The following is a 55,231-nucleotide window of genomic DNA, read 5'->3' on the forward strand; positions in this document are numbered from 1 at the left end:
CGGTCGACTCCCCGGCGCACGGGGCCGTCGTGACCTTCGCGGGCGTCGTCCGCGACCACGACGAGGGCCGCGGCGTGCTCCGCCATCCGACGCCCGTTCCCGCAGCCGCTCATGCTTCGGAACCGCTTGGATGCTCCCGCTGTCGAGCAGCCACCCTCCGCTCGCACCCCCGAGCCGAACGGTCGATCCGCGTGTCAGCGGATCGATCTAGGCGTTCGCTCCCCGCTCCACGAATCGCAACCACCTCGAGAGGCCGACCGCGCCGAGCCCGACAAGGGCGGGCTCGGAGACCAGCACCGTCAGCCGAGGCTCGCGACCCACTCCGAGCTGCCGTCGACGAAGGACTGCTCCTTCCAGATCGGCACCGACGCCTTGATGTCGTCGACCAGTGCCGCGCAGGCTTCGAAGGCCGCCGCTCGGTGGGCCGAGGCCACGGCGCAGGCGAGGGCGAGGTCGCCGACCACGAGGTCGCCGACCCGGTGCACGGCGGCGATCCGGACGTCCGGCCACCGCTCGGCGATGCGGCGGGCGGAGGCGAGGAGTGCGGCGGGGGCGTCCGGGTGCGCCTCGTAGGACAGGCGGAGCACGCCGCGGCCCTCGTCGTGGTCGCGGACGACGCCCGCGAAGGTCACGACGGCCCCGTGCGCCGGGGAGTCGACCGCCTGCTCGCACTCGTCGACGGTGATGGCCTCGGCCGCGAGGCGGGCGAGGGCGACCGGATCAGCGGGCATGGTCGCCGCCTCCGAGCTGGTCGAGCAGGTGTCCGATCACCGGGTCGAGCACGTCGATCCCGTCGCGGACGCCGCCGGGGGAGCCGGGGAGGTTGACCACGACGGTGCGGCCGCTGACGCCGGCGAGTCCGCGGCTGAGCACGGCGGTCGGGACGTGGGCGGCGCCCGTGGCCCGCACCGCCTCGGCCAGGCCGGGCAGTGGCCGCTCCAGGAGGGGGGCGGTCTGCTCCGGAGTGACGTCGCTCGGGGCGACCCCCGTCCCGCCGGTGGTCACGACCACGTCGACTCCGCTGCCGATCGCGTCGGAGATCGCCTCGCCCACCGCGTCGCCGTCGGCCACGACGACCACCCGCGACTCCCAGCCGCGGCTGACGAACCAGGCCTCGAGCGCCGGTCCCGTCCGGTCCTCGTACACGCCGGAGGCGGCACGGGTGGAGGCGACGACCGCCACCGCCCGCCGCGTCACGGGACTCATTCGCTCGTCCACGAGCCGCTCCTCCCGCCCGCCTTCGCGAGCACCCGGATACCGGTGATCACGGCACCGCGATCGACCGCCTTGATCATGTCGTAGACCGTGAGGGCGGCGACGCTGACCGCGGTCAGCGCCTCCATCTCGACGCCGGTGCGCCCGGTCGTGCGCACGCGCGCCTCGATCCGGACGCGGCCGTCCTGCGGCTCGAGGTCGACGTCGACGCCGTCCAGCGCCAGCGGGTGGCAGAGCGGGATGAGCGTCGAGGTCGCCTTCGCGCCGAGGATCCCGGCGATCCGCGCGACGCCGAGCGCTTCACCCTTGGGCAGCTCGCCCTGCTCGAGCAGCCGCACCACCTCGGGCGAGGTCTCGACGTACCCCTCGGCGACGGCGGTGCGCGCCGTCACCTCCTTCGCGCTCACGTCGACCATGTGCACGGCTCCGTCGCCGCGCACATGGGTGAGCCGGTCGCTCTCAGTCATCGATCCTCCAGATCTCGACCGCATCGCCGGTCGCTGCGTGGTCCGTCCCGACGGGGACGTGGATGAGCACGGTGGAGCGGGCGTAGGACGCCAGCAGGTGCGAGCCGGGCCCGCCCACCGGGTGCACGAGGCCCTCGTCGTCGAGGACCCCGCGGCGGATCTGGTGCAGGTGGGCGGGCGAATCGAGGGCCGTGCCCAGGCGCGCACGGAGCCGCGGCCGCTCGGCGGGCACGCGTCCCGCGAGAGAGCGCAGCTCGGGACGGAGGAAGACCTCGAACGAGACCAGGGCGCTCACCGGGTTCCCGGGCAGCGAGACGATCGGCAGGTGCAGGCCCTCGGCCACGCGGACGAGCCCGAGGCCCTGCGGGCCGCCCGGCTGCATCTCAACGTGGCCGAACTCCGAGCCCGCCGGCCCCAGCGCGTCGCGGACGACCTCGTAGGCGCCCGCGCTGACGCCGCCGACCGTGATCACCAGGTCGGCCGCGCCCGCGTGCTCCTCGAGCAGCGCCAGGAGGTCCTCGGCCCGGTCGCTCGTGCAAGCGGCGACGGTCGGCAGCGCACCTGCTTCGCGGACGGCCTCGGCCAGCAGGGCGCCGTTGGCGTCGTGGATCTGCGCCTCCTCGAGCACCGCGCCGGCCGGTCGGATCTCGTTCCCGGTGGGCACGACGAGCACCCGGAGGCGCGGCAGCACCTCCGCCTCGGTCAGCCCGAGGGAGGCGAGGAGTCCGTAGTGGGCCGCGCGGAGGACCGCGCCGGCCGGGAGGGCGAGCTCGCCGCGACGGGCGTCGCTGCCCCGGGCGCGGACGAAGGTCGCCGGCACCACCGGGTGCGCGAAGGCGACGCTGCCCTCTGCGGGGAAGCGCGGAGGATCGACGCGCTCGACCGGGACGACGGCGTCGGCCCCCTCCGGCAGCGGCGAGCCGGTCATGATCGGGGTCGCGGTGCCGGGCTCGTGCCGGGGCGCACGGTCGCCCGCGGGGATCGGCGCCGAGACGGGCAGGGCGACGGGATGCTCAGGGGCCGCCGCGTCGAGGTCGGCCGCCCGCACCGCGAACCCGTCCATCTGCGAGTTGTCGAAGCGCGGCAGGTCGAGCGGGGAGTCGACGGAGCGGGCGAGGACCCGGCGGTCGTACGCGCCCGGATCGGCGGCGACGGCGACCGGATCCAGGCTCAGCGTCTCGCGGGCGCCCCGCGTGGCCAGTGGCGCGAGCAGCGCCCGCACCCGGGCGGCGTGCAGGTCGATCGAGGTCATCGTGTCCTCTCGCGAGCGGCGGTGCCCGACCGGCGGAGGGGCCGAGTCCATCTTGCCGGGTCGCGCCCGGTTCCGCGGCGTAGGGTGAGCGGATGAGCACAGCACTGGGGATCCCCGGCTTCCGGCCCCGTCAGCGCAGCGCGGTCCTTCCGGCCGACCGCCCCGCCACCCCGCTCCTCCTCGACAGCTACGGGCGTGTCGCGGACGACCTGCGGATCTCGCTGACCGACAAGTGCAATCTGCGCTGCACCTACTGCATGCCGGCCGAGGGCCTGCCGTTCCAGCCGCCCGCCTCCCTCCTCAGCCGCGAGGAGATCCTCCGACTGGCGCGCATCGCCGTGGAGCAGTTCGGCGTCCGCCAGATCCGCTTCACCGGCGGGGAGCCGCTGCTGCGGAAGGACCTCGTCGACATCATCCGCGACGTGGCCTCACTCGAGCCGCGCCCCGAGATCTCACTCACGACGAACGCCATCGGGCTCTCAGGTCGGGCGGTGGCGCTCGCCGAGGCCGGCCTGAACCGGGTCAACGTCTCGCTGGACTCGATCTGCGCGGAGACGTTCGCGAAGGTCACCCGGCGGCCGTTCCTCGACCGCGTGCTCGCCGGCATCGACGCGCTCGGCCCTGCGGGCCTGGATCAGACGAAGATCAACGCTGTGCTCCTGCCCGGGATCAACGACCTCGAGGCTCCGGAGCTGCTCACCTGGGCCCTCGCGGGCGGCCACCAGCTCCGCTTCATCGAGCAGATGGCCCTCGACGCCGACCACGGCTGGGACCGGGAGACCATGATCACGGCGGCGGACATCCGCGCCCTGCTCTCGGAGCGCTTCACCCTCAGCCCCCACGCGGCCCCGCGCGACGGAGCGCCGGCCGAGCTCTTCGACGTGCGCGAGGCCGGAGGATCCGTCGTGCTCGGCCAGGTGGGGATCATCGCCTCCGTCACCGAGAACTTCTGCGGCGACTGCCGCCGCACCCGGCTCACCGCCGAGGGCGGCGTCCGGAGCTGCCTCTTCTCGAACGAGGAGACCGATCTGCTCGGCCCGATGCGAGCGGGGGCGGACGACCACGAGGTCGCCCAGCTCTGGCGCGGCGCCATGTGGGCCAAGCCCGCGGGCCACGAGATGAACGTCGTGGGCTTCGTCCAGCCCGAGCGCACGATGAGCGCGATCGGCGGGTGAGCGTGCGGGTCCGCTACTTCGCCGCGGCGAAGGCCGCCCTCGGCCGCCCCTCCGACGAGCTCGACGAGGTGCCCGATCTCGGCGCGCTCGAGGAGCGCCTCGTCGCCTCCGCGCCCACGGCCGCCGACGTGCTCGCGCGGTGCACGTACCTCGTCGACGGAGTGTCGACGGCGGACCGGGCGACCCCGCTCCGCCCGGACTCCGCGGTCGACGTCCTGCCGCCGTTCGCCGGCGGCTGACCCGCCGACACCGGCGCTCGTACGGTCGTCGCCATCCTCTGGAGGCGGACCGAGATCGTGGTGATCGGTCGCGGCTGCGCCGGGACTCCCGGAGTGATCCAGGCGCCCCGGCGCAGCTGCGGACGGCTCGACCGCCGACGGCGAGCGCGTCTCGAGAGCGGGGGACCGCGACGATCCGACGCGTCCCACCTGCGCGTCGCCGGCCCCGCGGCCTCGGCTCGGCTCAGCGGCCGACCGACCGGATCACGGGCAGATCGCGTTGGTCATCGTGTCGAAGACCGTGCGGCCCTGCACATCGCGGAAGCTGAACGCCGACGCCACTCCCGTGGCGATCAGCTGCCCGCCGTTGAACGCGCGGCCGTCCTTCGTCACGTAGCAGTCCGGCGCGTAGGCGGTCGCGTCGGAGGGCACGCCGGACGCGATCCGCGTCTGCGGCGCGGTCACGTCCGCGAACACGCCGTACCGGACGAGCGCGCCGTTCTGGATCACGTCGGCGATGTTGCGGTTCTGCTGATCGCGGAACGCGTCGGCACTGGTCACCCCGGTGGTGATCAGGAGGCCGCCGTTGAAGAGGCGTCCGTCCGGCGTCAGGTGGTACCCGGGCGTCAGGACGGTCGATCCTGCAGGAACGCCCGTGGCGATGACCTGGTTCTTCGTGGCGAAGACGTAGCGGACGATCTCCGTTCCGGCGACCACGTCGATGACGTCCAGGTTGCCTCCGTCGCGGAAGGAGTCCGCACTCGTCACTCCCGTGGTGAGGAGTGTTCCCTCGGCGCGCCGGAGCTCGCCGTCCGGCGTGACGTAGAAAGCCGGCGCGTGGACCGTCGATCCGCTCGGCACACCGGTACCGATGGCCCTCGGCGCGGCGTCGCCTGAGACGAACCGGAAGAAGACGCCGTCGGCGACGAAATCGGCGACGTCGCGGTTCTGCTGGTCCCGGAAGCCCTGGGCACTGGTGACGCCGCTCGAGAGCTTCGTCGAGCTGTGGTAGAGATCGCCGGACGCCGTCAGGTACAGCCGGGGTCCGACGGGCGAGGCTCCCGAGGGGACGCTGCCGTTGGACGTCGTCGACGCCCCCTCGTTGTTGAGGACGTACCGGATGGCACTCCCCTCGGTCGCCGTGGTGCTCGCCGTCGCGCCGGCGGTCGTGGCGCCGGAGACGGCGGTGAGGGTGAGACCGTTCTGCGCCACGTTGCCGGCCGTGACCGGGATGCTGACCCGTCCGTCCGAGCCGGTCGTCGCCGAGACGGTCTGCGCGCCGCCGCTGGTCAGGCCGGCGGGCAGCGTGATCGTGACCGCGGCTCCCGCCGCCGGGGACCCACCGGTCGTCGCCAGGACCGACACGCTGCGCGTCGTGCACGCGGTGAAGGTGTAGGCGGGGGCGTCGAAGGCCAGCGCGAGGGGGGTCGAGGCGGCGAAGGCGGGCGTGGCCACGGAGGCGGCGACCACCGGGATCGTCCATGCCGCGCCCTGCACGATGGTGCGGCGGGCCGGCCGCCCCGAGGTCGGAACGGTCCAGGAGCCAGGCGTGCCGGAGTGCTCTGCGCTCGGGTCCACTGAGTCGATGTGTGTCATGGGGTGTCCGTCTCTGTCGGAGGTGTCAGGGGGGTCCGACGCGCTGATCCTGCCCAAGACCGGACCGCTGATCGACGAGGAACGGCGTGCGACGACGTTCGATGCCCGTCCGCGGAGTTTCCGTCGCCGTCGGCGTCATCCCACGTCGTCGATCCGTCGGAAGGTCCGCTGCATGTGGATGCGCGAACTGAACCCGGCCGACTGCGCGACGCGGTCCAGGTCCGCCCCCGACCGGGAGCCGAGCTCGTCGAGGAGGCGCTGCGCCTCGAAGGCGCGCCACCGCTCGATCTGCTGACGCGGGGTGGTGCCGGCGGAGGAGAACGCGCGGTGCAGGTGGCTGACCGACACTCCGAGGGTCTCCGCCAGCGTCTCCACCGTGAAAGAGCGGTCGCGGTAGTGGCGCTCGATCAGTCGCGTGCCCGCGGCGAGGACGCCCGCCGCGGAACGGTCCTCGCGGTCGAGAGCGGGCAGGAGCGCCGAGAACGCCGAGGCGATGAGGTGCTCGCTCGCGATCTCGAAGTGCTCGAAGGCCGCGTCGGACGGCTCGACGTCGAAGTTGAGGACCGTGTTCGCAGCACCCGTGAGAGCCCGCCAGTAGGGCTCGGGCAGATTCAGCACCGTGTCCATGATCGAGGAGAACCCGCTGCCCTGGAGCACGGACGGACGCAGCTGCCACTCGAAGCGGGCCCAGGGGCTCACCGCCGCTGCGTACTGGACGGTCGAGGCGCGGGTCATCAGGGCGCTGCCGGGCGGGAGCCGGTGGTCGACGTCCCCGATCCTCACGCGACCGATCCCGTCGGCGCTGAACAGCACGCGGAGCCGGCCGGGGTGGGGGAGGATCTCGAACTCCCCGCTCTGCAGCCACGCACGGCTGAGGCTGAGCCGGGGCGAGGTGATCGCATCGACGACGGCACCGTGGGGGAGTGGCCGCCGCGGGATCCAGCCGAGGCGCCGGAGCCGTCTCTCGGCGGCGCTCCAGGACTGCGGCATCACAGCCCCGCTCGCCTCGGGACGGGGTCGAACGGATCGAGGAGGGCCGCGCGCCGTGCGGAGCGGAGGGTGTGGGACGACATCGATGCTCTCCTCGGAACGGCGGCCGTGACCACGGCGCCACCTCTCAGCATCCGACGGCGCTCGACGAGATCCCGCGAGGAAGCACGATTCCTCGTCGGGACGAGCACCGGACCTCGCCGATCCCGGTCGACCGCGACGGAGCACACGGCCCCGTCGACGACCCGGAGGCCGTTGCGCGTCAGAGGGCGCTCAGCGCGCCCATGTCGCCATCCCGCCGTCGAGCGAATCGGACGTCACGCCCGCCGCTGCCGCCCGCTCCGCCGCCAGCCGCGACCGCACGCCGGAGGCGCAGTGCAGCACGAGCGGACCCGTCGGCAGCGCCGCGGGATCGAAGCGCGACATCGGCATCCGCACCGCTCCCGGCACCGCCACCGAGCGGTCCTCGTCGTCCTCGCGGAGGTCCACGACGGTCGGGGGCGTCGGTCCGGCCAGCCGCTCGCGCAGCTGGGCCGCCGTGATCGACGCGGCCGCACCCCGACGCTCCGGCACCGGGGGCACCCGCCGCTCGAGGGGGAGCTCGGCCCAGGAGGCGTCGAGGGCGTCGTGCACCAGCACGCGGCCGAAGAGCGGCTCGCCCGCCCCGGTCACGAGCTTCATGACCTCCGCCGCCATCGCCGAGCCGATCATCGCGCAGAGCGCGCCCAGCACGCCGACACTCGCGCAGCTGTCGCCCGCGTCCTCGGCCTCGGGGTGCAGCGCCCGCAGCGTCACTCCGCCGCCCGGAGCCGCGGCCCAGAAGGTCGACAGCTGGCCGTCGAAGCCGAGCGCGGACCCCCAGACGTGCGGGATCCGGGCTCGGGTCGTCGCATCGGAGGCCAGGTAGCGGGCGCCGAAGGTGTCGAAGCCGTCCACCACGACGTCCCAGTCGGCGACGAGGGAGTCGACGTTGGCCGAGGTCAGCGAGACGGGGAACGCGCGGGCGTCGATCCCCGGGGACAGCCGCCGCGCGGTCGCCGCAGCGGACTCCGCCTTCGACCGGCCCACCGAGGAGTCGTCGTGGGCGGTCTGCCGCGCCAGGTTCGAGAGCTCGACGACGTCGCCGTCCACGATGCCGAGCCGACCGACTCCGGCGGCGGCGAGCGCCGTGATCACCGGCGACCCGATGCCGCCCGCCCCGAGGATCAGCACCCGGGCGTTCCGGAGGCGTCGCTGCCCGAGCTCCCCGATCGGCCCCAGGCGGATCTGCCGCGCGAACCGCTCGCGCTCGGCGGCGGTCAGCGGTGGTCCCGGCTCGACGAGCGGGGTCATGCGAGCTCCTTCCTCCACTGGCCCTCGTGGGCGACGGGGGTGAAGCCGACGGCCTCGTTCACGGCGAGCATCGGACGGTTCTCCTCGGCGTTCCAGGTGTAGACGGCCCTGCAGTCCCGAGCGGTGAGCGCGAGCTGCTCGAGGGCGTCGAGCTTGAGCAGCATCCCCAGCCGGTGGCCGCGGTGCTCGGGCAGGACGAGGGTGTCGCCCCAGAAGGCCGCGCGGCCGGGGATCACGTCGACCGTGCAGTAGCCCACCAGGCGGCCGCTCGCGCGCTCGAGCGCAGCGGAGGTCAGCTCGATGCGTCCTCCGGCCGCGGCGCCGGTCTCGTGGGCGGCGAGCCTCGCCCGCGTCCACGTCTCCTCGGGGACCGACAGGCCCGCGGACGGGGCCTGCACCGACATCCGTGTGCGCAGGAGCAGGAGGTCCTCGATCCGCTCGGGGGGCGTCGCGCCCCGCCAGTGCAGCAGCTCGTAGCCGGAGGAGTGCTCCTCCGCGGCGGCCCGTCGCGAGGCCGTCCGCGCGCCGTCGAGGGGGAGGCGGGCGACGCTGAACCGCTCCACCTGCTCCAGGGTCCAGCCGCGGGCCGCGAGCCGGCGCGACCCGGGGTCGCCGGAGGGGACGGACCCGGCTGCCGAGAGAGCGGCGATCCGCGGGCCGGCCGCATCCGCCCGGTGGGCCGTCCAGGTCTGCAGGACCCGGCGGCCGAGCGCGGCCGCCTCGCTGCTCAGGTGCTCCATCAGCGCTGTGCCGACTCCCCGCCCGCGCTCGGCCGGGAGGACCGAGATCGACACCCAGGCCGCCTCGTCGTCCGGGGCGGTGCTCCAGTGCAGCTCGCCGCTGCCGACCGGACGTCCGCCGGACTCGGCGAGGAAGGCGCGGCGGGGGGAGTGCTCGCGCTGCTGCCACTCCCCGAGGCTCGTCTCGGCGGGGAAGCCCAGATCCGCGGTGCCGGTCCCCTCCGCCTCGACGGCGTCGCCGATGGCGGTGAAGGCGAGGAAGTCGCTCCAGCCGGCCGCCTCCACTCGCTCCGGGATCACGAGCTCGCGGACGCGCAGCGTCGGGTCGGAGGAGCGGTTCACCACCCCAGTGTGCACTCCCGAGCGCCGGGAGCGGCCCGTCCGGCCCGTTCCGTCCGCCCGGCGTCGCGGCCCGATCGGGCTCCGCCTCCCGGTCCCGGGGCGGCCGTCGGCTACCGTGGAGGCGTTGTGGACGGGAGCGAGGCGGCCGGGTGTACCTGAAGAGCCTGACCCTCAAGGGGTTCAAGTCCTTCGCTCAGCCGACCACGTTCGCCTTCGAGCCGGGGGTCACCTGCGTCGTCGGACCCAACGGCTCGGGCAAGAGCAACGTCGTCGACGCCCTCGCCTGGGTGATGGGGGAGCAGGGAGCGAAGACCCTCCGCGGCGGCAAGATGGAGGACGTCATCTTCGCGGGCACCTCCACCCGTGGACCCCTCGGCCGGGCCGAGGTCGCACTGACCATCGACAACTCCGACGGCGCGCTGCCGATCGAGTACACCGAGGTGACGATCACCCGGACCCTGTTCCGCAACGGGGGCAGCGAGTACGCGATCAACGGACGCGGCTGCCGGCTGCTCGACGTGCAGGAGCTGCTGAGCGACTCCGGTCTCGGGCGCGAGATGCACGTCATCGTGGGGCAGGGGCAGCTCGACGCGGTGCTGCACGCGACCCCCGAGGAGCGGCGCGGCTTCATCGAGGAGGCGGCCGGGATCCTCAAGCACCGCCGCCGCAAGGAGAAGACGCTCCGCAAGCTCGAGGCGATGCAGGCGAACCTCACCCGTCTGTCCGACCTCGCGGGCGAGATCCGGCGCCAGCTCAAGCCCCTCGGGCGGCAGGCCGCGGTGGCCCGCCAGGCGCAGACCATCGCGGCCGTGGTCCGCGACGCCCGCGCGCGCCTCCTCGCCGACGACGTCGTCGCGCTCCGGACCGCTCTGGGCGGCTTCGCGCGCTCCGAGAGCGAGCGGCACAGCGAGCGGGTCGTCCTGCAGCAGCGGCTCGAGCAGGCGACGCTGCGGCGCGCGAGGATCGAGGCGGAGGCGGTCGGCGACGCTGTCGACGACGCGCGGCGCACCTCCTTCGAGCTGGAGTCGGTGCAGGAGCGGCTGCGGAACCTGTCGGCGCTCGCCGGGCAGCGGCTCGCGATGCTCGAGCTGGAGTCCGAGCAGCCGCAGATCCAGCCGCGCGTCACGCCGGCGCAGGTGGAGGAGGCGCGGGTCGAGCTGGAGCGCCTGCGCCAGTCGGTCCTCGACTCGGAGGCCGCCTGGGTGCAGGCGCAGCGCGGGACCGTGGAGGCCCGCGCAGCCCTCGACAGGGTCGACGAGGAGATCGCCGCGCAGGCAGCCCTCGTCTCGCGCTACGACCTCGAGCTCTCCACCCTCTCCGGGCAGGCCGACACCGCCTCCTCCCGTCTCGCCTCCGTGCGGGGCGAGGTCCTCCGCGCGCAGAACACCCTCGATTCGGCCGACCGGCGGAAGGAGGCGGCGCGGCGGGCGCTCGACGCTCTCGAGGCCGAGCTGGACGACGCGGGCCGGGGTCCCGACGGCAGCCTCGACGAGGGCTACCAGCACGCCCAGTCCGCGGTCTCGGCCGCCGAGAGCGGGATCGAGCGGCTGCGTGAGGAGCTGCACGCCCTGGAGCGCGAGCGCGAGGCGCTGGCGGCCCGCACCAGCGCTCTCTCCCTGGCCCTGGACGTCTCGGACGGCTCGGCCGAGCTGATCGCCGCGCGGATCGACGGGGTGCGCGGGCGGGTCGCCGAGCGGATCCAGGTGCGACCGGGCTCCGAGGCCGCGATCGCCGCCGCCCTCGGCGCGGTCGCCGACGCCGTGCTGGTCGAATCCGCCGACCGGGCCGACGCGGCTCTGGACGCCGCTCTGGAGCGCGATCTCGGACGCGTCGAGCTGCTCGTCGCCGACGCCTCCCGCCCGCCGGTCGAGCTCGCCGTCCCCGAGGGAGCGGTCCGCGCCGTCGACCTCGTCACGGCGCCGACCGGTGTCCTCTCGCTCCTGGAGCGCGTGCTCGTGGTGGAGGACCTCGCCGCGGCGCGGCGGCTGCGCCCGGAAGCCGGTCCCGGCACGCTCCTGGTGACCCGCGACGGCGCCGTCGTGTCGGACGTCGTGCAGAGCGCCGGCTCCGGCGGGCAGCGCAGCCGCATCGAGCTCGTCTCCGAGCGCGACTCGGCAGCGGGCCGACTGGAGGAGGTCGAGGGCGGGATCGACCGGCTCCGCTTCGAGGTCGCTGAGCAGACCGGCGCGCTCCGCGGGGCCAAGGAGCAGGCCGCGAACGCCCTCTCGGCCCTCCGCGAGCACGATGCCGCCCGCGCCGCGCACACTGAGCGGCTCGGAGGTGTGCGCGCCCAGCTCGAGGCGGCCACCGCCGAGCACGGCCGCGGTTCCAAGGCGCTGACGGTCGCGTCGGAGCGCGTCGGCGACGCCGAGCGCGCGGCCGTGGAGGCGAGGTCCGCCCTGGACGCTGCCCGGGCCCGGCCCCGGCCGGTGCTCGACGCGAGCGCTCGGGACGCTCTGCAGCGCGACGTCGACACCGCGCGCGAGCGCGAGATCGAGGCGCGCCTGGGAGTCGAGACCGCCAAGGAGCGGGTGCGGGCGGAGCAGTCCCGCGGGGAGGCGCTGGCCCGCCAGCTGGCCGCCGACCGCGCCGCCGCCGACGAGGCCGCGCGCCGCGCCGTCATCCGGCGCCGCCGGCGCGACGCGGCAGCCGAGGTGACCGCCGCACTCCCCGCCGTCCTCGCCTCCGTCGATCGCTCCGTCCATCAGGCCCGGGGCGAGCTCGTCGCGGCCGAGGCGGCGCGCTCGCAGCAGAACGCCGAGCTGCAGGGGCTCCGTCGCGAGGAGGGGAGCGTGCGCGACCGGCTCCAGTCCGTCACCGAGACCGTCCACGGCCTCGAGCTGCAGATCTACGAGAAGAAGCTGCAGCTCACCGGTCTGCTCGAGCGCGCCGCGTCCGAGCTCGGGCTCGCCGAGGACGTGCTGGTGGAGGAGTACGGTCCCGGAGTCGGCGTCCCCGACGAGACGGACGAGGAGCAGGAGCCGCGGCCCTACGTCCGCGAGGAGCAGCGCCGCCGCCTCGAGAAGGCCGAGAAGCAGCTCGGGCAGCTGGGCCGCGTCAATCCACTCGCGCTGGAGGAGTTCGCCGCGCTGGAGCAGCGGCACGCGTTCCTGACCGAGCAGCTGGCCGACCTCACCGGGACCCGCCGCGATCTGCTCACCATCATCGAGGAGCTCGACGACACGATGCAGACGGTGTTCGCCTCCGCCTTCGACGACACCCAGGCGGCGTTCGCGGACGTGTTCCCCGTCCTCTTCCCCGGCGGCACGGGCAGCATCCGGCTGACCGACCCGGAGAACCTGCTCACCACGGGCATCGAGGTCGCGGTGCGGCCGGCGGGCAAGAAGATCGAGCGGCTGTCGCTGCTCTCCGGAGGGGAGCGCTCGCTCGCGGCCGTGGCCTTCATGGTCGCCATCTTCAAGTCGCGGCCGAGCCCCTTCTACATCATGGACGAGGTGGAGGCCGCCCTCGACGACGCCAACCTCGGCCGGCTGCTCAGCATCTTCGAGGACCTGCGCACGTCGAGCCAGCTGATCGTCATCACCCACCAGAAGCGGACCATGGAGATCGCGGACGCCCTCTACGGCGTCTCGATGCGCCAGGACGGCGTCTCGGCCGTCGTCGGCCAGCGCGTGGCCGCTCCGCCGGCCTGAGGCGGCGGCGCGCCGTGCGATCTGCAGGCCCGCGTGCTGTCTGCAGGCCCGCGTGCTGTCTGCAGGCCCGCGTGCTGTCTGCAGGACCTCGTGCCGTCTGCAGGACCTCGTGCCGTCTGCAGGACCTCGTGCGGTGTGCAGGGACGATATGCAGGGGTTCCGAGAAGGAGAGCGCTCTCCTCCGCGAGACCGGCGGCGGAGGGCTCGTCGGTCCTGCAGATCGCACGTGCGCAGCCCGCTCCGGACCCGCCGGCACCTGCCCGTCCAGCCGGCACCCGCCCGCGCCCGCCGGTAGCCTGGACCCATGGCAGAACGCACCTCCTGGTCGCTCGGTCGCGCACTGCGCGGCCTGTTCGAGAAGCGCACGATCGACGACCAGACCTGGGACGACCTCGAGACTGCGCTGATCACCGCCGACTTCGGCCCCGACATCACCGAGGAGATCGTCGACGACCTCCGCGCGAAGGTCGCCCGCTACTCCACGACCGACCCGCGCGACCTGCAGCGGATGCTCCGCGAGTCCCTCGAGGAGCGCCTGTCGAAGTACGACACGACCCTCAAGCTCAGCGAGCGCCCCGCCGTGATCCTCGTGGTCGGCGTGAACGGCGTCGGCAAGACCACGACCATCGGCAAGTTCGCCAAGTTCCTCCGCAACTACGGCCGGAGCGTCGTGGTCGGTGCGGCCGACACCTTCCGCGCCGCGGCGGTCGACCAGCTCGCCACCTGGGCGCAGCGCGCCGACGCCCAGATCGTCCGCCCGCAGCAGGAGCGCCAGGATCCGGCGTCCGTCGCCTTCCAGACCGTGCAGTTCGCGAAGGACACCGGCGTCGAGATGGTCATCATCGACACGGCCGGCCGCCTGCACACCAAGGGCGGACTGATGGACGAGCTCACGAAGATCAAGCGCGTCATCGAGAAGCAGGCGCCGATCTCCGAGATCCTGCTCGTGCTCGACGCGACGACCGGTCAGAACGGGCTGAGCCAGGCCGAGGCGTTCATCGAGCACGCCGGCGTCACCGGCCTCGTCATCACGAAGCTCGACGGATCCGCGAAGGGCGGCTTCGTCCTCGCCGTGCAGGAGAAGACCGGCATCCCGATCAAGCTCGTCGGCCAGGGCGAGGGCATCGGCGACCTCACCGGCTTCACCCCCCACGTCTTCGCCCAGCAGCTCGTCAGCTGAGCGGCTCCGTCCGGGACGCCGCGCCGGAGCCGTCCCGGTGACGGGCTACACCGCCTGCGAGAAGCCCAGCGCCGCGTCGGCCAGGTGCCGCAGGTGCTCCGGAACCGGCAGCCCCTTCGACTCCATCGAGCGCGCCCAGAGCCGACCGGCCCGGTAGGAGGAGCGGACCAGGGGCCCGGCGAGGACACCGAGGAAGCCGATGTCCTCGGCCTCCTCCTTGATCGCCACGAACTCCTCCGGGTGCACCCAGCGGTCCACCGGCAGGTGCCGCGGCGTCGGGCGGAGGTACTGCGTGATGGTCACGATGTCGGTGCCGGCGTCGTAGAGGTCCTGCAGCGCCTGCGAGATCTCCTCCCGCTCCTCGCCCATGCCGAGGATGAGGTTCGACTTCGTGATCAGCCCCGCCTCCCTGCCCTGGGTGAGCACGTCGAGCGAGCGCTCGTAGCGGAAGGCCGGTCGGATGCGCTTGAAGATCCGCGGCACCGTCTCGACGTTGTGGGCGAACACCTCCGGCTCCGCGTCGAACACCCGCTGCAGGTGCTCGGCGCGGCCGGTGAAGTCCGGAACCAGGATCTCGACTCCCGTGCCCGGGGCCTGGGCGTGGATCTGGCGGATGGTCTCGGCGTAGAGCCAGGAGCCCTCGTCCGGCAGGTCGTCGCGGGCGACTCCGGTGACGGTCGCGTAGCGGAGGTTCATCCGGGCCACGGACTCGCCGACCCGCCGGGGCTCGTCCGCGTCGTAGTCCGCGGGCTTCCCGGTGTCGATCTGGCAGAAGTCGCAGCGGCGGGTGCACTGGGCGCCTCCGATGAGGAAGGTCGCCTCCCGGTCCTCCCAGCACTCGAAGATGTTGGGGCACCCCGCCTCCTGGCAGACCGTGTGCAGCTCCTCCGTCTTCACCAGTGACTGCAGCTGCCGGTACTCGGGGCCCATCGTGGCCTTCGTGCGGATCCACTCGGGCTTGCGCTCGATCGGCGTCTCGGCGTTGCGGATCTCCAGGCGCAGGAGCTTCCGGCCGCCGGCCTCGGCGCTCACGCGGCGACCTCCTCGACCCGTGCGGAGAAGGCGGGGGCCGCCTCCGAGAAGCGCGCCGCCACTCGCGCCCGCACGGCCTCCATGGGAGGAGCTTCGCCGCGCTCGCGCTCGAGCGTCGTCACCCCGGCGTCGGCGATGCCGCAGGCGACGATGCGGGCGTAGGGCTCGAGGCTGTTCGAGACGTTGAGGGCGAAGCCGTGCATCGTCACGCCCGAGGCGACGCGGATGCCGATCGCGGCGATCTTGTCGGCGCCGCCGTCCCTCGGGATCCACACTCCCGAGCGCCCGCCGACGCGCTGCCCCTGCACGCCCAGGTCGTCGAGCGCGGCGATCAGCACGCCCTCCAGCGAGCGGACGTAGGCGACCACGTCGACGGGCTCGCCGAGCCGCACGATCGGGTAGCCGACGAGCTGGCCCGGGCCGTGCCAGGTGATGCGACCTCCGCGGTCGACGTCGACCACGGGCGAGCCGTCTTCCGGGCGCTCGTGCGCCTCGGTGCGCTTGCCGGCGGTGTAGACGGAGGAGTGCTCGCACAGCACGAGGGTGTCCGGCCTCCGGCCCGCCACCACCTCGGCGTGCAGGCGTCGCTGGAGCTCCCAGCCGTCGCGGTAGTCCAGGGGGTCCGCGGAGTCGCCCGCCACCAGTGTCTCGATCACCGGGCCACCCTAACCCGGTTCTTGGACCGGGACCAGTTAATCCGGGCCGCCGTGATCGCGCCGATCGCGGCCCGATCGGCGTCCCCGCCCGCCGACCCTCCGGGCCTCCGGTAGAATTCCGGGCATCATGGCTACTTTCGGCACCCTCTCCGATCGACTCGTCGAGACCTTCAAGAACCTCCGCACGAAGGGCAAGCTCTCCGCGTCGGACGTCGACGGCACCGTCCGTGAGATCCGGCGCGCGCTGCTCGACGCCGACGTCGCGCTGGAGGTCGTGAAGGAGTTCACCGGCAAGGTCCGCGAGCGCGCCCTCGGCGACGAGGTCAACAAGGCGCTCAACCCGGCCCAGCAGGTCGTCCAGATCGTCAACGAGGAGCTCGTCGCGATCCTCGGCGGGCAGTCGCGCCGCCTCGAGTTCGCCAAGCGCCCGCCGACCGTCATCATGCTCGCCGGCCTCCAGGGCGCGGGCAAGACGACGCTCGCGGGCAAGCTCGGCAAGTACCTCGGCAAGGACGGCCACACCCCGCTGCTCGTCGCGGCCGACCTCCAGCGCCCCAACGCGGTGCAGCAGCTGCAGGTCGTCGGCGAGCAGGCCGGAGTCGCGGTCTACGCGCCCGAGCCGGGCAACGGCGTCGGCAACCCGGTCAAGGTCGCCCAGAACGCGATCCGCTTCGCGACCGACAAGCAGTACGACACGGTCATCATCGACACGGCCGGACGCCTCGGCGTCGACGCCGACATGATGAAGCAGGCCGCCGACATCCGCCGCGTCACGAACCCCGACGAGGTGCTGTTCGTCATCGACGCGATGATCGGCCAGGACGCGGTCGCGACCGCGAAGGCCTTCCAGGAGGGCGTCGACTTCACCGGCGTCGTCCTCTCCAAGCTCGACGGAGACGCCCGCGGCGGCGCGGCGCTCTCGGTCGCCTCGCTCACCGGCCGCCCGATCCTCTTCGCCTCCACGGGCGAGTCGCTCGACGACTTCGAGCAGTTCCACCCCGACCGCATGGCGAGCCGCATCCTCGACCTCGGCGACGTGCTCACCCTCATCGAGCAGGCGCAGTCCGCGTTCGACGAGGACGAGGCGCGCAAGATCGCCGAGAAGATCATGGGGGACACGTTCACCCTCGACGACTTCCTCGGCCAGATGCAGCAGCTGCGCAACATGGGCTCGATCAAGAAGATGATCGGCATGCTGCCCGGCGCGAAGGGCATGCGCGAGCAGCTCGACCAGTTCGACGAGCGCGAGATCGTGCGCACCGAGGCGATCATCCAGTCGATGACGAAGGCGGAGCGGGTCAATCCCAAGCTGCTCAACGGCTCGCGCCGCCTGCGCATCGCGCGCGGCTCCGGCATGACGGTCACGGACGTCAACCAGCTCGTCCAGCGCTTCGAGCAGGCCGCCAAGATGATGAAGACGGTCGCCAAGGGCGGGATGCCCTCCGTCCCCGGCATGGGTCCCGTGCCCGGAGCCGGCTACCAGGGCCGTCCGAAGCCGCAGAAGAAGAAGAGCAGCAAGTCCGGCAACCCCGCCAAGCGGGCCGCCGAGAACGCCGCGATCACCTCCGGGCCCCGCCCGGGCGAGGCGGGCGGCTCCGGCTTCGGCCTGGGCGGCGGTGCCGGCAAGGGCGCCCAGCCCACGCCGGAGGAGCTCGAGCAGCTGCAGAAGCTCCTCGGGCGATGAGGCGGGTCTCGGCCGGACGCGCGGGCGGTGTCCTCGTCCTCGCGGCCGTGCTCGGGCTCACCGGTTGCGCCGAGGGCTCCGGGGTCGACGCGATGACCGCGCCCTCCCCGGAGGACCTGGTCGGCCGCTGGGTGACGGGCGTGTCCTACGACGCGCCCGACGTGCCGTTCCTCCTGATCGCGGAGGACGGCACCTGGACGGGCTCCGACGGCTGCAACGGCGCGCAGGGCGAGTGGTCGATCGACGGAGAGGGCGCGCTCTCCGTCTCGGCGGGGCCCAGCACGGAGATCGCCTGCGACGGCGTCGCCCTGCCGAGGATCTTCTCGGGGGCGGCGATGGCCTCGCTCGACGGCGGGCGGCTCCGCCTGTTCGACGACGACGGCGCCACGGTCGTCAAGCTCGCGCGCTCCACGAGCGACGAGGCCCCGACCGCCTCGCCGGATCCGGCGGGGGAGTAGCAGTGCTGCTCGGAGCGACGCCGGGGATCCCCAGGGCGCGCACCGCTCGCTAGCGTGAGGGCATGACAACCGCACACGCGCGCCCCGTCCGCATCGGCGTCCAGATCGCACCGCAGCACGTCTCCTACGAGGTCATCCGCGACACGCTCGCCGAGCTCGAGGACCTCGGCGTCGACATCGCCTTCAACTGGGACCACTTCTTCCCGCTCTCCGGAGAGCCGAACGGCCTGCACTTCGAGGGCTGGAGCATGCTCGCGGCCTGGGCCGAGCAGACCAGCCGCATCGAGTTCGGCCCGCTGGTCACGTGCAACAGCTACCGGAACCCCGACCTCCTCGCCGACATGGCGCGCACGGTCGACCACATCAGCGCCAAGGGCGCCGAGGGCCGTCTGATCTTCGGCATCGGCTCGGGCTGGTTCGAGCGGGACTACGAGGAGTACGGCTTCGAGTTCGGCACCCCCGGCTCCCGCCTCGACGAGCTCTCCGAGGCGATGCCGCGCATCCGCAGCCGGTGGTCGATGCTCAACCCGGCGCCCACCCGCGACATCCCGGTGATGATCGGCGGCGGCGGCGAGAAGAAGACGCTGCGGATCGTCGCCGAGCACGCCGACATCTGGCACAGCTTCTCGGACGTCCCGACGCTCGAGCGCAAGCTCGGTGTGCTCTCGGAGTGGTGCGGCCGCGTCGACCGCGATCCGGCGGCGATCGAGATCTCGACCGGCGCGAGCGTGCGCGGCGGAGTCGGCGACGCCTCCTTCGACGTGCTCGATCAGCAGTACGACCTGGGCGCCCGCCTGTTCACGCTCGGCATCACCGGTCCGGACATCGACCTCGCGCCCGTGCGCGACCTGCTCGGCTGGCGCGACGGCCGGAACAGCACCGCGCGCTGACCCGTCGGGGCGCCGGTACGGCGGCGCCCCGCGTCGGAGTCAGGCCGCCGGAGCGTCCGTCGCCCGCTGGCCGGTCGGCACGGCCCTGGCGAGGCCGGACTTCTCGGCCGCCACCTCGAAAGCGTCGGCCAGGGCCCGCTGGCCCTCGACCGTGGGATGCACGCCGTCCTCGCCGAGCAGTCCGTCCTCGCGGAGCGGGTCGGGGTACTCCAGGGCACCGCCGCCGACGGCCGTCACGGCCTCGACCAGAGCCGCGTCGTACTCGTCGAGATCGGAGGGGCGCGGGTCGGGGCCCCAGACCGAGTCGAGCGCGATCAGCCGGGCCGAGGGCGAGGCGGACACGATCGCGTCCACTGCCGGCCCGATCGCGGCGTCCACGTCCTCCGGATCCCAGCCCAGGTCGTTGCTGCTGGCGATCAGCACGATCGCGTCGGGCCGGGTGTCGGCGATCTCCTCCGCGCGGTCGCCGATCGCGACGCCGCAGTCGCCCGGCTCGATGAATCCGCCGCCGTCGCAGCCCAGGTTCGTGACCTCCCAGCCGAGGTCGTCGCCGACGAGAGCGGGCCAGGCCTGCTCGGGGTCGACGTTCAGACCGCGCACGATGCTGTCGCCGACGATCGTCACGCGGGAGCCTGCGGGCAGGGAGCCGCCGATCGAGAGCGGCAGCGGATCGGCGGCGACGGTGGGGAGGGGAGTGGCGGTGCCGGCGGGAGACGCGGTCGCCGGGCCGGTCGTCGTCGAGGACGAGCAGCCGGCGAGGCCGAGGGCCAGCGCGCCGATCGCGACTGCGGCGAGGAGGACGGGACGCGTCACGAGCGGGGGTCCTGCAGCCCGTCGCGCAGCTCGCCCGCGAGAGCCCGGACCACCGCCTTCAGGTCGCCGTCGTTCGCCGCGGCCGTCCGCAGCTGGCGCTGGTAGCTCGCTCCCGCGACCAGGATCAGCTCGACGTCGGCGAGCTCCTTCACGCAGTCGAGGCGCTCGGCGACCGGCGCGAGGGTGACGAGCAGGTCGCGGATGTCGTCGGTGACCAGCCGCTCGGCTCCGGCGGCGTCGAGGATGATCTCGGCGTCGAGGCCGTAGCGGGCCGCGCGCCACTTGTTCTCGCGCACGTACCAGGGCTGCATCGTCGGCAGGTCCTCGCCGGCGTCCAGCCGCGACGAGAGGTGCTCGACGAGGCACTGGATCAGCGCCGCGACCGCTCCGATCTCCTCCGCGGAGGAGAGGCCGTCGCACGCGCGCATCTCGAGCGTGCCCCACTGCGGTGAGGGACGGATGTCCCAGCGGACCTCCGTGTGGTCGTCGATGACGCCGGTGCGCATCATGTCGTCGACGTACTCCTCGTAGTTCGCCCAGGCGCCGAACTGCGGAGGCAGGCCCGCCGTCGGCAGCTGCTGGAACATCAGCGCGCGGTTCGAGGCGTAGCCGGTGTCGACTCCGCCCCAGAACGGGCTCGACGCCGAGAGCGCCTGCAGGTGCGGGTAGTAGTCGAGCAGCGAGTTCAGGATCGGCAGCACCTTGTCGCGGTGCTCGACGCCGACGTGCACGTGGATGCCCCAGATCATCATGTTCCGGCCCCACCACTGGGTCCGGTCGATGAGGCGGTGGTACCGCTCCTTGTCCGTGATGGCCTGGTCGAACCACTGCGCGAACGGGTGCGTGCCCGAGCACACGAGGTCGAGTCCCATCGGGTCGGTGATCTCGCGCACCTGCCGCAGCTGGTCCTGCAGGTCGGCGACGGCGTCGCGGACGGAGGTGTGCACGCCCGAGACCAGCTCGACCGTGTTGCGCAGGAGCTCGCCGGTGATGTGCGGGTGCGGGGCACCGTCGTCGCGGCGGAGCGCCTCCAGCACCACGTCGGCGACGTTGGCGAGATCGCCCGTCTGCCGGTCGACGATCGCGACCTCCCACTCGATCCCGAGCGTGGAGCGGTCTGATGCGGCGAAGCTGATCTCCATGGCGTGGTCCTCATCGGATCCGGGCGTCCGCCGATCGGGACGCGCCTCGCCATCCTGCCACCTGCGGCCGGGGCGGACGCCGAGCCCCCGGCGGCGGCTCTCCCGGCACCGCCCGGCCCGCTCGCGTGCGGGCGCCGGACGGCGGCGGCGTGCCGGGCCCGCACCGGGGCGGTTTTTCTGGCAGAATGATCCGTCGGGTCCGAGGCGGTCGACCCTCTACTCACCGCCGACGAAACCCCCTCGAGCTTCCGCCGGGTGTGCCCCCACGCTCACGGCTCAGTTCATCCATCATCGACCGGACACCGGTCAACGACCACACAGGAGAATTGTGGCTGTCAAGATTCGTCTGAAGCGCCTCGGCAAGATCCGGGCGCCCTACTACCGCATCGTCGTCGCCGACTCGCGCACCAAGCGCGACGGCCGCGTGATCGAGGAGATCGGCAAGTACCACCCCACCGAGCAGCCCTCGTTCATCCAGGTCGACTCGGAGCGCGCGCAGTACTGGCTCGGAGTCGGCGCGCAGCCGACCGAGCAGGTCGCCGCGATCCTCAAGCTGACCGGCGACTGGGGCCGCTACAAGGGCGACGCCGATGCCGTCAGCACCGTCCAGGTGAAGGAGCCCAAGGCTCCGTTCGTCGTCGACGCGAAGAAGAAGCCCGTCCTCAAGCCGAAGTCCGAGGCTCCGGCCAAGGCCGCCCCGGTCGAGGACACCGCCGACGAGACCTCCACCGAGGCGTAGTCAGTGCTCGCTCCCGCCGTCGAACACCTCGTCAAGGGGATCGTCGAGAACCCCGATGAGGTCAGTGTCGTGGCCACGAGCTCCCCGCGCGGAGAGGTCCTCGAGGTGCGCGTGCACCCCGAGGACCTCGGCCGCGTGATCGGACGCTCCGGTCGCACCGCCAAGGCCGTCCGCACTCTCGTCGCCGCGCTCGCCGACGGGCGCCGTGTGCGCGTCGACGTCGTCGACACCGACAAGTAGAGGTGTCGGTCACCGGACCGGGCACGACGCAGCTCCGCGTCGCCCGACTCACCAAGGCCCACGGGCTCAAGGGCGCCATCAAGCTCGAGCTGTACACGGACGAGCCCGACAAGCGCTTCACCCCCGGATCCACGTTCACGCTGCAGGTGCCCCGCACCTCCGAGTGGCACGGCAAGAAGCTCGAGCTCGTCGAGCTGCGCTGGTACAACAGCCACCCCGTCGCGTTCTTCCGGGGTGTCGACGACCGCAACGCCGCCGAGACCCTCCTGAAGGCGATCCTCTGGATCGACGAGGAGGTGCAGACCCAGCCGGGCGAGGACGACTCCTGGTACGACTACCAGCTGGTCGGCATGAAGGTCGTCCGCGACGGCGTCGAGGTCGGCACCGTCCGCCGCGTCGACCACTTCCCCGCACAGGACCTGCTCATCGTCGGCACCCCCTCCGGCGAGGTGATGGTGCCGTTCGTGAACGCGATCGTCCCCTCCGTCGACGCCGCCGCGGGGATCGTCACGGTCACGCCGCCGATCGGCCTGTTCGAGGAGGCTCCCGAGGAGGAGCCCGCCGCGGTCGACCTCAGCGGTGTCGACCTCGCGGACCCGGCGCTGAGCGCGCCCGCGGACGCCGACGAGCCGGACGCCGCCGAGACGCACGCCGTCGAGACCGCGGAAGCTCCTGCGGGCGACGACCTCGACGCGCCCGCCGCCGTCGGCACCTCCGAGGAGGAGCCCCGGTCGTGAGGATCGACATCGTCTCGATCTTCCCGGAGTTCTTCGGCGTGCTCGACATCAGCCTGCTCGGCCGTGCGCGGCAGAGCGGGCTGATCGAGCTCGGCGTGCACGACCTCCGCGACTTCACCCACGACCGCCACCGCACCGTCGACGACACGCCCTACGGCGGCGGAGCCGGCATGGTGATGCGACCGGAGCCGTGGGGCGAGGCGCTCGACACGATCCTCGACGGCGCGGACGACCCCGTCGTGATCTTCCCGTCGCCCGCGGGCGAGCTGTTCACCCAGGCGACCGCCCGCGAGCTCGCGGAGGAGTCCACCCTCGTCTTCGGCTGCGGCCGCTACGAGGGCATCGACCAGCGCGTCGTGGACCACACCGCCGAGCGCGCGCGGGTCCGGCTGATCAGCCTCGGTGACTACGTCCTCAACGGAGGAGAGGTCGCCGTGATGGCGATGATCGAGGCCGTCGGACGCCTGGTCCCGGGCGTCGTCGGCAACCCGGCGAGCCTGGTCGAGGAGAGCCACTCCGACGGGCTGCTCGAGTACCCGAGTTACACCAAGCCGGCCTCCTGGCGGGGCCTCGACGTCCCTCCGGTGCTCCTCAGCGGCAACCACGGGGCGATCGCCGCCTGGCGCCACGAGCAGAGCGTCGAGCGCACCCGCCGCGTCCGTCCCGAACTGCTGCCCTGAGCCCCGCTGCGAGATGCCACCTCTGACGCGGCGCCGCGGCGTGTCGTCCTCACAGGTGGCATCTCGCGGCGGCGATCACCGGGTCGAGAGGGCCAGGTGCCGGTCGCGGAGGGCCAGGAAGAGCGGGAACGCGAACGCCAGGGCGACCAGCGGCGCGAGCAGCACCAGGATCCACACGCGGCGCATCCCGATCCGGCGGCCCTCCACCACCATGAAGGCGACGGCCGCGATCGCGACGACCAGCAGGTCGGTCGAGAACGACGACACCCACGGCCCGCCCGCGGCGAGGCCGGCCAGCACGTCCGCGCCCTCCTGCATCGCCCGCACGTTCCAGGTCCACGTTCCGATCAGCCCGGCGAGGGCGAGGACGAGGTAGACGATCCCGAGCGGCGTCCAGCCGCGGTGCAGCCGGCTCATGCGCGGGCCTCCGTTCGTGCGAGGGTGAGGATCGTGGCTCCAGCGAGGGCGACCACCGCCACAGTAGCGACGGCGAGGGTCATCGGATCCGGTGCGGTCAGCGCCTGTCCGCGCAGTGCCTGCCAGCAGGTGAGGCCGACGGCGGACGCCCAGGCCGCCGAGGCCAGTGCGACGAGCCGCAGCCGGGTCGATCCAGGGCGCAGCACGGGGATCCGGGGTGCCATCCGTCCGAGCAGCAGCGCGAGCAGCGGGAGCCCCTGGAGGGCGTGCATCCCGACGAAGTGCGGGATGCGCAGATCGCCGCCGGTGGTGCTCCAGCCCAGCAGCGGGAGTCCCGGTCCGCCGTCCGCGACTCCGACGGCGTGCGCGCCGACGACGCCCTGGTAGTCGCTGATCTGGCCGGGCGACGGGCCCGTCATCAGGAACGCGAGGCCCATCCCGACGAGCCCGATCACGAGTCCGGCGCGTACGGCGAGCGTCAGCGCCGGGTCGCCGAGCGGCACCCGCGCCAGGAGGGCGGCGAGGACCAGCGTCGCCAGCCAGACCACCACGATCGAGACGGCCATCGAGGCCCAGAGCGCGGCGTGCAGGGGAGTGGAGACGTCGAAGTGGCTGCGCTCGCCGACCAGGGCGGCGCCTCCGATCACGACCATCTCGACCGCCAGGCCGACCGCCGCGATCGTGCCCAGCGCTCGGGCGAGGCGGCGTCGGCGGGGCACGAGCCCGATCAGCCAGGCGAGCGTCACGGCGTACAGCGCGATCGACAGGCAGAACTTCAGCGGCTTGGCCCAGAGCGGCTGCCCGCCGAGCTCGCGGGGATCGACGACCAGTGCGATCACACAGAGGAGGGCGCCGACCGCCATCGCGGCAGCGAGCACCAGGAGGGGCCGATGCGGGGCGGCGGAGGCTGTGCTCGCGGGCGTCTCGGTCGCCGTGCTCATCGGACCGCCTCCGCCCCGCCGCCGAAGCGGCTCTGCGTCTCGCGCGCCTGGGCGACGCGCCGGAGCGACTGCAGCACCACGTCTCCGAGCGCGGTGCCGACCGCGGCGACGGCCGCCTGCTCGCTCACGCTCTCGCGGGCCTGCAGCTCGTCGAGGTCGGCGGAGGCGACGAGGGCGGCGGCGCGGGCGTAGGCCTCGAGCCAGCGGGCGCTCATCGGTCCGGTGGAGAGCTCGAGCGCGTCGAGCGCCCGGGCCGCCGTCGCCACGGCGGGGTGGCCGCAGTGGTCGGCGCCCACCGTCTCGGCGATCCGCCGCACCGACGCTTCGGTGGCGGACGCCGTCGAGTCGGCGCTCACGGAGACCACGTCCTGCGCCACCTCGAACGCCGCAGTCGGGCCGATGCCCGCGTCGAGCGCGGCCGCGATCCGCTTCGCGCCGGCGATGCCGACGCCGCCGCTCTCGATGAGCGCCCGGAGCAGCGTCAGGCGGGCGACGTGGGCGTCCCCGTACTCCGCCCGCTGGGGGCCGGCGGCGTCGCCCGGCGGCAGCAGCCCCTCCCGGATGTAGTACTTGATCGTGGGCAGGCTGACGCCGCTGCTGCGGCTGAGCTCCGAGATTCGCACACGGACAGTATCGCTATCGGATAGTGACGCTGTCCACTACTCGGTCAGTCTCGAGCGGAGAGGACGACGTTCCCCGTCTCGGTGATGGCGATCGTGTGCTCCATATGGGCGCCGCGCGAGCCGTCGCGGCTGCGGAGGGTCCAGCCGTCCTTGTCCGTGTAGATCTCGTCGGTCGTCTGCAGGAACCACGGCTCGATCGCGACGACGAGGCCCGGGCGGAGCGGGTAGCCGCGGCCGGCGCGTCCGTCGTTGGGGATGTGCGGGTCGCCGTGCATCGTGCGGCCGACGCCGTGGCCGCCGAAGTCGGTGTTGATGGACAGGCCCTCGGCGCGCGCGACGGCCGCGATGGCCGCGGAGATGTCGCCGATCTTCTTCCCGGGCTGCGCGGCGGCGATGCCGGCCTCGAGCGCGCGGGTGGTGGTGTCGATGAGGGCGAGGTCCTCCTCGCGCGGCGTCCCGACCACGACGCTGATCGCCGAGTCGGCGACCCAGCCGTTCACGGAGGCGGCGAAGTCGAGGGTGAGCAGGTCGCCGTCCTTCAGGCGGTAGTCGAAGGGCAGGCCGTGCAGCACCGCGTCGTTGACGGAGGTGCAGATGACCTTGCCGAAGGGGCTCGCGCCGAAGGAGGGGTGGTAGTCGATGTAGCAGGACTCGGCGCCGGCCCTGCGGATCATGTCGTGGGCGAGCCGGTCGAGCTCCAGCAGGTTCACGCCCACGGCGGCGGCGGCGGAGGTGGCCTTCAGTACCTCGCCGACGAAGCGGCCGGCGGGACGCATCTCCTCGATCTCGGCGGGGGTGCGTAGCTCGATCATCCTGATCCTCTCGGGGTCCGCTGAGCCGTTGTTCAGCGGTGGTGGGTACGGTCGGTGCATGCGCACGCGACGGGCATTCGGTTCCTGGCAGTTCCCGGCGGCGATCGTGCTGCCCCTCTGGATCCTCTTCGGGTACGGGGTCTTCGGAGGATCGAGCGGCTGGACCGTGCTCGGCCTGGTGATCGCCCTTCCCATTCTGGCGGTCGCACTCACGGCTGTGGCCGCGATCGTCGCATTCCGGGTGACCGTGCGGCCCACGCGCACCCCCGCGTGGGGCGACGTGGCCGTGGTCGGCGCGTGGCACCTCTCCCTGATCGCCTTCGGCTTCTTCCCGCCCGGCGCCTGGGCGCTGGGCCTGCTCTCGGTGGTCCTCGGAGTGGCCGCCTTCTGGCACTCGGCGTGGCGGTTCCTCGCCGACGCGCGCGCCACTCTCCTCGCCTTCTCGGAGGCGGCGTCCGTGCAGGCCGAGGGCGCTCACCGCCCCGTCGCCGGCGAGGGCTTCGACCCGGAGCGCCCCCAGGACGGGCAGACCATCGTCCTCTGAGGGCACAGGCCTCCTGCGAGGGGTCGTTCCGCTGCGGGGCCTTGCTCGTGGAACACCCTGCTTTGACGCGGATCGACGCGGCATGGCAGAATGAGCGCTTGTGCCTCGCGCAGGCTCTGCCACAGGGGAGCCGCGACGACGTGGGCACGACCGACTTCCATCAACGAAACGGTGTTCGACCTGTGGCGGGCACGGAGAGCGATACAGCATGCACATCCTCGATTCCGTCGATGCGGCGTCCCTCCGCAGCGATGTCCCGGACTTCCGCGCCGGCGACACCGTCAAGGTCCACGTCAACATCGTCGAGGGCTCCCGCTCGCGCATCCAGGTCTTCCAGGGCGTCGTCATCGGCCGCTCCAACGAGGGCGTCCGCGAGACCTTCACCGTCCGCAAGGTGAGCTTCCAGGTCGGCGTCGAGCGCACGTTCCCCGTGCACTCGCCGGTCATCGACCACATCGAGGTCGTCACCCGCGGTGACGTCCGTCGCGCGAAGCTCTACTACCTGCGCAACCTGCGCGGCAAGAAGGCCAAGATCAAGGAGAAGCGCGACGCCTGAGCGGCATCCGCACGACTTCTCGGGAACCCCGGTCCACCTATGATGGACCGGGGTTCCTCGCTTTCTCGGGGGCGATCCGTCCGGGGAGTCCACCCGGTGATGCACAGTAGGGGCGACGGCGAGCGATGACAGACAGCACGGCCCCGGTCCGCCTCCCCGGAGGCGAGGACCACGCCCGCCACTCGGCGGATCCGTCCGAGAAGCGCCCGCGCAAGCGCCGGGGCGTCCTGCTCTTCCTCCGCGACGTGCTGATCATCTTCGTGGTCGCGGTGCTGGTCTCCTTCCTGGTGAAGACCTTCCTGATCCGCTCGTTCTACATCCCCTCCTCCTCGATGGAGCAGACGCTCGTCGAGAACGACCGGATCCTCGTGAACGAGCTCGTGCCCGGAGTCGTGCCGATCTCGCGCGGCGACGTCGTCGTCTTCCGCGATCCCGGCGGCTGGCTCTCGCCGAGCTCCGAGCCCTCCGTGCCGCCGTTCCAGGCCGCGGTCGACTCGGCTCTCGCGCTCGTCGGCCTCACCGCCCCCGACAGCAACGACCACCTCATCAAGCGCGTCATCGGCCTGCCCGGCGACCACGTGACCTGCTGCACTCCGCTCGGCCAGGTCGAGATCAACGGCAACCCGATTGACGAGCCATACGTGAAGCTCCCCGACGGGGTGCAGGCCGTCTCGGCCACCCCGTTCGACGTCGTGGTGCCCGAGGGCTCGCTCTGGGTGATGGGCGACAACCGCTACAACTCCGCCGACTCCCGCTACAACACCGACAAGCCGGGCGGCGGGTTCGTGCCGATCGACAACGTCGTGGGTCGCGCGATCCTCGTGACCTGGCCCGTGCAGCAGTGGGCGTGGCTCGATGACTACCCGTCGGTGTTCCGCGGAGTCGACACCGAGGCCTCCGAGGAGGGCTCGGACGACGCGCAGAGCGGGCAGGGCTAGGTGGTCGTCGCCGAGCCGACGCTGACCCAGGAGAGGCGCCTCTTCCGGCAGGGCTACGAGACGGTCATCGGCTGCGACGAGGTCGGCCGCGGCGCCATCGCCGGCCCGGTCTCGGTCGGCGTCGTGTCGATCGGCACGCGCTGCGGGCGCTTCCCCGAAGGACTCCGCGACTCCAAGATGCTCGCTCCCGCCCGCCGCGAAGCGCTGCTGCCGGGAGTGGCGAAGTGGGTCTCGGCCTGGGCGATCGGCGAGTCCTCCGCGGACGAGATCGACGAGACCGGGATCATCGCCGGCCTCGGCCGCGCCGCGTCCAGGGGCATCGAGCGCCTCGCCGACCAGGGCGTCGACCTCGCCACCGCCGTCGTCCTCCTCGACGGCGCGCACGACTGGCTGACGCCCGCGCTGGGCGGGTGGGCGGCCGAGCTGACGATCGTCACCCGCGTGAAGGCCGACCGCGACTGCGCCGCCGTGTCCGCCGCCTCCGTGCTCGCGAAGGTGGGACGGGACGGCCAGATGGTGCGCCACCACGACGACTTCGCCGACTACGCCTGGGACAGCAACAAGGGCTACGGCAGCGCGGCGCACTGGGCGGGGATCGAGCGGGTAGGCCCGTCCCCGCTGCACCGGGTGACCTGGCTGTCGAAGTCGCGGGAGAGCGCCGACGAGGCGGTCCCGGCGTCCGGGCCCGTCGGCGCGGCGTAGGATTGTCCAACGATGGATGAGGACGAATTCGAGGACTACGACCGCGAGGTCGAGCTGGCACTGTACCGGGAGTACCGCGACGTCGTCTCGCAGTTCTCGTACGTCGTCGAGACCGAGCGCCGGTTCTACCTGGCGAACGAGGTCGACCTGGTCCGCCGCGACACCGAGCACGACTTCTACTTCGAGCTGACCATGCGCGACGTGTGGGTCTGGGACGTCTACCGCTCCGACCGCTTCGTGAAGTCGGTGCGCGTGCTGACGTTCAAGGACGTCAACGTCGAGGAGCTGTCCCGCAAGGAGTTCGAGCTCCCCAAGGAGCTCGCACTCGACGAGTAGGGCTCTGTCGTCGCAGGCTCCGGCCCCGGTGCTGGTCGAGTAGCCGCCCGTCTTCGCCGGTCGAGCAGCCGCCTCTGAACTCCTTGCTGGTCGAGTAGCCGCCTCCGGCGGCGTATCGAGACCCCCGGTCCCGCCACGTGCAGGTCGAGCAGCCGCCGTCCGCCGTCCTGCCGGTGCCCGGCCTCCCTCCACAGCCGTCGATCCGGCCCGTTCTCCACGGAACCGTCACCCTCCACCCCGGCGCGCCCGCCTGCTCAGTCACGCTTCCGGCAGGAGGACGCATGGACAAGGACGAACTGGGGCGGCGCGGCGAGGAGATCGCGGCGGCGCACCTGAGAGACAGCGGATTCGAGATCCTCGACCGCAACTGGAGGGTCCGCGAGGGCGAGCTCGACATCGTGGCCCGCGACGGGTCGGCACTGGTCGTGGTGGAGGTGAAGACGCGCTCGTCGACGCGCTTCGGACTGCCGGTCGAGGCCATCACGCGGGCCAAGGCGCAGCGCCTGCGCCGACTCGCCTACGCCTGGGCCGATGAGCACCACGAGCGCTCCCGGCATCTGCGGATCGACGCGGTCGGCATCGTCGCTCCCGGGGGAGTCCCGTCGCAGATCCGGCACCTGCGGGCGGTGGCCTGATGGGCCTGGGGAGGACCTCCGCGGTCGGTCTCGTCGGCTTCGCGGGAGCCGTGGTCGGGGTGGAGGCCCACTCGGCCGACGGCACGCCCGGCATGGTGATCATCGGCCTGCCCGACGCCGCGCTCGCCCAGGCGAAGGAGCGGGTGCGCTCGGCGGCGATCAACTCCGGCAGCACCATCGCCGAATACAAGATCACCGTGAACCTCTCGCCGGCCGCGATGCCCAAGCACGGCTCCGCCTTCGATCTCGCCATCGGGCTGGCCGCGCTCGCGTCGCTCCGTGAGGTCGATGCGGAGTCGGTCGCCGCGGTCGTCCACATCGGGGAGCTCGGGCTGGACGGCCGGCTGCGCTCCGTCCCCGGCGTGCTGCCCGCGGTGCTCGCGGCCGCCCGCGAGGGCAGGCGCCGCGTGATGGTCCCCGTCGAGGACCGCCTCGAGGCGGAGCTGGTCGACGGCGTCGAGGTGATCGCGGTCTCCTCGCTGGCGGCGGCCGCCGTCTGGCACGGAGCCGAGTGGGAAGTGCCGGTGCTCCCCGAGGCCGCGCCGCCGTCTGCGACGGTGTCCGAGCCGGAGGCCCGCCTCGACCTCTCCGACGTGGTGGGGAACGAGGAGGCGGCCGAGGCGATGGTGGTCGCGGCGGCGGGCGGGCACCACGTGTTCCTGCTCGGGCCTCCCGGCGCCGGGAAGACGATGCTCGCCTCGCGCCTGCCGGGCATCCTCCCCGATCTCGACGACGCCGCCGCGTTCGAGGCCACCTGCATGCGCTCGCTCGTCGGAGCGCCGACCGGTGGCGCGCTGGTGCGCAGGCCGCCGTTCGAGAGTCCGCACCACTCCGCCTCGTCCGCGGCGATAGTCGGCGGCGGCAGCGGACGCATCCGTCCCGGCGCGGTCGCCCGCGCCACCCGCGGAGTGCTGTTCCTCGACGAGGCCCCCGAGTTCTCCTCGGTGGCCCTGGACGCGCTGCGCCAGCCGCTCGAGTCCGGGGTGATCCGCATCCACCGTGCGAACGCCGTCGCCGAGTTCCCCGCCCGGGTGCAGCTCGTCCTCGCGGCGAACCCGTGCCCGTGCGGCCGCTTCGGCATTCCCGGTGAGACCTGCACCTGCGCCCCCGCGGTCCGCCGCCGGTACCTGGCGCGGCTCAGCGGCCCGCTACTGGACCGCGTCGACATCCGCTTGACCGTCCGCCGCATCAGCGCGGCTCAGCTGGCGGCGCGCCGCGACTCGCCGGGGATGTCGACGGCCGAGGCCCGCGCCCGTGTCGCTGCTGCTCGGTCCCTGGCCGGCGCCCGCCTCGCCTCCACTCCGTGGACGCTCAACTCGGAGGTCTCCGGCGCGTGGCTGCGCTCGGACGCGGTGCGCCCGACCAGCGCCGAGTCCCGCACGCTCGACCGGGCCCTCGAGCGCGGTCTGGTGACCATGCGCGGCTACGACCGGGTCCTGCGGCTGGCCTGGACGCTCGCCGACCTCGACGCAGCCGACCGGCCGAGTGCCGCCCACCTCGCGCGCGCGCTCGTCCTCCGCGGGGGTGCCGCGTGATCCGGCCCGACGCGCTCTTCGACGCCGCAGAGCTCGACGCCGTTCGTCGACTGCTGCCGAGCAGCGCAGCCGATCCGGGGTCAGCTGCCGAGAGGACGGGCGAGTCGGACGGCGCGCGGAGCGAGCTCGTGGACGCCGCCGCTCGATGCGCCTGGAACTCGCTGACCGAGCCCGGCGACTCCGTCGCAGCCCTCCTCATCGAGCGGGTCGGGCCGGCGGAGGCGTTCGCGCACGTCGTGTCGTCCTCCTCCGCGGAGGAGATCCTCGCGCCTCCGCATCGCGCTCCCTCCGAGGAGGGTGACCCGGCGAGCGCGCTGCTCGACTCCGAGGTCGCCGCGCTGCAGTCGGGGCTGACCCGCTGGCGGCCGCGCCTGGACCGCAGGCTCCTGTTCCGCCGTCTCGAGATCGCTGAGCGCCTCGGCGCCCGGCTGCTGCTTCCCGGGGCTCCCGAGTGGCCCGAGTCGCTCGACGACCTCGGGCCGCACGCGCCGCTCCTGCTCTGGCTGCGCGGCGATCCCGCCGCCTTCGCTCCGCCGCACCGCCTCGCCCTCGTCGGCGCACGCGCCGCGACCGGCTACGGCGAGCACGTGGCCGCCGAGCTCGCGGCGGGCGTCGCGACCCGCGGCGTCTCGGTCGTCTCGGGCGGCGCCTTCGGGATCGACGCGGTCGCCCACCGCGCCGCCCTCGGCTCGGGAGGTCGCACGGTCGCGTTCCTCGCCGGGGGAGCGGACCGCCTCTACCCGACGGCCCACGCCGACCTCCTCCACCGCATCATCGCCACCCCCGGCTGCGGCGTCGCGACCGAGGTCCCGCCGGGCACCACGCCCACCCGCTGGCGATTCCTGCAGCACTATGTAGGTTGTATGCGTGAGCACCCAACGCGCAGCAGCCATCTACGCCCGCCAGAGCCTCGACAGGGCCGAAGGTATCGACCGCCAGCTAGAGCGTTGCAAAGAGCTGGCGGAGGCTCGTGGCTACACCGTGGTCGAGACCTACCAGGACAACGAGACGAGCGCCTCCAAGGTTCGTGGAGCAGGCACAGCATGGGCACGGATGCTGAGGGAGGCCAAGGACGGCCGCTTCGACGTTCTGCTCGCTGTGGACCTGGACCGCCTCCTTCGCTCCCTGCCGGACCTCCTGGCAATCACCGAGACGAACGTTGCGGTGCTGACCGTCGATGGGCAGTTGGACCTGACCTCCGCAGATGGAGAGTTTCGAGCCACCATGCTCACGTCGATTGCTCGCTTCGAGACGCGCCGGAAGGGTGAGCGTCAGCTCCGTGCCAACGAGTACAGGGCCTCGAAGGCCATGCCGAACCCCGGCCGACGCAGGTTCGGCTATGAGTCCAACGGCCGGGAAATCCGCGAGGCTGAGGCCGTCATCGTGCGCAGCCTCTTCGAGCGCTTCAGGGAGGGTGTCAGCGTCCGCAGCCTCTCACAGGACCTCGTGACCAAGGGCATCGACCCTGCACCTGGCCGCTCGTGGAGCCCTAGGCGGGTCCGGTACATCCTCCAGTCCGAGGTGTACACGGGCAGCGCCCTCTACAAGGGCCAGGCGACCCGCTCAGAAGCCGTGCAGCCCATCGTGAGTGCAGAGCTGGCCGAGGAGGTTCGAGCGCTCCTGAGCGACCCCACACGGAAGACGACCCCTGGCCCTGGCGTGAAGCACCTTCTCAGCGGTCTGGCTCGATGCGCCATCTGTGACGCTCCGCTGGTCTACATGCGCGCGTACATGTGCAGGACCAACCTGAAGCACGTCAGCATCCAGAAGAAGTCACTCGACCCCGTTGTCCGAGCAGAGGTAGTGAAGGCCATCCTCTTCGCACCGAGCGACACGACCAAGGAGGCCAACGGCGACATCCCTGCACTCGCCAGCAAGCTGGCCAGCAACAGCGCCACAGTCGCTCAGCTCTTCCAGGACCGCGCAGAAGGTCTTATCCCGCCCGACGTTGCTCGCTCGCAGCTCATCGCTCTGAAGGGGCAGCGGGAGGCCGCAGAGAAGGCACTGGAGCTGGCACGTGCGGCGTCGGCAACGGGCACGTTCGCTCAGCTCAGAGCTGGTCTCTTCACCCGGGGCTGGGTCAGCATCGCTGACGCGGCAGAGCGTGCGAACCAAATGGGAGCGGCCTTCGACGCACTCGACCTCGACCGGCAGCGAGAGCTGGTGCGCACGCTCCTCAGCGTGCGGGTAGAGAAGGGTCGAGCATCCAACCGAGTGAAGGTGGAGCACCTCGTAGCGACCAGCCTCAACGACGACTCAGAAGTAGAATCTGAGTAGCATCGATAACGCGGGACCGTTATCCGTGGTACGGTAGTCCCGCATCTACGCACCGCCCCCGGCTCTCCTTGATTCGTCACCAAGTAGACAGAGCCGGGGGCATCTTGCATTCACGGCTGACTTCCTCTAGTCTGCTCATGCGGAAGTTGACGCTCTCCGATACCCCAGCCTCTCAGTGCTGGCTCGAAAGTCGTAGATGCAGTGCCGGTGAAGACAGCCCGGCTGACGAGCCCTTATCTCCTTGGGCAAGAGTTCACACTTCTGCAGGGGTGTGGAGAGCAGCTAGACGTTTGTCTCATGGAGGCAGGCGTTATTAGTCGTGCTCTGACTCAGGGTCTCTCTGTAGATTCTGTAACCCGGTGTCCCCCGGAGAGTCGGAGCGCAGCTCTCCACGCCCTTCAGCATCAAGCGAAGGACAAGCACGTGGGTGCAGACAAAGAAATCGACGGTCGTGATTACAGGGACTTGAAGCGGGCACATCGCCGTCACCTCGGTCCGGCAAGAGACGCCGAGAAGCGAGCACTGGCCAACCTCACCAAGAGCAAGCTCGATGAGGCACTTAAGGTCACTAGGCCGGACTTGAAGGGACCTACCTTCGAGACCTTGCTCACGTTCACAGTGAGTCAGCTCCGCCGAAAGCTCGATGCCGCGATTGTCGTCCTGGACGAGCACGCGGAGACCGAGGTCAAGGCCATGACTCATCGCCAGCTCGCCAATGAGGTAGCTCGACTGAGGAAGCGTAAGGCTCGTGCTGAGCAGTACGCCGCCACCCGGGAGGAAGCGCTCCGCGCCAATCTCCGGACCTACGGGCAGAACGTGAGTGCTCGCAGTGCAAGGGTCAGGATCGAGCGTCACGACCCCCGCTACGAGGCGTTCAAGGGTGTATCCGCTACATCTACCCCTGACTTCTCGCACCTGCTTGAGGAGAGTGCGGCATGACCGAGGCCGAACTTCTGAGCGCGCTGGGATCACCGAGCGAGAAGCAGGCAAGCCCGGCTCAGATCATCTTCCGTGCATACCTCTTCGACCTCTTGAAGGTTCAGGACCACACGCATGTCACGGACCTCGCATCAGTGGGTCGAGACATCTCGAACCTTCAGAAGCTCCGTGCCATCCGCAAGCCCACCGATGCCGACTACGCGCGTGCGAAGAGCGTGCACTACCCGGTGGACCCGAACTCCACTGACCTGTTCTCCCTCCTCCTGTCCTGAACCACAGCAACTCTGACGAAAGAAGAATTATCATGACGACCACGCCCCAGCAGATCAGCGCGACCGTAGACGAAGCCTCCGAGAAGAAGAGTGTGCTCGACGCCTTCAATGCGGATGCAGACTCGGATGTCCTGACGCTCGTCGCCCGAGGCAAGGGACTGCGCCTCCAGATCAAGGTGCTGAAGGTCGGAGGAATGGACGTGCCTCCCTGGCTGGTGATCGAACTCCAGTCGATCGAGGAAGAGCTTCTGTCCTTCTTCGAGTAGTACGCGGAGTAGCAACTCACAACTTAAAACATGAATTAGAGGCCCTCATACCGACCATGGTGTAGGGGCCTCTAATCAGTTAAGATTGAAGCATGACGAATCAGCTTGCCCTTCTCATCTCTTCTGTCGCTCTCACCAAGCAGACGATCCGCCTTCTCGAAGAGGCGGACTCTGACTACGTGGACCAGGACTACCTGGGCACTCTTCGGGATGAGTACGACGAGCACGTGCAGACTCTTCTCGACTACTGCCAGGTGCTCATCAATGAAGAGAGGAAGGCAGGAGGACTGCCCGCTCTCCCCTTCGACAGCCTCGTCAGCGGCCCGTGAGCAGGCACCACGCAGCGCAGCAGTGGAGCAAGCACTCACCCAAGCTCAGGGCAATGATCGCTCCCTCGCTCCCGCGCCTGTGCGTGAACGGGTGCGGGAGGCCAGTGCTTCGCTCGGACAAGTGGCAGGTTGGCCACATCGTTGGTGCTGAGTACGGAGGTAAGCCGGTGCTCTCGAACGTGGGACCAGCGCACGTGAAGTGCAACACCAGCGACGGTGGCAGGCGAGGCGCAGCGATCACGAACGCAGCGAAGAAGAAGAGTCACATTCGACATGGAAATTGGTGAGACAAGACTTCATGTCAAACTTTTCTGAGGTCGTCGCTGGACCCTCGCCTGCCGTCAGCGAAACTTCCCTATTCCTCTCCGGATCGCAGTGGGACGAGACGCGAGACAGCGGGATTACACCCCTGTTCCAGTCCTCTCTGAGCGATTCTCCCGAGGGTCGAGCAGCCTTCCTGGAGGGTCTGCGTCTGAGCGGCATGGGGACCATTAGGGGCTTCACTGAGCCCTACCCGCAGATGCTCCGGCTCGCGGACACGTGCAACAACCTCGACTCCAGCTTCATCGGCATCCTGCTTCCGCGCCGGTCCGCCAAGACGACCTCGCTCCTGGCTGTAGCGCTGGGCCGGTGCATGACCATCCCGGACTATCAGGTTGCCTACTCGATGCTGACCACCGGCACCAAGGCGCGGGAGAGGTTCAGGGACGGGCTCATCAAGCCGCTGGAGCGGGTGTACCCGGACCCGAAGGCAAGTCCCATCAAAATCTATCGAGCTGGTGGTTCTGAGCGCCTTACCTTCTCGAATGGTTCGACGCTCTCGATTCTTGGTCCTGACGGTCAGGCATTCCGCTCCGCGGCGTACGACCTCATCGTTTTGGATGAGGCGGGAGAGGCAACGGAGGCTATGGGGGAGGACGTGCTCGGAGGAGCCCTCGCCACGATGGACACTCGTGAGGATGGTCAAATCATCCTGGCGGGCACCGCGGGTAAATTCCGCGCCGGACAGGCTCTGTACGAGGCGCTGGAGGCCGGACGCGCTGGCAGGCGGGGTGCGGGCATTCTCGAATACGCAGCGCCTGAGACGACCCGTGACGAGGACCTTCAGGACGAGAACGGCGAGAAGAGCTGGGATAAGGCGAAGCCGCTCGTGCAGGCAGCTCACCCCGGCATCGGCTACCTCACCTCGCTGGACAAGATCGAGCAGCGCTTCGAGAAGCTGAAGCTCTCGCAGTTCAAGGAAGAATATCTGAGCATCTTCGGGGACATTGGCTCTGCCGCTGGCGCACTCGACTATGACACCTGGACCGCACTCGGGACTGACGAGGAAGCCGCCATACCGAAGCGCTTCGCCATGGCGGCGGTCGTGCACCCGAACCAGACGTATGCCGCCGTGTGCCTCGCATGGCGCGTGAACGGCGTCGCACATGTCGCAGTGCGAGAGCACCGCCCCGGCGTGAGCTGGCTCGGAGGTTCAGTGAAGGCGAACTACCTAGCGACGAAGATGGGCACCGCTGTGGACTCGCAGGGACCGATCACAGTCGAGACCGAAGCCATGCTCCGCATGCGACCCAAGCCCAAGATTCTTGTTCAGACGCTGCACAACATCACGACTGCCGCAGCGCTCCTCGCCAAGGAGGTCGAGAACAAGAACCTTGTGCACTACAAGGACGACGTTCTTGATTCCGCCGTGAGAGTCACTGGCAAGCGGACCATCGGTGACCGGGGCAAGTGGGCGTTCTCCCGAGGCGACTCGCCTGAGAACGACATCATCGCGCTAGAAGGCGTGGCCATGGCACTTCGTCAGTACGACACTCTGCCCACAGGACCGGTTCGCAAGATGATTGTTGTCGGAGGATAACCATGGCCAAGCTCGACAGAAGCTCTGAGACGATTGTGGTCTGGTGCCCTCACTGCCCGCTCTACTCGCGCTTCTTTATGCGCTCTCAGGAGCTGTGGGCCTATAGGGAAGCCTGCCAGCACGAACTTCTTACGCATCCGAACCAGAGAGTTTCCAGGAATGCCTACGGTCATTTCTTGCGGAAGTCCGCGTAAGTAAGTAACTGCCCCTTAGTCTTTCCGTGTGGGACTTCTATCGGCATTCAAGCGCGACAGCATCAGCTCTGTTGTTGCTTCTCCGAAGCCGATTCTCTCGCCCTGGGCAGACTCGACCCACCTGGAGCAGGTTGCCTTCTCGGAGCTGATTGGTCCGGTCAACGGCGACCTTCCCGTCACCCGGGCAATGGCGATGTCGATTCCCGCGGTGGCCGCAGCTCGTCGGCTCCTCATCTCGAAGATCGCGGGACGCCCGCTCCGTGCACTCGACTCCAGCGGCAACCTCGTCTCGACTCAGCCGACGTGGCTCTACCGGTCGAACTCCACTTCTGGTGTCTCTCCGTGGCACCGGATGGCAGCGACCATTGACGACCTCCTCTTCTATGGCTGGAGCCTTTGGGCTACCGAGCGAGGTGCTGACGGCCTTCTGCTCGATGCTGTGCGCGTGCCGATGGACGAATGGGACACCGACCAGGACGGGAACATTCTTGTTCACGGTGAGGTCGTGAAGGATGCCAAGAGCGTCATCCTCATTCCTGGAGACGGCAGCTCTCTTCTGGCGGACTCCGCTGAGTCCATCCGCAGTGCTCGGAATCTGGAGAAGACGTGGGCCTCTCGTGTCCGTAGTCCTATTCCCATGATGGAGCTTCATGACCTGTCCGAGGAGGGCATGGATCAGAAGGAGGCGGAGGCCTACGTCAAGGACATCATCAAGGCTCGCCAGAATCCGGACGGTGCAGTCATCTACACGCCGAGCACCATCGAGCTGAAGACGCACGGCGAGAAGGCGGCGGACCTCTTCGTGTCGGGCCGCAATCAGTCCCGACTGGACATCGCTGGCGTCCTGGGTCTCCCGGCCTCGCAGATCGACGCCTCACAGGCTCAGGCCTCCTTGACCTATGCGACTCAGCAGAGCGAACAGGCGGCGCTCACGGATCGCCTCAGCGCCTGGACCGAGCCCATCGAGGCTCGGCTTTCGCTCGATGACGTTGTGCCCCGCGGCCAGCACGTGGCATTCGAGTTCAGCACCTCCACGCTCTCCACCGGCACCCCGAAGGACGACTAATGACTATCGCAAAGATCGAGGCCGGAACGCTGAAGGCCAACGCTGAGGCCCGTGTCGTCTCGGGTCTCCTCCTGCCCTTCGGTGAGGTCGGCACGACCAACCTTGGCAAGTTCAGCATCGCCAAGGGGGCCATCACGATCCCCGAGGACGTGGAGGTCCTGAACGCCAACGTCCAGCACGACTCCGAGTCTCCGGTCGGTCGGTTCCTGTCCGCCGTCGAGACCGACTCCGGCATCGTGGCCAGCTTCTCCGTGGGCAAGAACCCGGAGGGCGACACGCTCCTCGCGGAGATTGCGGACGGCTCCCGGTCGAAGCTCTCCGCGGAGGTCAAGAACATCGTCCTGCGTGCCGGTGTGGCCGTCTCCGGAGTCCTCTTCGGTGCCGCCTTCGTCACCGAGGGTGCGTTCCCGAGCGCCGCGCTCATGGCGGCTGACGTGGGCGGAGAGCCCGTGACCACCGAGGAGAAGTTCTCGGACGAGTACACCGACGCCGATGGCAAGACGTTCATCCGCAAGGGCACTCGCAAGACCGTCATCGACGGCGACAAGACCACCATCACCGAGGTCATCGAACTGACCGAACCCAAGCCGGACGACGCTCCGGAGAACGAGGAGGACAACATGTCCGCTACCGTCCCGAGCACCCTCCAGGCTGGTGCTCTCAAGCCCGCCGAGAAGATCGACGCCAACACGCTCTTCGCTGCCATCGTCGCCGCCAAGAACAGCCCCGACCCGACGCTCATGGCGGCGCTCTCCGATGTGAAGTACGACAGCGCCGGTGCCCCCGGCGTCACCGTCACGCAGCCCGCCTTCCAGGGTGAGCTTTGGGCTGGCCGCGGATTCGCCCGCAAGGTCATCCCGCTCATCAGCTCCGGCACTCTGACCGGCCTGAAGTACACGGGCTGGAGGTGGAACCAGAAGCCCGAGGTCGGCACCTGGACCGGAAACAAGACCGAACTCCCGAGCAACGTTCCCACGGTCACCCCTTACACCGGCACCGCGCAGCGCTTCGCGGGAGCGTGGGACATCGCCCGCGAGTACTACGACTTCCCGACCGCCGAGAACGCGGAGTTCATCGCTTCGCTCACCCGGGCCATGGTCGATTCGTACGCGCAGAAGTCTGACGCCTACACCCTCGCGCAGCTCCTCGCCGCCTCGACCACCGCCGCTGTCGGCACTGGTGTCCCCGCCACCGTCAACCCGGGCATCGCCAAGCTCGTCCGCGGTGCCCTCCGCGTGATCGCCGCCGACGCCACCCCGAGCTTCGCGCTTGTCGCGCCGGACGTCTACGAGTCCATCCTCTGGACCCCGGAGCAGGCGGGCCTGAAGTTCCTGTCGCAGGCCATGGGTCTGGAGGAGGGGCAGATCGACAGCTTCAAGGTGGTCAGCCACACCGGCCTCGCGGCTGGTCAGGCTCTCGTGGGGGCCAAGCAGGCCGCGACTGCCCTGGAGCTGGGTGGCTCGCCCATCCGGGTCAGTGCGGTGGACATCGCCAAGGGTGGCTACGACGAGGCCGTTCACGGCTACATCGGCGTGAAGATCGACCTCCCGGGCGCGCTCCAGCTCGTCACCAACAACGCCTAGCCGGCCCCGCACCACCGACCCGGAAAGGAGCGAGCACGATGCACTACTCAGTCAATGACATCCCCGCCGAGGTGCTCGTGCTCGCTCCTGAGCGGGACGGTGAGCAGCTCGACCTGGAGCCGTACACCGGCATCGAGGTCACCCTCCTAGACCCGACCTACGCCCCGGTTTCCACCTCCGGCTTTGTCGTCTCGGTTGACCAGGACAGCTTGACGCTGGAGTGGCCGGAGGAGACCGTGCTGACCGCTCCCGGAGTCTGGCGCATTGTTCCCGTCCTCGTGTCTCAGACCGGCCCCAGGCTGACTCTTAGCGCTGTTCCAGTCGTCGTGGAGCAGCGGTCCGGCTGGCACTCCCTGGCCTCCGCACGGGCCTCTGAGTGGGCCGACGCTCCTCTCGATGACGTGCAGCTCTACACAGTTCTCGAGGCCGCCCGAGAGCAGTGCGAGGAGTTCGCTCCCGCCTACTCCGGAACGGTCCCTACTCGCTACCGGCAGGCGCAGCTTGTCCAGGCACGGGCGCTCTGGCAGTCGGTCAAGTCGAACGGTCAGTCCCAGATCGGCGGAGAGGGCTTCGCGGTCACCGTCTTCCCCATGGATTGGAGCGTCAAGCGGCTCCTCCGTCCGCTCCGAGGAAGGCCGGTCGCGACATGAGCACCGTGCGCGCGCAGCTCTCCGAGATTCTGAAGCCGCTACTGCCCAAGGGCTGGGTCATCATCCCCGAGCAGCGGGACCCCGGAGTCATCACCAACAGCACCGTCCTCCTGAAGCAGGAGCGAATCTCGAAGCTCCCGGCCTCGCCCATCGGCTCGCTTCAGACGTCCTTCATCCTGACCGTCCTCACGCCCCACGCGGACACGGCTCGTGCTGAGGACGACCTCGATGACGCAGTGCTCGAACTCACCACGGCGCTCGACTCACTCAACGGGGTCGATTGGACCGAGGCACAGAAGGTCATCTCCGGCGACTACCTGGGCTACGACATCTCACTTTTCATCATCACGAAGAAGGACTGATTCCCATGGCCAACATCGCCGCTACCCCGTTTGTGCTCCGCAACCTCGTGCTGAAGATCGCCGCGGACAACTTCGAGAAGTCCGTCTCCGGCGTCACCTTCACCCCCTCCACCTCCAGCGTCACCTGGCAGGGCGGCACGCCGGACGCTTCCTTCACGATGCCCGGCACGACCACCTGGGCCGTGACCATCGACTACGCCCAGGACTGGAGTGCGGCCACTTCGCTCTCCCGCCTCCTGTTCGAGAACGATGGCGTGACCAAGAACGTCCAGTTCCTTCCCATCAACGGCGGTCCCGGCTTCAAGGCGGACGTCATCCTCGTCCCGGGCTCCATCGGCGGTGCAGTCGGCGCAGCGGCAGCGGCTTCCGTCACCCTGGGCGTGCAGGGCAAGCCGACCGCCATCACCGCGGTCACTTCGTAGTCAGGTGTTCCGGCTCGACGTTGGAGGCTCCCGGGAGTTGCAAGCCGCACTCCTGGGAGTCCGCCGCGCCGAGAAGGCTGTGCAGGCGAACATTCGCAAAGCGACGAAGGCCATTGCCACTCCGGAGTGGCAGAAGGCGCTAACAGAGCGGGCAGAGACCCGGCTCGAACATCGAGTTCTCGTAGACACTGCACGAGTCTCCGTCTCCAACCAGAACGTCCGACTGGCTTCAGCCTCTGTCGGTCGTGCTCTGAGCGGAGGACTGAAGCCGAGCGAGGGTTATGCGGCGGTCGAGTTCGGTGCGAATAGGCAGCAGAAGAACACCTATGAGCGCACCAGCTCGAAGGGTAACCGCTTCCCGGTTACACGCCGGACGAGAGCGCAGCTCAGGCCGCAGCGCCGCAAGGGCTATGTAGTCTACCCCGCCGCTCAAAAGGTGATTCCGCGATTCGCCGCACTTTGGGTGCAGACAGTGGTCAAGACTATGCACGACGCTATCGAGGGAAAGGGCTAAGCCATGGCTAAGGGCATTTCCATCGACATTCTCGCTAACACGCGAGACTTTCAGCGCGGGGTCAAGGACGTCGATAAGGCGCTTTCCGAGACCGCTGACAGCTTGAACGATCTCACCCGAGACGCTGACAAGTCCGGCTCGAAGATCGGTGACGGCCTCTCTGACGGCGTGCAGTACGGCACCCGCGAGGCTGAGCGCTCCGTGGACAAGCTGACCGACGCCATTGACGACAGCGCACGAGACGCCGACCGCACCGGTCGGAAGATCGGTGACGGCCTCAGCGACGGCGTGAAGGACGGCACGAAGGACAGCGAGCGTGCGGTCGAGAAGCTCGAAGGCAGCTTCAAGGACCTAGCGGATGGTGTGAAGCGCGAGAGCAAGAGCGCTGGCAGCTCTCTCGGGGATGAGGTCAAGCGCGGCTCTGCGGAGGCTTCGGACGGAATCCGTGAGGTGGGCGACGAAGCGGCCTCTACCGCGAAGGAAGCCGCAGCGAGCTTCGACGGCTCGGCTGAGTCCATCGGAGACGCCTTCCAGGAGGTAGCGGCCAACGCCTTCGCTGGCTTCGGTCCGGCAGGTCTTATCGCCGGTGTCGCCGCAGCGGCGGGAATCGGTCTGGTTCTCTCAGCCCTGGAGGCAGGGGGAGAGGAGACCGAGGAGTACAAGGCTCGCGTCGGTGAGCTGACCGACAAGTTCATTGAGGCCGGAGGCCAGGGTGAGCTGTCCTTCGAGCAGGTTGCAGACTCTCTCCGCAAGATGGCTACCGAAGGCGATGACGTTGCCGGGACCCTTGCCGACATCCTGGAGCGAGCGGACAAGACCGGTGTTTCCGTCGAAGACCTGACGAAGGCTTTCACCGGGAACGAAGAGGCTATCGACCGGCAGATCAACGCGGCGAAGGACATCATCGCGCAGTACGACGCGATGGCCGCAGCGGCTGGAGAGGACACCTCGAAGCTCGATGGCAACCTTGCTCAGCGTTCGCTTTGGGCTAAGACCAGCGTCAAGAAGCTGGAAGAGGTTCGCTCCGCCGTCGAGGAAGCAAAGGAAAACGAGCGGCTCTACCTGGAGTCGGGCGCCGATGAGCTGGTGGCCAAGTCGGAGCGCACCGCCGAGTACGCCGACTCGATTCAGGGAGAGCTTGCTGACGTCGGGGAGTCGTGGGAGACCTACCAGAACGCCGAGACCGGCGCGATTGACCTCGCCGCCTACACCGCAGCCCTCAGCGCGCGAGTCGAGGCGATGAACAGCTACCGAGCCAACATGTCCTCCCTGCACGGCACCATCTCGGACGACGCCTACAACTATCTGGTGCAGATGGGTGCTGACGCAGCGCCGCTCATCGACGCCTACGTGAAGGCTCCTCTCGACCAGCAGCAGGCGACTGCCGCGGTGTGGGGGACGCTCGGTCGAACGGGCGGAGCGAACTACAACGCGGAGCTTCAAAAGGAGATTCCGGACTCCGTGTCCGGTCCGAAGGTCATCATTCCTACGCCCGACATGTCGCCGGTAGAGCGGGCCATCGCGCAGTTCGGGACGCGGCGCATCAACGTCGAGGCGAACGTCATCACGAAGATCGGACAGCAGGTCTACTGATGGTTTCTATTAGTCATTCGGGCGGCTTCTCCGCGCCGGTACAGGTCCTCGATGCGTCATCCATCTCGCTCTCGTCGGAGAGCAGGACGGTTGTGCACCAGCTTCTCGGAGGCGGACCGCCCGACATCACCGTGCGCTCCCCGCTTCCGCGAAAGGGTCGGCTCCGCTACGTGCTGGCGTCTCGTGAGGCCGGTCAGCAGGCCGAGCTTCTGCACCGCACGGCGGGCCGCATCCGCGTAGATGAGCCCGGCGCGCTCACCCTGAACTATGTCGTCACGGGTGAGGTACTCCTCTACCTCGACCCGCGGTCGCTCCGCTCCTGGGTCCTCGAAGTCGATGTCCTGGAGGTGTCCGCGTGATTTCGACGCACTCGGCCAGCGCGGAGGTCTACCAGGGCGACATCTTGATTGGCGAACTTGACGTCAAGTCCGGCAGCTTCTCGATGGACGAGAAGCGCGCTCCCTACATGCAGGCAACCCTCACCGTGCCCACGCCCTCGTACGAGCTGATGGATGCGCTCGACCCGCGCGTGCTGACCCGCATCGACCTGACCCTCACTCGTGAGCACGATGGTCGGCTCCCGCTCGCAGCCTTCACCGGCAGGTATGCAGGCAGCGGCGGGTTCGCCTCCGTCAGCCGTGACTTCCCGGGACGCAGTTCGACGCTCCAAGACGTGTCCGCCGCCTTCGCCTCAGGATGGAACGGCCTGCCGTCGCCGTCTCCAATCAGCCTGACCGTCCGCCTCGTCCTCCTCAGCGTGATGGAGGATTTCGCACGCGACGAGGTTGTGCTGGAGCTTGCCTCCGCTGAGGTGATGCTCATGCAGGACGCCGCTTCCGGTACCAGCGTCTACCACCCCGGCGCGGTGCCTCTGGCGCAGGTTGTTCAGGACGTTCTGACGGCAACGTTCGGCGGTTACGTGCTGACGACGAGTGAGCAGTTCCCGAACGTCGATGCGGAAGCCTCTGAGTGGAAGCCGGGAGTCACCGCATGGGACTACCTCCGGACGCTTGTCGAGCAGGCAGGTGCGCGCCTGTGGGCAGATGAGCAGGGCTTCTTCCAACTCCGCCGAGGTCCCGTGCGGGGCATCCGGCACGAGTGGGCGGCAGCACTGGCCAAGACGCTTACTCGCTCCACGTCCCGTGCAACCTCGTGGGGTGACGCGGTGATCGTGATTTATGAGTGGGATGACGCAGACGGCAACTCCCAGACTCGCGTGGACTACGCGAAGGATGTAGCGAACCCGACTCGTCCGCGCGTCTATCGTCGTGATTCTCCTTATCCCGGTCCAGGTGCAGCGGCCAGCCTTCTTCGCTTCGTTCGCACTCGCGGGCGAGATGTTGAGTATTCGGCTATCTCGGATTACTCAGTCGCCCCCGGGAACATTGCGTCAATCACATTCATGGACAGCACGAACTTGGCTAAGGTTGTAGCGTCCGTTGATTTCAGTATCGGTAGTGATGAGATGCAGGTCACTCTTCGAGATGAACTAGCAGAAGGTGAACAAAGCTAATGGGCTACTACGACTGGGCACGCGGCGGCCTCTATCACTACACCGAGGATGACCTTGTGGCTCCTGATGGACGCTTCTCGGACCTTCTCAACAAGGGTCTCGAAAGTGTTCCCACCTCAGGTTCCGCGGGCGGTGGCATCGTCGTCTTCGATCACGGCACCAACGCCAATGCCATCCGACCCGTGGTCGCCGGAGCTGTGCTCTGGCAGGGCAGCGTGGCACCCAACCTCATGGTTGACGGTGACCTTTGGGCTGATACCTCAGCGACCGCCGTTCCTGGCCCCGCCGTCGATACCATGCCGACCGACTTCAGCCACCGCTGGGAGGCCTACGACCTGACCGGCGCAGACGGCTCCGACGCAGCGGCCTGGAAGAACCGCCTCACGACCGCGCCGAACTTCACGCACACCGGCACTCCGAAGCTCAGGGTCGCTGGCTCCGGCCTGAAGTACGTCCAGTACGACGGCACAGCGGCCCGCTCGGATGCCGCCATCGCGACTCAGGGTCAGCCCTACACCAAGCTCGTGCTCGCCCGCTTCCGCACGCCCGCATCCTCGCGGGTCATCATCGGAGGGACCAGCGGTTCGTGCAACATCGCCACCACCTCGACCGGCAAGCTGTCGATGACCAACGGATCGACCCTCTCGCACACCCTTGGCCCTGACACCGCCTGGCACATCTTCATGGCCGAGTCGGTGACGGACGGTGGACAGTCCACTCTTGCTGTGGACGCTGACGAGGTGCGGGGAGCCGCAGGCTCTGGAGGCCAGACCGGGCTCCGGCTCGCGGCCAACGGCGGGCTCACGACCTTCACCGCAGTCGACGTCGCAGCCGTTGCCGTGTTCCCGCGCCGACTCTCGTCCGACGACCGCGCCAAGATCAAGGCCACATGGGCGAGCTACTACCCGGGGACCGTGAGCGTCGCATGACCAAGTTCATTGCCAAGTCTCTGAAGGTGCGAATTGGCGGCAAGCTCGTGCCGTTCTCCGCCCTACGTCAGAAGGTCGGCGTCCCGACTCCTCTCGCTCAGTGGGATTTCAGCGCTGAGCCCTTCAAGACCACAACTGGAGACCTTCCGCTGGAGCAGGCGGGGAGCACGCGAGCCGTCGTGACGGGCTCACCCTTTGGAACTGCCGCAGGAATCGCCCTCGACGGCAGCGCGTTCCTCCGCCTCGACAAGAGCGCCGTGGGCCGACTGAACATCGGTGCACGCGGCAAGGCCGTCACGGTCGCAGCCTGGCTGAAGCACAGCGACACGAATGCTGGTTTCGTCGGAGGGTGCTGGCAGGAGGACGCTATTGACCCTCGCCGCTCCTACGGGCTGTTCTACGACCTGAACACCTACGGCGGCGATGAGCGCAGCAACTTCCACGTCTCGAAGACTGGTAGGCCGACCCCTGGCTATCCGTTCTCGCGGGACTACAGCGCCTCAGGCCAGACCTTCAAGCGCGGGGTGTGGCAGCTTCACGTCGGCACATATGACGGAACCGATGCCGTCTCGTACCTCGATGGTTCTGCGGTCTCGTACCCCTCCTACACTGACCCGCTCAACCAGACCTACGCGAAGAACCCGTACCGCTTCCTCGACGGACTCAACGGGACTCCGTGCGACTTCACGGTCGGCGCGGTCGAGCTGACCAACGGTCCCGGCAACTTCGTCATCGGGTCCATCGCCAGACTCCGCGTCTGGGACACCGCACTCACGCCGCAGCAGGTGCAGGCGCTTTATAAGAAGGAACGACCCTCATGAACAAGAACATCAGCCTCGTCATGTTCGGCACCATCGCCGTCGTGGGGATGGTGGGCGCTGTGGTCATCCTGCGAGAGCGGCCCGACGCTTCCGCCACGTTCATCAACCTCGTCGTCACGGTGCTCATCATGGCGGCAGCGGCAGGAGGGCTCTCGGTCGCTATAGGCAAGCAGGGCGAGAAGATTGAGGAAGTCCGCGCTCAGACGAACGGCACGCTCTCCAAGAGGGACGAGAAGATCGCGGAGCAGGAGGCTGAGCTGATCGAGCTTCGTGCGGCCATGGCGCGCAAGCAGGGTGCTCACTCCGCCGAGTGACTAGTCACCTTCTGAGTAAGCTGATCAGCCACTTCCCCTCGTCGCCTCTTCTCTTTTGTTTCTTTAGTTGTGCCGTGATTGGCCAGCACTGGCGCCATACGCTGCAGACCTTGACGTGAATACCAGTACTGACGAGTAGAAGGCAGAAGGTTTACGGTAATTCCAGAAGGGTCAAAGAGCCAGATTGATGCACTTATACCCTCCGGCTTGACAATGGAGCCTTTCGTTTCTACTACATGCACAACATCGACGTCAGTGTCGCCAGGTCCTGTGTAAGTAGCTCGGAATTTCAGCTTATCCCGCGTCTCCTGAGTCGCTGTGTCCTCATACATACTGATCCATTCTGAAAATGAAAGAGTCATCGGGACGCCAATTTGAATGGCCTCTCCGGGGGAAAGAAGAACTTGGTGTAGTGGAGAACCACCATGCGTGTAGTCTCGTACGACGCTCGAAAATTCAAGGCGCGCGCTTCCCGGTCCATCATTCCGGGCTTCTATCACGCAATCGAAAGATAGCGTTCGTTCGTCATCCCGCTTTTCTCGGAACTCGTCCGTGTTGTCGCTATCAATCCTCTGGCCATCTACAATCTCGGCAAGCTGGTAACTGAGCCGCGGTGGCACGCTGAGGTAGGTTCGAGGCGTACTCGCGTCGAGTCGAGCCCTCTCGGCCTGGGCCAGGGCTTGTTGGGAAAGCTCGACGGCGGCGAGGGATGCCCTCGCGGATTTCCTCGTGTCCAGCGCTTGAACTGCGATGACAACGGCTGAGACAGCGGTGGCCACGGCGGCGAAGAGAGTGGCTACAAGAAGCCACACGTCAAGCGCAGAGTCGAACACGTTCACGTCGATGACGAGCGGCAGCATGGGCTCACAGTAATAGAGGACGGAGCTGGACGACGCGCCGACGCATACAACGGCCGTTTTGTCAGCGCAACCGCCTCATCGCCGCCTCGACCGCCGGCACCGTCGTCGTCGAGGCCGGCGCCCGCTCCGGCTCCCTCAACACCGCCGGCCACGCGGCCGCCCTGGGCCGCCCCCTCGGCGCGGTCCCGGGCCCGGTGACCAGTGCCTCCTCCGCCGGCTGCCACCGGCTCCTCCGCGAATACGCGGCGACCTGTGTCACCTCGCCGCCGGACGTGTTCGAACTGCTCGGAGTCGGTGACGAGGACGGAACGCGCCGAGCGCTGACCGCGGCTGAGACGCGAGTCCTGGCCGTCGTCGATTCCGAAGGAGGCTGTGACGCCGCAACCGTCGCCCGGCTCGCCGGTGAATCGCTCGATTCGGCGCTGTCGGCTCTGGGTGCGCTCCTCGCCGACGGACGCGTCCACCGCTCCGAGGACGGGGACTGGGAGCGGTCACCCGGATGAGCGGCCCCGCCGCCGCGGCGCTGTCGGCGGTCCGCCCTACGCTGAGGGGGCATCGGCGAGGGGAGCGGCATGGACGCCACGGCAGCAGGACACGGCGGGGAGCGCCCGCAGCTCGGGCACTTCCGCGCGGCCGACAGGGTCATCGCGCACCTGAGCGACACGCACCTGCTGGCCGACGGGGCTCCGCTCTACGGGAAGGTCGACACGGTCGCCCGGCTCGCGCAGGCGGTCGGCCGGCTCGCGGAGCGCGGCGGGCGCCTGGACGCGATCGTGGTCACCGGGGACGTCGCGGACCGCGGCGAGGAGGACGCCTACCGGCGCGTGCGCGCGCAGCTCGATCCGGTGGGCGAGAGGTTCGGCTGCCCGATCGTCTGGGTGATGGGCAACCACGACGAGCGCGGAGCCTTCCGGCGGGTGCTCCTCGACCAGGACCCGGCGGGCGCGGGACCCGTGGACCAGGTCGTCGACCTCGGCGGGCTCCGGCTCATCGCGCTCGACAGCGCGGTGCCCGGCTTCCACCACGGCGATCTCACCGACGCCCAGCTGGCCTGGCTGAAGGACGAACTCGCCGCGCCGGCGCCGCTCGGGACGATCCTCGCCCTGCACCACCCTCCGCTGCCCACACCGCTCGGCGCGATGACCGTGCTCGAGCTGCGGGGGATCGACCGGCTCGAGGAGGTGGTGCGCGGCACCGACGTCCGCGCGATCCTCGGCGGGCACCTGCACTACCCCACTGCCGCGGCCTTCGCGGGCGTGCCCGTGTTCGTCGCCGGCGCCACCAGTTACACGATGGACCTCGGGGCGCCCGAGCGGGAGCTCGCCGGCATCGACGGGGCGCAGAGCCTCTCGCTCGTCCACGTCCACCCGGAGACGGTGGCCGCCTCGTTCGTGCCGACGGCGCCGGCCCCGATCGCGACTCGGTTCGGCACAGACCTGATCGAGCGGCTCGAGGGGCTCGACGAGCAGGGGCGCATCGACCTCTGGTCGCGGATGCCGGACGGATCATGACCGGCGAGACGCTCGCCGACTCGATCGAGCACTTCCTCCGCTATGTCCTCGACGAGCGCTCTCTCTCGCCCGCCACGGCGAAGGGCTACCGCTCCGACCTCGCGCGTCTCGTCACCCACGCGGAGGAGAAAGGGCGGCCCCGCACCGCCGAGCTCGACCTCGAGCTGCTGCGCGACTGGCTGTGGCGGGAGTCCGAGTCCGGGATCGCCCGCGCGACGCTCGCCCGGCGCACCGCCGCCGTCCGCTCCTTCTCCTCGTGGGCGCAGCGGACCGAGCGGCTGCCGATCGACGTCGCCGCACGCCTCAAGACCCCCAGGTCGGGACGGACCCTGCCGCGGGTCCTGACGCTCCCGCAGGCGGAGCAGCTGCTCGACACGGTCGCGGCGCGCGGCGCGACGGAGGACCCGGTGGCGCTGCGGGACCTCGCGATCGTCGAGCTCCTCTACGCCTCGGGCGTCCGCGTCTCGGAGCTGGTCGCCGTCGACGTGGGCGACGTCGACCTCGGCCGCCTCACCGTGCTCGTCACGGGCAAGGGCGCCAAGCAGCGGGTCGTCCCGTTCGGCGTGCCCGCGAAGGAGGCGCTCGTCGACTACCTGGAGCGCGCCCGACCCGCTCTCGCCACCGCCGACGGGAGCCGGGCCCTGCTGCTGGGACGGCGGGGCGCGCGCCTCACCCCGCGCACGGTCTACGGAGTCGTGGCCCGGCTGCTCGACGGCGGCCAGGGCTCCGGCCCCTCCGGCCCGCACACCCTCCGCCACACCGCGGCGACCCACCTGCTCGACGGGGGAGCCGACCTCCGCGCCGTCCAGGAGCTGCTCGGCCACGCGAGCCTGGGCACCACGCAGATCTACACCCACGTCTCGACCGAGCGCGTCCGCGACGCGTACCGCCTCGCCCACCCCCGCGCCTGACCGGATCCGCGAGTCGCTGGACGCAGCCTTCTGCGTCACGCGCTCCCCACCCTGCTCCACCTCGTCCAGCGGCAGCAGCACCGCCCGGGGGATCCCGCCGAAGAACCGCATCGGCGAGACGTAGTCGCCGCCCTCGCGGACGCCGAGGTGCACGCACCTCCCGTCGCAGTGGCCGCCCGCACCCACTGCTCCGACGGGCTGGCCCGCAGTGAGGACCTGCCCCGCCGTCACCGATCCGTCGACCGGCTCGACCGTCGAGACCAGTCCGTCGGCGTGCACGATGCTCACCACGGACCGGTCGACCACCCTGCCCGAGAACGACACGGTGCCCGCCGCGACCGCGACCACGGGCTGCCCGGCCGCTGCCGCGAGGTCGATCCCGCGGTGCCCGGGGGCGTAGCGGTGGGCCGGTGCGCCCCACGGCTCCACGACGGAGAAGCCCGCGACGGGCGGGGTCCACCGCGGGTCGGACCGGCCGGGAGACGAGGTGCCGGAGGGCGAGGCGCCGAGGGGCGCCCCGACGAGCAGAGCGGCGAGGGCGAACACGCCCGGGCGCAGGAGCGGGGATCGGAGCATGCGGCCACCCTCCCGGAGCCGAGTCAGGACCGGTGGTCGGCCGAGCGGATCAGGGGAGGAGAGCACTACCGGCCCGGCTGTGGAGGGAGGACATCCGGCAGGGGGAGAGCGCAACCCGTCCCGGCGGTCCCTCGGAGAGGAGTAGCGTGCCGGTGATCCGGCTCGGGAGCGGCACCCCGCCCCCACCGGCGGCGAGAATCGGAGACGACCATGACCAGCGGACGATCTGACACGACCAGCGGGAGAGCGGACATCCCGAACCCCTCGGCGGCGAAGCTGAAGAGGAAGGTGATCGGCCTCGCGATCGCGGCGGCGGTCGGCGGCTTCCTCTTCGGCTTCGACTCGTCGGTGGTGAACGGTGCCGTGGAGGCGGTGCAGGGCGAGTTCCAGCTCTCGGCCGCCCTGATCGGCTTCGCCGTCGCCTCCGCCCTGCTCGGCTGCGCGCTCGGTGCGTACCTCGCGGGCCGCCTGGCCGACCGCTGGGGCCGCATCAAGGTCATGCTGCTCGGCGCCGGGCTCTTCTTCATCTCCTCCATCGGCGCAGGCGCGGCGTTCGCGGTCTGGGACCTCGTGCTCTGGCGCGTGGTCGGCGGCCTCGGAATCGGCATCGCCTCCGTGATCGCTCCGACCTACATCTCGGAGATCGCGCCCAAGGCCATCCGCGGAGCCCTCGCGTCGCTGCAGCAGCTGGCGATCACGCTCGGCATCTTCGCCGCACTGCTCTCGGACACCCTCATCGCGAACGGCGCGGACGGCGCCTCCGAGCCCTTCTGGTTCGGCGTCGCCGCCTGGCGCTGGATGTTCATCGCCTGCGCCGTGCCGGCGGTCGTCTACGGCCTCCTGGCCCTGACCCTGCCGGAGTCGCCCCGCTACCTCGCGACCCGAGGCCGCTCCGAGGACGCCCGCGCGGTCCTCGCGACGGTCACGCCGCGCGACGAGGTCGACGAGGCCCTCGCGGACATCCAGAAGAAGATCGACGAGGACTCCGAGAACGCGAAGCGCTCCAGCCTCCGCGGCCCCGCGCTCGGCCTGCTCCCGGTGGTCTGGGTCGGCATCCTGCTGTCGGTGTTCCAGCAGTTCGTGGGCATCAACGTGATCTTCTACTACTCCACCTCTCTGTGGAGCGCGGTCGGATTCGACGAGTCCAACTCCTTCGCGATCTCGGTCTTCACCTCGGTCGTGAACGTCGTCGTCACCTTCGTGGCGATCTTCCTGGTCGACAAGGTCGGCCGGAAGCCGCTGCTGCTGGTCGGCTCGGCCGGCATGGCGGTCTCGCTCGCGCTGATGGCCATCGCCTTCAGCCAGTCGACGATCAGCGGCGAGGACGTCTCGCTGCCCGGCGCCTGGGGGCCGATCGCCCTCGTCTCGGCGAACGCGTTCGTCGTCTTCTTCGGCGCGACCTGGGGCCCGCTGGTGTGGGTCCTCCTCGGCGAGATCTTCCCGAACCGGATCCGCGCGGCCGCGCTCGGCCTCGCCGCCTCGGCCCAGTGGATCGCGAACTTCGCCATCACGGTGACCTTCCCGATCCTCTCGCAGGACGTGTCGCTCACCCTCGCCTACGGCCTCTACGCCGCCTTCGCGGCGATCTCGTTCGTCTTCGTCTTCATGTTCGTGCCCGAGACCAAGGGCCGCTCGCTGGAGGAGATGGACACCCTGCACATCCGCACCGTGATGAAGTCGGCGCGCAAGTAGCACCGGCCTCCCGTGCCCCGACGGCCGCCCTCCCGCAGCAGCGGGAGAGGCGGCCGTCCTGGTGCTAGACTCCACGGAGCACCTCGCTCGTCGGGGTGACTACGCGCGCCCATTCGGCCTCCGCTCCCCACGGTCCCTCTCCGCTCACGCGGCCGGGGCGGGAGTGCGCCGGGCGCCAGGGCGACGTGCCGACCGGCCGTCGCAGACAACCGAACGGGAGTTCGGCGCCGTCGTGCGCCCGGGCCCCGAGACAAGGAGAACGACTCATGGCAGTCGTCACCATGCGCCAGCTGCTCGACAGCGGCGTCCACTTCGGGCACCAGACCCGTCGCTGGAACCCGAAGATGAAGCGCTTCATCCTGACCGAGCGCTCGGGCAGCTACATCATCGACCTCCAGCAGTCGCTGGCCTACATCGACAAGACCTACGACTTCGTCAAGGAGACGGTCGCCCACGGCGGCACCATCCTCTTCGTCGGCACCAAGAAGCAGGCGCAGAACGCGATCTCGGAGCAGGCGACCCGCGTCGGCCAGCCCTACGTGAACCAGCGCTGGCTCGGCGGCCTCCTGACCAACTTCCAGACGGTCTCGAAGCGCCTCGCCCGCATGAAGGAGCTGGAGGAGCTCGACTTCGACGACACGTCGAAGAGCGGCTTCACCAAGAAGGAGCTCCTCATCAAGAAGCGCGAGCTCGACAAGCTGCACAAGTCGCTCGGCGGCATCCGCAACCTCTCGAAGACGCCGTCGGCCCTCTGGGTCGTCGACACCAAGAAGGAGCACCTCGCGATCGACGAGGCCAAGAAGCTGGGCATCCCGGTCATCGGCATCCTCGACACGAACTGCGACCCGGACGAGGTCCAGTACCCGATCCCGGGCAACGACGACGCGATCCGCTCGGTGAGCCTGCTCACCCGCATCGTCGCCGACGCCGCGGCCGAGGGCCTCATCCAGCGCCACCAGAAGCCCGCGGCCGAGGGCAACGTCTCCGCCGTCGAGCCGCTGGCCGAGTGGGAGCAGGAGCTGCTCTCCACCGGTGCGCCCGCCGCCGACGTGCAGGAGCCGAACGAGCAGGCCGGCGCGGAGACCGAGAAGGTCGCCGACGCCGAGGCCGAGACCGCCGACGAGGCCGTCGTCGAGGCCGAGACCCCCGCTGCGGAGGAGGCCCCCGAGGCCGACGCCGCCGCGACCTCGACCGACGAGGCCGAGGCCACCGCGACCTCGACCGACGAGACCGCCACCGCCTGACACCCCGTTCCGTGACGGGGGTCGGACGCCGCGCCCGCGGTCGTCCGGCCCCCGCTCGGTCGGTGCACGTTCACCACGAGTAAGAACCGCCGTCACCTCGGCGTGCTGGGCTCGTTCCGTGAGCCCGCCGCCGCGAGTGACGGCGCCACAGGGTTTCCGAACCAAGAGGAGTTCCGAGAACATGGCAAATTTCAGCCTCGCTGACGTCAAGACGCTGCGCGAGCAGCTCGGTACCGGCATGGTCGACACGAAGAACGCGCTCGTCGAGGCCGACGGCGACCTGGACAAGGCGGTCGAGATCCTCCGCCTCAAGGGCGCCAAGGGCAACGCGAAGCGCGCCGACCGCTCCACGAGCGAGGGCCTCGTCGCCGCCGCCGAGAAGGACGGCGTCGCCACGATGATCGAGCTCGCCTGCGAGACCGACTTCGTCGCCAAGGGCACGAAGTTCATCGCCCTCGCCGACGCCGTGCTCGCCGCGGTCGTCGCCGCCGGCTCCACCACGGTCGAGGAGGCACTCGCGGCCCCCGCCGACGGCAAGACCGTCGCCGACCTCATCAACGACGAGGCCGCGATCCTCGGCGAGAAGGTGGAGCTGCGCCGCGTGGCCTCCGTCTCGGGCGAGCACTTCGCGATCTACCTCCACAAGACCAACAAGGACCTGCCCCCGCAGGTCGGCGTGGTCGTCGGCTACGCGGGCGAGGACGCCGAGACCGCGCGCTCCGTCGCCCAGCACATCTCGTTCGCGAACCCGTCCTACCTCTCGCGCGAGGACGTGCCGCAGTCCGAGGTCGACAACGAGCGCCGCATCGTCGAGGAGATCTCGCGCGGCGAGGGCAAGCCCGAGGCCGCCCTGCCGAAGATCATCGAGGGACGCGTGAACGCGTACTTCAAGCAGGTCGCCCTGCTCGACCAGGACTACGCGAAGGACAACAAGCTGTCCGTCAGCAAGGTCCTGAGCGACGCGGGCCTGACCGTGTCGGGCTTCGCCCGCTTCAAGGTCGGCGCCTAACAGCACTGCAGGGGGGAGTCCGGGTCGTTCAGTCGACCCGGGCTCCCTTCGCTCTGCCCGGCGCGGCCCCGGGCGTGGTCGCGGGGCCCGCTCCGCGCGGGATAGGTTTGTACGGGTCTACGGGAGGAAACGTCCATGACGGAGACGGATGCGATGACGACGGGCAAGCGCCGCAGGGTGCTTCTGAAGCTGTCGGGGGAGGCGTTCGGAGCCGGCACGCTCGGCGTGAACCCGGATGTGATCAGCGCTCTGG

At 70.0% G+C, this 55,231-nt stretch carries 60 protein-coding genes and 2 pseudogenes (1 of these 62 cut by a window edge); 44 read left to right on the forward strand and 18 right to left on the reverse strand.

The window, feature by feature from the left end; translation table 11 throughout:
- Nucleotides 1-299 precede the first annotated feature (299 nt).
- Genes C5D44_RS00010 through glp form a run of 4 tightly spaced genes read right to left on the reverse strand, consistent with a single transcriptional unit; the run spans nt 300 to nt 2,934 of the window.
- Complete coding sequence (locus tag C5D44_RS00010) at nt 300-731, reverse strand: molybdenum cofactor biosynthesis protein MoaE (protein WP_104280482.1); 432 nt, start codon at nt 729-731, stop codon at nt 300-302.
- The gene (locus tag C5D44_RS00015; protein WP_258067286.1) at nt 721-1,218 is read right to left on the reverse strand and encodes a molybdenum cofactor biosynthesis protein B; all 498 of its coding nucleotides are present in this window, start codon (nt 1,216-1,218) and stop codon (nt 721-723) included. The genes C5D44_RS00010 and C5D44_RS00015 overlap by 11 nt, the downstream gene beginning before the upstream one ends.
- Entirely contained in the window at nt 1,203-1,682 is a 480-nt protein-coding gene (gene moaC, locus C5D44_RS00020) for a cyclic pyranopterin monophosphate synthase MoaC (RefSeq protein ID WP_104280483.1), read from the reverse strand. Before moaC ends, C5D44_RS00015 begins: the two co-directional genes overlap by 16 nt.
- Nucleotides 1,675-2,934, reverse strand: a complete 1,260-nt coding sequence (gene glp / locus C5D44_RS00025; protein WP_104280673.1) for a gephyrin-like molybdotransferase Glp — start codon at nt 2,932-2,934, stop codon at nt 1,675-1,677. Before glp ends, moaC begins: the two co-directional genes overlap by 8 nt.
- A 92-nt stretch (nt 2,935-3,026) precedes the next feature.
- On the opposite strand from glp, the gene moaA reads away from it, so the two are divergent.
- Both moaA and C5D44_RS00035 read left to right on the forward strand, forming a co-directional pair.
- Complete coding sequence (moaA, locus tag C5D44_RS00030) at nt 3,027-4,109, forward strand: GTP 3',8-cyclase MoaA (RefSeq protein ID WP_104280484.1); 1,083 nt, start codon at nt 3,027-3,029, stop codon at nt 4,107-4,109.
- Nucleotides 4,106-4,348, forward strand: a complete 243-nt coding sequence (locus C5D44_RS00035; protein WP_104275975.1) for a MoaD/ThiS family protein — start codon at nt 4,106-4,108, stop codon at nt 4,346-4,348. Before moaA ends, C5D44_RS00035 begins: the two co-directional genes overlap by 4 nt.
- Before the next feature lie 243 nt (nt 4,349-4,591).
- Here C5D44_RS00035 and C5D44_RS00040 read toward each other — a convergent pair whose 3' ends face one another.
- The 4 genes from C5D44_RS00040 to C5D44_RS00055 all read right to left on the reverse strand — a co-directional run bounded on the left by C5D44_RS00040 (nt 4,592) and on the right by C5D44_RS00055 (nt 9,327).
- On the reverse strand, nt 4,592-5,923 hold the full coding sequence (locus tag C5D44_RS00040) for a hydroxyisourate hydrolase (protein ID WP_146087944.1): 1,332 nt from the start codon (nt 5,921-5,923) through the stop codon (nt 4,592-4,594).
- Between the two features lie 135 nt (nt 5,924-6,058).
- Nucleotides 6,059-6,913 carry a helix-turn-helix domain-containing protein gene (locus C5D44_RS00045; RefSeq protein ID WP_104280486.1) on the reverse strand — a complete coding sequence of 285 codons (855 nt, stop codon included), beginning with the start codon at nt 6,911-6,913 and terminating at the stop codon, nt 6,059-6,061.
- A 273-nt stretch (nt 6,914-7,186) separates the two neighbouring features.
- Nucleotides 7,187-8,245 (reverse strand): ThiF family adenylyltransferase, encoded by a 1,059-nt coding sequence (locus C5D44_RS00050; protein ID WP_104280487.1) that lies wholly within the window; start codon nt 8,243-8,245, stop codon nt 7,187-7,189.
- Nucleotides 8,242-9,327 carry a GNAT family N-acetyltransferase gene (locus tag C5D44_RS00055; RefSeq protein WP_146087945.1) on the reverse strand — a complete coding sequence of 362 codons (1,086 nt, stop codon included), beginning with the start codon at nt 9,325-9,327 and terminating at the stop codon, nt 8,242-8,244. Before C5D44_RS00055 ends, C5D44_RS00050 begins: the two co-directional genes overlap by 4 nt.
- A gap of 149 nt (nt 9,328-9,476) precedes the next feature.
- Between C5D44_RS00055 and smc the strand changes: the two genes are divergently transcribed.
- Together smc and ftsY are read left to right on the forward strand one after the other, a co-directional pair.
- Nucleotides 9,477-12,980 (forward strand): chromosome segregation protein SMC, encoded by a 3,504-nt coding sequence (smc, locus tag C5D44_RS00060; RefSeq protein WP_104280489.1) that lies wholly within the window; start codon nt 9,477-9,479, stop codon nt 12,978-12,980.
- Between the two features lie 304 nt (nt 12,981-13,284).
- The gene (ftsY, locus tag C5D44_RS00065; RefSeq protein WP_068253475.1) at nt 13,285-14,160 is read left to right on the forward strand and encodes a signal recognition particle-docking protein FtsY; all 876 of its coding nucleotides are present in this window, start codon (nt 13,285-13,287) and stop codon (nt 14,158-14,160) included.
- A gap of 45 nt (nt 14,161-14,205) precedes the next feature.
- Here ftsY and lipA read toward each other — a convergent pair whose 3' ends face one another.
- Complete coding sequence (lipA, locus tag C5D44_RS00070; RefSeq protein ID WP_104280490.1) at nt 14,206-15,192, reverse strand: lipoyl synthase; 987 nt, start codon at nt 15,190-15,192, stop codon at nt 14,206-14,208.
- The gene (gene lipB, locus C5D44_RS00075) at nt 15,189-15,848 is read right to left on the reverse strand and encodes a lipoyl(octanoyl) transferase LipB (protein ID WP_104280491.1); all 660 of its coding nucleotides are present in this window, start codon (nt 15,846-15,848) and stop codon (nt 15,189-15,191) included. Before lipB ends, lipA begins: the two co-directional genes overlap by 4 nt.
- A gap of 127 nt (nt 15,849-15,975) precedes the next feature.
- Between lipB and ffh the strand changes: the two genes are divergently transcribed.
- The 3 genes from ffh to C5D44_RS00090 all read left to right on the forward strand — a co-directional run bounded on the left by ffh (nt 15,976) and on the right by C5D44_RS00090 (nt 18,880).
- Complete coding sequence (gene ffh, locus C5D44_RS00080; protein WP_104275982.1) at nt 15,976-17,532, forward strand: signal recognition particle protein; 1,557 nt, start codon at nt 15,976-15,978, stop codon at nt 17,530-17,532.
- A complete protein-coding gene (locus C5D44_RS00085) occupies nt 17,529-17,990 on the forward strand; it encodes an META domain-containing protein (protein WP_104280492.1) in 462 nt (153 codons plus the stop codon). The genes ffh and C5D44_RS00085 overlap by 4 nt, the downstream gene beginning before the upstream one ends.
- A gap of 62 nt (nt 17,991-18,052) precedes the next feature.
- Nucleotides 18,053-18,880, forward strand: a complete 828-nt coding sequence (locus C5D44_RS00090; protein WP_104280493.1) for an LLM class F420-dependent oxidoreductase — start codon at nt 18,053-18,055, stop codon at nt 18,878-18,880.
- Nucleotides 18,881-18,919: 39 nt separating this feature from the next.
- Here the strand turns inward: C5D44_RS00090 and C5D44_RS00095 are convergent, their stop codons facing one another.
- Both C5D44_RS00095 and C5D44_RS00100 read right to left on the reverse strand, forming a co-directional pair.
- Nucleotides 18,920-19,693 (reverse strand): SGNH/GDSL hydrolase family protein, encoded by a 774-nt coding sequence (locus C5D44_RS00095; RefSeq protein WP_104280494.1) that lies wholly within the window; start codon nt 19,691-19,693, stop codon nt 18,920-18,922.
- Nucleotides 19,690-20,835: a glutamate--cysteine ligase gene (locus C5D44_RS00100; protein ID WP_104280495.1), complete on the reverse strand. Its 1,146-nt coding sequence runs from the start codon at nt 20,833-20,835 to the stop codon at nt 19,690-19,692. Before C5D44_RS00100 ends, C5D44_RS00095 begins: the two co-directional genes overlap by 4 nt.
- A gap of 328 nt (nt 20,836-21,163) precedes the next feature.
- On the opposite strand from C5D44_RS00100, the gene rpsP reads away from it, so the two are divergent.
- From rpsP to trmD, 4 genes are read left to right on the forward strand one after another with little or no spacing between them, the layout of a single operon-like run.
- Nucleotides 21,164-21,574, forward strand: coding sequence for a 30S ribosomal protein S16 (gene rpsP, locus C5D44_RS00105; RefSeq protein WP_104275986.1), 411 nt, complete (start codon nt 21,164-21,166; stop codon nt 21,572-21,574).
- 3 nt (nt 21,575-21,577) lie between these two features.
- Complete coding sequence (locus C5D44_RS00110; protein WP_068210678.1) at nt 21,578-21,814, forward strand: RNA-binding protein; 237 nt, start codon at nt 21,578-21,580, stop codon at nt 21,812-21,814.
- 2 nt (nt 21,815-21,816) lie between these two features.
- Nucleotides 21,817-22,551: a ribosome maturation factor RimM gene (gene rimM / locus C5D44_RS00115; protein WP_146087946.1), complete on the forward strand. Its 735-nt coding sequence runs from the start codon at nt 21,817-21,819 to the stop codon at nt 22,549-22,551.
- Nucleotides 22,548-23,231, forward strand: a complete 684-nt coding sequence (gene trmD / locus C5D44_RS00120; protein WP_104280496.1) for a tRNA (guanosine(37)-N1)-methyltransferase TrmD — start codon at nt 22,548-22,550, stop codon at nt 23,229-23,231. The genes rimM and trmD overlap by 4 nt, the downstream gene beginning before the upstream one ends.
- Before the next feature lie 75 nt (nt 23,232-23,306).
- Here the strand turns inward: trmD and C5D44_RS00125 are convergent, their stop codons facing one another.
- Genes C5D44_RS00125 through map form a run of 4 tightly spaced genes read right to left on the reverse strand, consistent with a single transcriptional unit; the run spans nt 23,307 to nt 26,024 of the window.
- Entirely contained in the window at nt 23,307-23,648 is a 342-nt protein-coding gene (locus C5D44_RS00125) for a DUF2834 domain-containing protein (protein WP_104280497.1), read from the reverse strand.
- Entirely contained in the window at nt 23,645-24,589 is a 945-nt protein-coding gene (locus tag C5D44_RS00130) for a hypothetical protein (RefSeq protein ID WP_104280498.1), read from the reverse strand. The genes C5D44_RS00125 and C5D44_RS00130 overlap by 4 nt, the downstream gene beginning before the upstream one ends.
- Nucleotides 24,586-25,212 carry a MerR family transcriptional regulator gene (locus tag C5D44_RS00135; protein ID WP_104280499.1) on the reverse strand — a complete coding sequence of 209 codons (627 nt, stop codon included), beginning with the start codon at nt 25,210-25,212 and terminating at the stop codon, nt 24,586-24,588. Before C5D44_RS00135 ends, C5D44_RS00130 begins: the two co-directional genes overlap by 4 nt.
- A 44-nt stretch (nt 25,213-25,256) precedes the next feature.
- A complete protein-coding gene (map, locus tag C5D44_RS00140) occupies nt 25,257-26,024 on the reverse strand; it encodes a type I methionyl aminopeptidase (protein WP_104280500.1) in 768 nt (255 codons plus the stop codon).
- A gap of 58 nt (nt 26,025-26,082) precedes the next feature.
- Between map and C5D44_RS00145 the strand changes: the two genes are divergently transcribed.
- The 26 genes and pseudogenes from C5D44_RS00145 to C5D44_RS00265 all read left to right on the forward strand — a co-directional run bounded on the left by C5D44_RS00145 (nt 26,083) and on the right by C5D44_RS00265 (nt 47,175).
- Nucleotides 26,083-26,568 carry a hypothetical protein gene (locus C5D44_RS00145; protein ID WP_104280501.1) on the forward strand — a complete coding sequence of 162 codons (486 nt, stop codon included), beginning with the start codon at nt 26,083-26,085 and terminating at the stop codon, nt 26,566-26,568.
- 208 nt (nt 26,569-26,776) lie between these two features.
- Complete coding sequence (gene rplS / locus C5D44_RS00150) at nt 26,777-27,124, forward strand: 50S ribosomal protein L19 (protein ID WP_104223904.1); 348 nt, start codon at nt 26,777-26,779, stop codon at nt 27,122-27,124.
- A gap of 125 nt (nt 27,125-27,249) precedes the next feature.
- The gene (gene lepB / locus C5D44_RS00155; protein ID WP_104250528.1) at nt 27,250-28,062 is read left to right on the forward strand and encodes a signal peptidase I; all 813 of its coding nucleotides are present in this window, start codon (nt 27,250-27,252) and stop codon (nt 28,060-28,062) included.
- On the forward strand, nt 28,063-28,764 hold the full coding sequence (locus tag C5D44_RS00160; RefSeq protein WP_104280502.1) for a ribonuclease HII: 702 nt from the start codon (nt 28,063-28,065) through the stop codon (nt 28,762-28,764).
- Nucleotides 28,765-28,776: 12 nt separating this feature from the next.
- The gene (locus C5D44_RS00165) at nt 28,777-29,100 is read left to right on the forward strand and encodes a DUF2469 domain-containing protein (RefSeq protein ID WP_055792576.1); all 324 of its coding nucleotides are present in this window, start codon (nt 28,777-28,779) and stop codon (nt 29,098-29,100) included.
- Between the two features lie 281 nt (nt 29,101-29,381).
- Complete coding sequence (locus C5D44_RS00170; RefSeq protein ID WP_104280503.1) at nt 29,382-29,735, forward strand: YraN family protein; 354 nt, start codon at nt 29,382-29,384, stop codon at nt 29,733-29,735.
- A complete protein-coding gene (locus tag C5D44_RS00175; protein ID WP_104280504.1) occupies nt 29,735-31,270 on the forward strand; it encodes a YifB family Mg chelatase-like AAA ATPase in 1,536 nt (511 codons plus the stop codon). The genes C5D44_RS00170 and C5D44_RS00175 overlap by 1 nt, the downstream gene beginning before the upstream one ends.
- Nucleotides 31,271-31,506: 236 nt before the next feature.
- Nucleotides 31,507-32,106, forward strand: a pseudogene (locus C5D44_RS00180) (DNA-processing protein DprA); the annotation flags it as partial.
- 31 nt (nt 32,107-32,137) lie between these two features.
- Nucleotides 32,138-33,547 (forward strand): recombinase family protein, encoded by a 1,410-nt coding sequence (locus C5D44_RS00185; RefSeq protein ID WP_104280505.1) that lies wholly within the window; start codon nt 32,138-32,140, stop codon nt 33,545-33,547.
- A gap of 423 nt (nt 33,548-33,970) precedes the next feature.
- Nucleotides 33,971-34,486 (forward strand): hypothetical protein, encoded by a 516-nt coding sequence (locus tag C5D44_RS17515; RefSeq protein WP_146087947.1) that lies wholly within the window; start codon nt 33,971-33,973, stop codon nt 34,484-34,486.
- A complete protein-coding gene (locus C5D44_RS00195) occupies nt 34,483-34,758 on the forward strand; it encodes a hypothetical protein (protein ID WP_104280507.1) in 276 nt (91 codons plus the stop codon). Before C5D44_RS17515 ends, C5D44_RS00195 begins: the two co-directional genes overlap by 4 nt.
- 32 nt (nt 34,759-34,790) lie before the next feature.
- Complete coding sequence (locus C5D44_RS00200) at nt 34,791-35,024, forward strand: hypothetical protein (RefSeq protein ID WP_104280508.1); 234 nt, start codon at nt 34,791-34,793, stop codon at nt 35,022-35,024.
- A gap of 92 nt (nt 35,025-35,116) precedes the next feature.
- Nucleotides 35,117-35,353 carry a hypothetical protein gene (locus C5D44_RS00205; protein WP_104280509.1) on the forward strand — a complete coding sequence of 79 codons (237 nt, stop codon included), beginning with the start codon at nt 35,117-35,119 and terminating at the stop codon, nt 35,351-35,353.
- Between the two features lie 53 nt (nt 35,354-35,406).
- Nucleotides 35,407-35,640, forward strand: coding sequence for an HNH endonuclease (locus tag C5D44_RS18685; protein WP_146087948.1), 234 nt, complete (start codon nt 35,407-35,409; stop codon nt 35,638-35,640).
- Between the two features lie 11 nt (nt 35,641-35,651).
- On the forward strand, nt 35,652-37,214 hold the full coding sequence (locus tag C5D44_RS00210) for a hypothetical protein (protein ID WP_181118414.1): 1,563 nt from the start codon (nt 35,652-35,654) through the stop codon (nt 37,212-37,214).
- Nucleotides 37,215-37,436: 222 nt separating this feature from the next.
- Nucleotides 37,437-38,474 (forward strand): phage portal protein, encoded by a 1,038-nt coding sequence (locus C5D44_RS00220; protein ID WP_104280512.1) that lies wholly within the window; start codon nt 37,437-37,439, stop codon nt 38,472-38,474.
- Nucleotides 38,474-40,057 (forward strand): hypothetical protein, encoded by a 1,584-nt coding sequence (locus C5D44_RS00225; protein WP_104280513.1) that lies wholly within the window; start codon nt 38,474-38,476, stop codon nt 40,055-40,057. The genes C5D44_RS00220 and C5D44_RS00225 overlap by 1 nt, the downstream gene beginning before the upstream one ends.
- Nucleotides 40,058-40,095: 38 nt before the next feature.
- The gene (locus C5D44_RS00230; RefSeq protein ID WP_104280514.1) at nt 40,096-40,707 is read left to right on the forward strand and encodes a hypothetical protein; all 612 of its coding nucleotides are present in this window, start codon (nt 40,096-40,098) and stop codon (nt 40,705-40,707) included.
- Entirely contained in the window at nt 40,704-41,069 is a 366-nt protein-coding gene (locus C5D44_RS00235; protein WP_104280515.1) for a hypothetical protein, read from the forward strand. The genes C5D44_RS00230 and C5D44_RS00235 overlap by 4 nt, the downstream gene beginning before the upstream one ends.
- 5 nt (nt 41,070-41,074) lie before the next feature.
- Nucleotides 41,075-41,491: a hypothetical protein gene (locus tag C5D44_RS00240; RefSeq protein WP_146087950.1), complete on the forward strand. Its 417-nt coding sequence runs from the start codon at nt 41,075-41,077 to the stop codon at nt 41,489-41,491.
- A gap of 517 nt (nt 41,492-42,008) precedes the next feature.
- Complete coding sequence (locus C5D44_RS00245; protein WP_104280517.1) at nt 42,009-43,598, forward strand: hypothetical protein; 1,590 nt, start codon at nt 42,009-42,011, stop codon at nt 43,596-43,598.
- A gap of 92 nt (nt 43,599-43,690) precedes the next feature.
- Nucleotides 43,691-43,957, forward strand: a complete 267-nt coding sequence (locus C5D44_RS00250; protein WP_146087951.1) for a hypothetical protein — start codon at nt 43,691-43,693, stop codon at nt 43,955-43,957.
- Nucleotides 43,954-45,111, forward strand: a complete 1,158-nt coding sequence (locus C5D44_RS00255; RefSeq protein ID WP_104280519.1) for a hypothetical protein — start codon at nt 43,954-43,956, stop codon at nt 45,109-45,111. Before C5D44_RS00250 ends, C5D44_RS00255 begins: the two co-directional genes overlap by 4 nt.
- Complete coding sequence (locus C5D44_RS17525; RefSeq protein WP_146087952.1) at nt 45,111-46,040, forward strand: hypothetical protein; 930 nt, start codon at nt 45,111-45,113, stop codon at nt 46,038-46,040. The genes C5D44_RS00255 and C5D44_RS17525 overlap by 1 nt, the downstream gene beginning before the upstream one ends.
- Nucleotides 46,037-46,861, forward strand: a complete 825-nt coding sequence (locus tag C5D44_RS00260; protein WP_181118415.1) for a LamG-like jellyroll fold domain-containing protein — start codon at nt 46,037-46,039, stop codon at nt 46,859-46,861. The genes C5D44_RS17525 and C5D44_RS00260 overlap by 4 nt, the downstream gene beginning before the upstream one ends.
- Nucleotides 46,858-47,175 carry a hypothetical protein gene (locus tag C5D44_RS00265; RefSeq protein ID WP_104280521.1) on the forward strand — a complete coding sequence of 106 codons (318 nt, stop codon included), beginning with the start codon at nt 46,858-46,860 and terminating at the stop codon, nt 47,173-47,175. Before C5D44_RS00260 ends, C5D44_RS00265 begins: the two co-directional genes overlap by 4 nt.
- Here the strand turns inward: C5D44_RS00265 and C5D44_RS17530 are convergent.
- A complete protein-coding gene (locus tag C5D44_RS17530; protein ID WP_146087953.1) occupies nt 47,160-48,035 on the reverse strand; it encodes a hypothetical protein in 876 nt (291 codons plus the stop codon). The two genes, C5D44_RS00265 and C5D44_RS17530, sit on opposite strands and share 16 nt — an antisense overlap.
- Before the next feature lie 77 nt (nt 48,036-48,112).
- Here C5D44_RS17530 and C5D44_RS18365 point away from each other — a divergent pair, with 77 nt between their 5' ends.
- The 3 genes from C5D44_RS18365 to C5D44_RS00280 all read left to right on the forward strand — a co-directional run bounded on the left by C5D44_RS18365 (nt 48,113) and on the right by C5D44_RS00280 (nt 50,457).
- Nucleotides 48,113-48,538, forward strand: coding sequence for a DNA-processing protein DprA (locus tag C5D44_RS18365; RefSeq protein ID WP_374954063.1), 426 nt, complete (start codon nt 48,113-48,115; stop codon nt 48,536-48,538).
- Nucleotides 48,539-48,607: 69 nt separating this feature from the next.
- The gene (locus C5D44_RS00275) at nt 48,608-49,546 is read left to right on the forward strand and encodes a phosphodiesterase (RefSeq protein WP_104275997.1); all 939 of its coding nucleotides are present in this window, start codon (nt 48,608-48,610) and stop codon (nt 49,544-49,546) included.
- A complete protein-coding gene (locus C5D44_RS00280) occupies nt 49,543-50,457 on the forward strand; it encodes a tyrosine recombinase XerC (protein WP_104280522.1) in 915 nt (304 codons plus the stop codon). Before C5D44_RS00275 ends, C5D44_RS00280 begins: the two co-directional genes overlap by 4 nt.
- 123 nt (nt 50,458-50,580) lie before the next feature.
- Here C5D44_RS00280 and C5D44_RS18690 read toward each other — a convergent pair.
- Nucleotides 50,581-51,033 (reverse strand): annotated as a pseudogene (locus tag C5D44_RS18690) (murein hydrolase activator EnvC family protein); the annotation flags it as partial.
- A gap of 210 nt (nt 51,034-51,243) precedes the next feature.
- Between C5D44_RS18690 and C5D44_RS00290 the strand changes: the two are divergent.
- The 4 genes from C5D44_RS00290 to pyrH form a co-directional block, all read left to right on the forward strand.
- Nucleotides 51,244-52,725, forward strand: a complete 1,482-nt coding sequence (locus tag C5D44_RS00290) for a sugar porter family MFS transporter (protein ID WP_104275999.1) — start codon at nt 51,244-51,246, stop codon at nt 52,723-52,725.
- Nucleotides 52,726-52,991: 266 nt separating this feature from the next.
- Nucleotides 52,992-53,969 carry a 30S ribosomal protein S2 gene (gene rpsB, locus C5D44_RS00295; RefSeq protein WP_104280523.1) on the forward strand — a complete coding sequence of 326 codons (978 nt, stop codon included), beginning with the start codon at nt 52,992-52,994 and terminating at the stop codon, nt 53,967-53,969.
- Nucleotides 53,970-54,150: 181 nt separating this feature from the next.
- Nucleotides 54,151-54,978 carry a translation elongation factor Ts gene (tsf, locus tag C5D44_RS00300; RefSeq protein WP_104223895.1) on the forward strand — a complete coding sequence of 276 codons (828 nt, stop codon included), beginning with the start codon at nt 54,151-54,153 and terminating at the stop codon, nt 54,976-54,978.
- A 153-nt stretch (nt 54,979-55,131) separates the two neighbouring features.
- A protein-coding gene (gene pyrH, locus C5D44_RS00305; RefSeq protein ID WP_374952923.1) for a UMP kinase crosses the window boundary here: on the forward strand, nt 55,132-55,231 show its start. Its footprint extends 614 nt past the window's final position; 100 of the gene's 714 nt are visible here — the first part of the coding sequence; its start codon is at nt 55,132-55,134; its stop codon lies beyond the right edge, outside the window.

Origin of the sequence: Rathayibacter sp. AY1B5 (genome assembly GCF_002932795.1) — a bacterium.
In the GTDB taxonomy this organism is placed as follows: Bacteria; Actinomycetota; Actinomycetes; order Actinomycetales; family Microbacteriaceae; genus Rathayibacter.

Coding starts and splice junctions, on each gene's coding strand:
- C5D44_RS00145 (WP_104280501.1), top strand. CDS start 26,083: ATGCGCACGCGACGGGCATTCGGTTCCTGGCAGTTCCCGGCGGCGATC.
- rpsB (WP_104280523.1), top strand. CDS start 52,992: ATGGCAGTCGTCACCATGCGCCAGCTGCTCGACAGCGGCGTCCACTTC.
- C5D44_RS00290 (WP_104275999.1), top strand. CDS start 51,244: ATGACCAGCGGACGATCTGACACGACCAGCGGGAGAGCGGACATCCCG.
- C5D44_RS17530 (WP_146087953.1), bottom strand. CDS start 48,035: ATGCTGCCGCTCGTCATCGACGTGAACGTGTTCGACTCTGCGCTTGAC.
- C5D44_RS00240 (WP_146087950.1), top strand. CDS start 41,075: ATGGCCAACATCGCCGCTACCCCGTTTGTGCTCCGCAACCTCGTGCTG.
- C5D44_RS00245 (WP_104280517.1), top strand. CDS start 42,009: ATGGCTAAGGGCATTTCCATCGACATTCTCGCTAACACGCGAGACTTT.
- moaA (WP_104280484.1), top strand. CDS start 3,027: ATGAGCACAGCACTGGGGATCCCCGGCTTCCGGCCCCGTCAGCGCAGC.
- C5D44_RS00170 (WP_104280503.1), top strand. CDS start 29,382: ATGGACAAGGACGAACTGGGGCGGCGCGGCGAGGAGATCGCGGCGGCG.
- C5D44_RS17525 (WP_146087952.1), top strand. CDS start 45,111: ATGGGCTACTACGACTGGGCACGCGGCGGCCTCTATCACTACACCGAG.
- tsf (WP_104223895.1), top strand. CDS start 54,151: ATGGCAAATTTCAGCCTCGCTGACGTCAAGACGCTGCGCGAGCAGCTC.
- C5D44_RS00260 (WP_181118415.1), top strand. CDS start 46,037: ATGACCAAGTTCATTGCCAAGTCTCTGAAGGTGCGAATTGGCGGCAAG.
- C5D44_RS00090 (WP_104280493.1), top strand. CDS start 18,053: ATGACAACCGCACACGCGCGCCCCGTCCGCATCGGCGTCCAGATCGCA.
- map (WP_104280500.1), bottom strand. CDS start 26,024: ATGATCGAGCTACGCACCCCCGCCGAGATCGAGGAGATGCGTCCCGCC.
- C5D44_RS00205 (WP_104280509.1), top strand. CDS start 35,117: ATGACGAATCAGCTTGCCCTTCTCATCTCTTCTGTCGCTCTCACCAAG.
- C5D44_RS00210 (WP_181118414.1), top strand. CDS start 35,652: ATGTCAAACTTTTCTGAGGTCGTCGCTGGACCCTCGCCTGCCGTCAGC.
- C5D44_RS00195 (WP_104280507.1), top strand. CDS start 34,483: ATGACCGAGGCCGAACTTCTGAGCGCGCTGGGATCACCGAGCGAGAAG.
- rplS (WP_104223904.1), top strand. CDS start 26,777: ATGCACATCCTCGATTCCGTCGATGCGGCGTCCCTCCGCAGCGATGTC.
- C5D44_RS00230 (WP_104280514.1), top strand. CDS start 40,096: ATGCACTACTCAGTCAATGACATCCCCGCCGAGGTGCTCGTGCTCGCT.
- C5D44_RS00125 (WP_104280497.1), bottom strand. CDS start 23,648: ATGAGCCGGCTGCACCGCGGCTGGACGCCGCTCGGGATCGTCTACCTC.
- C5D44_RS00130 (WP_104280498.1), bottom strand. CDS start 24,589: ATGAGCACGGCGACCGAGACGCCCGCGAGCACAGCCTCCGCCGCCCCG.
- C5D44_RS00280 (WP_104280522.1), top strand. CDS start 49,543: ATGACCGGCGAGACGCTCGCCGACTCGATCGAGCACTTCCTCCGCTAT.
- C5D44_RS00200 (WP_104280508.1), top strand. CDS start 34,791: ATGACGACCACGCCCCAGCAGATCAGCGCGACCGTAGACGAAGCCTCC.
- C5D44_RS00225 (WP_104280513.1), top strand. CDS start 38,474: ATGACTATCGCAAAGATCGAGGCCGGAACGCTGAAGGCCAACGCTGAG.
- C5D44_RS00100 (WP_104280495.1), bottom strand. CDS start 20,835: ATGGAGATCAGCTTCGCCGCATCAGACCGCTCCACGCTCGGGATCGAG.
- ftsY (WP_068253475.1), top strand. CDS start 13,285: ATGGCAGAACGCACCTCCTGGTCGCTCGGTCGCGCACTGCGCGGCCTG.
- glp (WP_104280673.1), bottom strand. CDS start 2,934: ATGACCTCGATCGACCTGCACGCCGCCCGGGTGCGGGCGCTGCTCGCG.
- moaC (WP_104280483.1), bottom strand. CDS start 1,682: ATGACTGAGAGCGACCGGCTCACCCATGTGCGCGGCGACGGAGCCGTG.
- C5D44_RS00085 (WP_104280492.1), top strand. CDS start 17,529: ATGAGGCGGGTCTCGGCCGGACGCGCGGGCGGTGTCCTCGTCCTCGCG.
- C5D44_RS00175 (WP_104280504.1), top strand. CDS start 29,735: ATGGGCCTGGGGAGGACCTCCGCGGTCGGTCTCGTCGGCTTCGCGGGA.
- C5D44_RS00235 (WP_104280515.1), top strand. CDS start 40,704: ATGAGCACCGTGCGCGCGCAGCTCTCCGAGATTCTGAAGCCGCTACTG.
- C5D44_RS00165 (WP_055792576.1), top strand. CDS start 28,777: ATGGATGAGGACGAATTCGAGGACTACGACCGCGAGGTCGAGCTGGCA.
- C5D44_RS00050 (WP_104280487.1), bottom strand. CDS start 8,245: ATGACCCCGCTCGTCGAGCCGGGACCACCGCTGACCGCCGCCGAGCGC.
- C5D44_RS00275 (WP_104275997.1), top strand. CDS start 48,608: ATGGACGCCACGGCAGCAGGACACGGCGGGGAGCGCCCGCAGCTCGGG.
- C5D44_RS00045 (WP_104280486.1), bottom strand. CDS start 6,913: ATGCCGCAGTCCTGGAGCGCCGCCGAGAGACGGCTCCGGCGCCTCGGC.
- C5D44_RS00265 (WP_104280521.1), top strand. CDS start 46,858: ATGAACAAGAACATCAGCCTCGTCATGTTCGGCACCATCGCCGTCGTG.
- lepB (WP_104250528.1), top strand. CDS start 27,250: ATGACAGACAGCACGGCCCCGGTCCGCCTCCCCGGAGGCGAGGACCAC.
- ffh (WP_104275982.1), top strand. CDS start 15,976: ATGGCTACTTTCGGCACCCTCTCCGATCGACTCGTCGAGACCTTCAAG.
- C5D44_RS00040 (WP_146087944.1), bottom strand. CDS start 5,923: ATGACACACATCGACTCAGTGGACCCGAGCGCAGAGCACTCCGGCACG.
- C5D44_RS00010 (WP_104280482.1), bottom strand. CDS start 731: ATGCCCGCTGATCCGGTCGCCCTCGCCCGCCTCGCGGCCGAGGCCATC.
- C5D44_RS18685 (WP_146087948.1), top strand. CDS start 35,407: ATGATCGCTCCCTCGCTCCCGCGCCTGTGCGTGAACGGGTGCGGGAGG.